Here is a 56037-nt window from a genome sequence, read left to right as displayed (position 1 = left end):
CCGGGGCGGCGGTCCGGCCGTTGCCTCAGCGGGTGGCCGGGCGCGGCCGCCGGCCCACCGACGTGATCTTCGTATCCGGGCGGCGTGGCAGGTGGCCTGTTCCGGTTTCGGCGAAGTACGGTGGGTTCATGTCGGTTCGGGGGGCGGGTTCGATGCGTGACGGCCGACCGGGTTTCTGGCGCTCTGCCGCGTCCGACCTCCGTATCGGCGGTCTCCGCCGCCAGGTGTTGTTCCTCTTCCCCGTCCCCTTGGCGCTGCTGGCCTGGCTGGTGCTGCTGGTCGACCGGCAGCCCGCCGTCGCCGACTGGATCGTGCTGATCGCGTGCACCCCCGCCGTCGCCGCGCTGCTGCTCGGCCAGCTGGTGCCGGTCCGGGCGCTGCCCGCCGGCCTGGCCCCCGAGCAGGCCGCGCGCCGGGCGCTGCGCGAACTCGGCCGCACCACCGCGCTGCGGCTGTGGATGCCGATGGGCGCCCTCGCCGTGGGCTTCCTCGCGTCCTGGGTGGGCGGCGGCTACCTGCCGTACCTGTACGCGCTGGCGCTGAGCCTGCCGCAGCTGTGGCTGGCGCTGCCGCTGCGCTTCCAGGTCGACCGGGTGCGCCGCCAGCTGGAGGCCGACGGCAACCGCTCCTACCTCTGGCAGGTGCTCTACACCACCGAGCCGCTGCGCCGCCCGCCCGCCCGGGTGCTGAGCCGGCTGGCCGAGCGCTCCGCGGCGGCCGAGCGGCCCGGCGAGGACGCCGGCACCGAGCCGGCGGCCGCGAGCGCCGCGGCGGCCGAGCGGGCGGAGGAGGCCGAGCGCTCGGAGGTCGGCGCGCCCGCGGCGTCCGCCGCCGAACCGGCCGCGGCGGCCGAGGCCGGGGAGGCCGGGCCCGAGGCGCCGGCCGGGCCGGACTCCGCGGCGGCCGAGCCGGACGAGGACGACCCCGCCCCGCGCCCGGCGGCGCCCGACGCCATCACCGAACCCTTCGCGCGGATCGTCGACCCCCCGGCCGAGCGGGCCGCGCCGCGCACGAAGTCGCCGGTGCGCCCCCGGGTGAAGCGGCGCCGCCCGCAGCGCTCCCGCCGCTAGGCCCCCTCCACCGCCGCCCTCGCCCTCACTCCAGGGGGCCGACGGCCCCCATGGCGCTGTCCAGGATCTCCGCGAGCGCCTGCGGCCGTGACCTCGCGGTCCACGCGGTCAGGGCCGCCTCGACGCAGCCGAGGGCGGCGGCGATCACCGCGTGGGCGCGCGGATCGGCGGGGTCGGCCGGATCGGCGCCGAGGCGGCGGGCGATCTCGGGGCGGAGCAGTTCGTGCCAGCGGGCGTTCTTCTCGCGGTGCCGGGCGGCAAGGGACGGTGTGCTCACGATCAGGCCGGTGAGGCGCCGGGTGCGCTCGTCGTGCCCCTCGTACTCCTCGATCAGCGTGTCGAGCGCGCGCCGCATGGCGACCCAGGGCGCCTCGCCGGGCGGCCGGGCGCCGAGCGCCTCGCGCAGGCGCTCGCCGGCGTCGGCCGCCATGCCGAAGAGCGCCTCCTCCTTGGAGGCGAAGTAGCGGAAGAAGGTGCTGCGCGAGATCTCGGCGGCCGCGCAGATGTCGTCGACCGTCGTCTCCTGGTAGCCGCGTTCGAGGACCAGGTCCTGGACGGCCGCGGCCACTTCGGCGCGCATGGCCTGACGTGCCCGCGCCCGTACGCCGCGCGCAGCCTGCTTCGAGCCCATAGGCCCTACGGTACTACAGGCCAAAACTGGTACTGTGTCTCACGAATGCGATCCAGTGCCAGAAATGGGGAGAGTCATGGGCGAGGGCAAGGTCATCGTCGTCACCGGCGCGAGCGACGGCATCGGGGCGGCGGCCGCGCGGCGGCTGCACGCGAACGGGCACACCGTCGTCATCGTGGGCCGCTCGCCCGACAAGACCCGGGCCGTCGCCGCGGAGCTCGGCGCGGATTTCCACGTCGCGGACTTCACCCGCCTCGACGAGGTCGAGGACCTGGCCGGCCGGCTCCGTGCCGCGTACCCGCGGATCGACGTGCTCGCCAACAACGCGGGGGGCGTGTTCGGCACCCGGACGAAGACCGTGGACGGCTTCGAGAAGACCTTCCAGGTCAACCACCTCGCGCCGTTCCTGCTCACCCGGCGGCTGCTGGACGTGCTCATCGCCTCGCGGGCCTCGGTGCTGCAGACCTCCAGCACGGTGCGCTTCGCCGGGCGGATCCACCTGGACGACCTCGACCGCGACCGCGACTACCACCCGGTGCACGCCTACGGCGCGGCGAAGCTGGAGAACATCCTGTTCACGATGGAGCTCCACCGCCGCCACCACGCCGAGGGCCTGTCGGCGGCCTCCTTCTATCCGGGCAATGTCGCGACCAACTTCGCCTCGGACACCACCAGCCCGGTGATGCGCCTCATCCGGTTCCTGGCCGGCAATCCGCTGTTGCGGCGCGCCATGCTGTCAACGCCCGAACAGGGCGCCGACCAGATCGTCTGGCTCGCCGAAGGCACCCCGGGGACGGACTGGCGCTCAGGGGCCTACTACTACCGGCGCAAGGACAGCCCGCCACGCAACCCGCAGGCCTTCGACGCCGACCTCGCCCGCGGACTGTGGCGGCGCTCCGAAGAGCTGCTCGCGGATCGGCTGCCCGATCCGGCCTGACGGACGCGACGCTCGCGCGCCCCGGGAGCCTCGCCCCGGGGCTCCGGCGTCAGCCCGCCCCGGCGGGTGCCTCCGGCGCGCCGGGCCGCCGGGCCGGGGCCGCCTTCGCGGCGTCCTTGCGGCGCATCTCGTCGACCAGCTGCCGCTCGGCGCGGTCGAGGTAGCCGGCCAGCGCCGTCCGCGCCCCCGCGACGTCGCCGCCCTCCAGCAGGGCCGCGATCTCGGCATTGCCGTCCAGGTAGGGCTCGTGGAACTCGCGCGGGCGGTCCATCACCTGGAAGGCCAGCCGCAGCTCGGCGATGAGCCGGCGCATGATCTCGTTGAGCCTGGGGCTGCCGGCCAGCGCGACCAGCGCCTCGTGGAAGCGCATATTGGCGGTGCCCAGCTCGCGCCAGTGCCGCTCGGCGGCGGCGCGCCGGCCGGCCGCGACGGCGTCGTGCACGGGGGCCAGCGCCGCCGAGGCGGGGCCCTCGACGGAGTGCAGCGCGCTGGACTCCACGATGCGGCGCACTCGGTAGAGGTCGAGCACGTCGTCGGCGTCGAGCCTGCGGACGAAGACGCCCCGGTGCAGCTCGTGCACGAGCAGCCGCTCGTGGGACAGCAGCCGGAATGCCTCGCGGACCGTGTTGCGCGACATCTTCAGCTTCTCGCTGATGTCCTTGTCGGACAGCTTGTCCTCGGAGCGCAGCGAGCCCTCGATGATCTCGTCCCTGATCTGCTCGGCCAGCCACTCGGCGGTGCTGAACCGGCCCAGCAGCGTGCGGTCGGAGGCGAGGCGGTCGATCCAGGGCTCGGTCACGGTCATGCCTCCATCATCCCCGATACCGCAGGGCCTCCCGCGCGCCGGGAGGCCCGGGCCGCGGCGCGCGGCGCGTCCGGGCGTCCCGGTTTACGAGTTCGTAGCAATAGGAGGATTGTAGAACAGTCCTACAAGACGTACGCTGCTGGGAATTCGGCTCGACACGAGCCGCGACGACCCGCACCCACGGGAGGACCGCCGCCATGAACGACACGCCCGCGGCATCCCCGCCCAGCCCCGACAAGGCGCCGGCCGCCGAACCGGTCTCCGCGCGGCTGCGCCGCAGCGGCCTGATCGGCGCGATGTTCCTGATGGCCACCAGCGCCATCGGGCCCGGATTCATCACCCAGACCACGACCTTCACCGCCGCCCTCGGCGCCGCCTTCGCCTTCGCGATCGTGGTGTCGATCCTGGTCGACATCGCCGTGCAGCTGAACGTGTGGCGGGTGATCGGCGTGTCCGGCATGCGCGCCCAGGACCTCGCGAACGCGGCGCTGCCCGGCTCCGGCTACGTCCTGGCCGCCCTGGTCTTCCTCGGCGGCATGGTCTTCAACATCGGCAACATCGGCGGCACCGCCCTCGGCCTGGACGCGCTGGCCGGGCTGGACACCCGGATCGGCGCGGCGCTGTCGGCCGCCGTCGCGATCGGGATCTTCCTCAGCAGGCGGGCCGGCGTGGCGATGGACCGCATCGTCGTCGTGCTCGGCGTGCTGATGATCGGGATGACCCTGTACGTCGCCGTCGTCTCCGGGCCGCCGCTCGGCGAGGCGCTGCGGCAGTCGGTGCTGCCCGACCAGGTGGACTTCCTGGCCATCACCACCCTGATCGGCGGCACCGTCGGCGGCTACATCACCTACGCGGGCGCGCACCGGCTGGTGGACGCGGGGGTGACCGGGCCGGAGCGGGTCCGCGACATCACCCGCGGCTCGGTGACCGGCATCCTGGTCACCGCCGTGATGCGGATCGTGCTCTTCCTGGCCGTCCTCGGCGTGGTGGCCGCCGGGGTGAACCTGGCCGGCTCGGCCAACCCGGCCGCCGACGCCTTCGGGGCGGCGGCGGGCGAGGTGGGCCTGCGGGTGTTCGGCGTCATCCTGTGGGCGGCCAGCATCACCTCGGTGATCGGCGCCAGCTACACCTCGGTCTCGTTCATCAGCACCTTCTCGCCCCGGCTGGGCGCCGCGCGCAACTGGCTGGTGATCGGCTTCATCGCCGTCTGCGCGGTGGTCTACCTGCTCATCGGCCAGGCGCCGGCCGACCTGCTGGTGCTGGCCGGCGCCCTCAACGGCCTCATCCTGCCGGTCGGCCTCGGCCTGCTGCTGTGGATCGCGGCGCGCCGCCGCGGCGACCTGCTCGGCGGTTACCGTTACCCCAGGTGGCTGATCGCGGTCGGCGTGCTGTCCTGGTTGCTCACGGTCTACCTGGGCTGGAACTCGCTGAGCGGCATGGCCGCCCTGTGGCAGTGACCCGCGGCCCCGCGCCCCGGCGCCGCCGGGGCGCGGGGCCCGCGGCACATCCGGTGCGACGAGCGGAGACGGACGCGTAGATGACGGAGCGTGACACGGTGGCGATCGACCTCAACTCCGACCTCGGCGAGGGGTTCGGCCGCTGGACCCTCGGCGACGACGACGCGCTGCTGTCCGTGGTGACCAGCGCCAATGTGGCCTGCGGCTTCCACGCCGGCGACCCCACCGTGCTGCGCCGGGTCACCGAGCGCGCGGTGGCCGAGGGCGTGGCGATCGGCGCCCAGGTGGGCTACCGCGACCTCGCGGGCTTCGGCCGCCGCTTCATCGACGTGGAGCCCGGCGAGCTGGCCAACGACGTCATCTACCAGATCGGCGCTCTGGACGGCTTCGCGCGCATCGCCGGCGACCGGGTGCGGTACGTGAAGCCGCACGGCGCCCTGTACAACACGATCGTGCACCACGAGGAGCAGGCCGCGGCGGTCGTCGCCGCGGTCCGCGCCTACGACCCCGACCTGCCCGTGCTCGGGCTGCCCGGCTCCGCCTGGCTGCGGCTGGCCGAGAAGGCCGGGCTCGGCGTGGTGCACGAGGTCTTCGCCGACCGCGCCTACACGCCCGAGGGCACCCTGGTGTCGCGGCGCGAGCCCGGCGCGGTGCTGCACGACCCGGAGGAGGTGGCGCGGCGCTGCGCCCGGCTGGCCCGCGGCGGCGGCGTGGTCGCCGTCGACGGCTCCACCGTGCCGGTGGTGGCCGACTCCATCTGCGTGCACGGCGACAGCCCCGGTGCGGTGGCGATGGCCAGGGCGGTGCGCGAGCGGCTGACCGCCGACGGCGTCACCCTGCGGCCCTTCGCCCCGCGCTAGCGGGCGGGGCCGTGCGCATCCTGGACTGCGGCGACTCCGCCGTGCTGGTCGAACTCGCCGACCTGGACGAGGTGCTGGGCTGCTACGCCGCCCTGGTCGAGCGGCCGCCGCCGCACGTGGTGGACCTCGTCCCGGCCGCCCGGACCGTCCTGGTGCGGGTGCGTCCGGGCCCCGGGGTGCTGGCCGAGGTGCGGGCGGCGCTGGCCGGGCTGCGGCCCCGGGCCGGCGCGCGCGCCGACGGGGGGCTGGTGGAGGTGCCGGTGCACTACGACGGCGCCGACCTCGCCGACGTGGCCGAGCTGACCGGGCTGAGCGAGGCCGAGGTGGTGGCCGCGCACACCGGCCGGGAGTGGCGGGTCGCCTTCTGCGGCTTCGCGCCCGGCTTCGGCTACCTGGTCGGCGGCGACCCCCGCCTCAAGGTTCCCCGCCGCGAGCAGTCGCGGGTGCGGGTGCCCGCCGGATCCGTCGCGCTGGCCGGGGAGTTCTCCGGCGTCTACCCGCGCTCCTCGCCCGGCGGCTGGCAGCTGCTCGGCCGGACCGAGCTGGCCGTATGGGACCCCGGCCGCGAGCCCGCCGCCCTGCTCGCCCCGGGCGTGCGGGTGCGCTTCGTGGACGCCGGCGGCTCCGCGGCGCGCGGCCCGGGCGGGCGGTCGGCCGGCCGCGCGGACACCGCGGCGCCCGGCGGGGCGGCGCGAGGGCGGCCGGACGGGGGCACGGGGTCCGGAGGGCCGGGGTCCTGCGTGACGGCGTCCGCAGGGCCGGCGTCCGCGGCTCCGGTGAGCGGCGCGACGGCGCCCAGGAGCGTCTTCCCATCCTCCGCCGCCGAGAAAAAACCCCCGCCCGCCCAGGGGGGCGACCCCGATACCCATTCTTCCGTGCCGGACGTGCGCGGCGCGAGCCGCTACCCGCTGGTTGTGGACGGCCGCGCTGCTGCGGGCGGGCCTGTGGACGGCGGCGTGCGCGAACGGGCGGCGCCTGGTAGAAGCGCCGCCGCGGCGGCGGTGGACCGGTGAGCGGCGCCGCGCTGGAAGTGCTCGCGCCCGGCCCGGCCGCCACCGTGCAGGACCTCGGGCGGGCCGGGCACGGCGCGCTCGGGGTGGGCCGCTCGGGCGCGGCCGACCTGGCGTCCTTCCGGCTGGCCAACCGGCTGGTGGCCAACCCCGAGGGCGCGGCCGCGATCGAGGCGACCCTCGGCGGGCTGGAGGTGCGGGCCCGCGGCGACCTGCTGGTCGCGGTGGCGGGCGCCCCCTGCCCGGTCACCGTCGACGGGCGGCCGGAGCCGGTGGCCGCGCTGCTGCGGCTGCCCGACGGCGCCCGGCTGCGCCTGGGCGTGCCGCCGGCCGGGCTGCGCAGCTACCTGGCGGTGCGCGGCGGCGTCGACGTCCCGCCGGTGCTGGGCTCGCGCTCCACCGACACCCTCTCCGGCCTCGGCCCGCCGCCGCTGGCCGCCGGGACCGAGCTGCCGGTCGGGCCGCCGCCGCGCGCCCATCCCGTGGTGGACCTCGCCCCGGTCGCGCCCCCGCCCGGCGGCGTGCCGGTGCTGCGCTGCCGCCCGGGCCCCCGCGACGACTGGTTCGCCGCCGAGGCGCTGTCCGCGCTCACCAGCGCCCCCTACCTGGTCACCGGCGACAGCGACCGCGTCGGCATGCGCCTGGACGGGCCCGCGCTGCCGCGCTCGCGCACCGGCGAACTGCCGAGCGAGGGCATGGTGCGCGGCGCGCTGCAGGTGCCGCCGTCCGGCCGGCCCACCCTCTTCCTGGCCGACCACCCGGTGACCGGCGGCTACCCGGTCATCGCCGTGCTCGCCACCGCGGACGTCGACCTGGCCGCCCAGGCCAGGCCCGGCACCCGGCTCCGCTTCCGACTGGAAAGGACCCCGCCGTGACCGCTCCCGACGCCCCCGCCGACCCCGCCGCGAGCACCCCGGCCCAGGCCCGCGCCGCCTTCCGCGCCGGGCTGCGCACCCCCACCGCCGGCTGGGCGGCCGGCTGGACCCAGGCCAATCTCATCGCGCTCCCGCGCGACTTCGCCTACGACTTCCTGCTCTTCGCGCAGCGCAACCCGGCGCCCTGCCCGGTGCTGGACGTGACCGAGCCGGGGGAGACCAGCGCGTCGATCTTCGCCGGCGACCTGCGCACCGACCTGCCCGCCTACCGGATCTACCGCGACGGTGTGCCGGTCGCCGAAGTCGCCGACGCCACCGAGCACTGGCGGCCCGACCTGGTGGCCTTCCTCATCGGGTGCAGCTTCACCTTCGAGGCCGCCCTGCTGGAGGCGGGCGTACCAGTGCGCCACCTGGAGACCGGCGGCAACGTGCCGATGTACCGCACCGACCAAGCCTGCCGCCCGGCGGGCCGGCTGTCGGGGCCGCTGGTGGTGTCGATGCGCCCGGTCCCCGCCGGGCTGGTGGCCGCCGCCGTGCGCGTCACCTCGCGCTACCCGTCCGTGCACGGCGCCCCCGTGCACGTCGGGGACCCGGCCGCCCTGGGCATCGCCGACCTGGCCGCCCCCGACTTCGGCGACCCGGTCGAGCTGCGCGAGGGCGAGGTGCCGGTCTTCTGGGCCTGTGGGGTCACCCCGCAGGCCGCCGTGATGCGCTCGCGGCCGCCCTTCGCCATCGGCCACGCGCCCGGCCACATGGCGGTCACCGACGCCCGCGACAGCGCCTACCTGGTGCCCTGAGCGCCCGACGGGCACGGCACCGCACGCCGACGGCCCGGCCGATACTGCTGAGGAAGCATCGGCCGGGCCGCGTGGGGGCGTGGCCGACGGCGCCGCGAGCGTGGACTACCGGTACCGCCGACCAGGCTCCTCACTCCACCATCCAGGTCAGAAAAGGACGCGAAAAGCCGCCGAAAATCGCCCGAAAGAGTCGTTCTGAGCGGTGTGTCGGGCGGCTACTGTCGGGTGCATGCGACTGCTCGTGGTGGAGGACGAGGAAGGACTGCTCAGCGCGCTCGCCGCCGGGCTCCGCCGCTCCGGTTACGCCGTCGACACCGCCGTCACCGGTGCCGAGGCCGTCGGCAAGCTGACCGACGTAGCCTACGACCTGATGGTGCTGGACCTCTCGCTGCCCGACACCGACGGATTCACCCTGTGCCGCGCGCTGCGCCAGGGCGACATCCAGACCCCCGGCGGCAGCGACCTGCGGGTCCTCATCCTGACCGCGCGCGGCTCCCTGCACGACCGCGTGCGCGGCCTGGACGAGGGGGCCGACGACTACCTCGTCAAGCCGTTCGCCTTCGCCGAACTGCTGGCCAGGATCCGGGCGCTGCTCCGCCGCGACGTGGCCGGCGGCAATTCCGTGCTGCGCGTGGGCGAGCTGCTTCTCGACACCGCCCGCCACCACGCCCGGCGCGGCGAGCGCGGTCTGGCGCTGACCAACAAGGAGTTCGGCGTGCTGCGCTACCTGATGTCGCGGCCCGGCTACGTGGTCTCCGCCGAGGAACTGCTCGAACACGTCTGGGACGAGAACACCGACCCCTTCACCCAGACCGTGCGCGTCACCGTCGGCACCCTGCGCCGCAAACTCACCGCCAAGGGGGAGAGCGCCCTACTGGAGACGGTGATCGGCCGCGGCTACCGGCTGCGGGACGACGGATGACCGCCCAGGGCCGGCGGCCCGGCCGCTGGTACCGCAGACTGCCCAGGTGGGCGCAGACGGTCCGCTTCCGGCTGGCCGTCACCAACTCCCTCGCGGTCTTCGGCCTCGGCGCGGTGGTGATCGTGGTGCTGTACGCCGGGGTCGCCTCCACCGTCGACCAGGCGGCCCTGCGCGAACTCAAGCAGCTCCGCGCCGAGCTGGGGATGCCCGCCGACGGCCCCGGCTCCGACACCCTGCACGAGGCCGTCTCCCACTACACCAAGGAGAAGCTGGCCGAGTACAGCCTGTTCGGCCTGGGCGCGCTGTTCGTGCTGAGCGCCGGGACCGGCTGGATGCTGGCCGGGCGGGCGCTGCGGCCGGTCGACCGCATCACCACCACCGCCCGCGAGATCAGCGGCTCGGACCTGTCGGGGCGCATCCGGCTCCAGGGCCCCGACGACGAGCTGCGCCGGCTGGCCGACACCGTCGACGACATGCTCGACCGGCTCGACGGCGCCTTCTCCGGGCAGCGCCGCATCCTCGACGACGTCTCCCACGAGCTGCGCACCCCGCTCGCCGTCATCCAGACCAACCTGGAGGCGGTGCTCAGCCGCGACGACGTCACCGAGGCGGAGCGCCGCCAGGCCGCCGCCGTGGTCGGGCGGGCCACCGAGCGGATGACGCACCTGGTCGAGGACCTGCTGTCCAGCGCCCGCCGCACCGCGCCCGCCTTCGGCGAGCAGGACCTGGACGCGGCGCGGGTGGCGGCCGAGGCCGCCGACGAGTTCGCGGCGGTCGCCGCCGAGCAGGGCGTGCGGGTGCGGCGGCGGCTGTGCCGCGGCCGGGTGGTGGCCGACGCCGTCGCGCTGTCGCGGGCGGTCGGCAACCTCCTCTCCAACGCGGTGCGCTTCGCGCCGCGCGGCTCCACCGTGCTGGTCGCCACCGGCCAGTGGGGGGAGTGGGCCTATATCGCCGTCCGCGACGAGGGGCCCGGCATCCCCGAGGAGCACCAGTCCAGGATCTTCGACCGCTTCTGGCGCGGCCGCGCCCGCGGCGGCGCCGACGGCGAGGGCGAGCGCACCGGGCAGACCGGACTGGGGCTGGCGATCGTCAGGCAGATCGTCGAGGCGCACGGCGGCTCCGTGGCGGTGCACTCCAGGCCGGGGGAGGGCAGCACCTTCGTGCTCTGGCTGCCCGACCTCGACACCCGCCGGGCCGGCGGCGGCGAGAGCGGCGGCCCGCCGCCCGCCGACGACCCCGTCGCGCTGGCGGCGCCGCGCTGACGCGGGGGCGCGGGGCGGCGGCGGGCGGGCGGAAGCGACCGGATAGCCTGCATTGGCCCGTCTTGGGAGCATTGCGCCAGATACATCGAGGAGTCTCGTGCCCGCATCAACCCACCACGCGCGCAACGGCATGGTCTGCACGGTCGACCACCTGGCCTCGGCGGCCGGGGTCGCCGCGCTGCGGGCGGGTGGCACCGCCGCGGACGCGGCCATCGCCGCCAACGCCGTGCTCACCGTCACGGCGCCGCACATGTGCGGGCTGGGCGGCGACCTCTTCGCGCTGGTGCACGACGCTCCGGGCCGCCCGGCGGTGCTCAACGCCAGCGGACGGGCCGGATCGGGCGCCGACGCCGCCAGGCTGCGGGCCGAGGGCCGTACCGAGATGCCCTTCCACGACGACGTCCGCTCCGTCACCGTGCCCGGCTGCGTCGCGGGCTGGCAGGCGCTGCACGAGCGCTACGGCCTGCTCCCGCTGGCCGAGCTGCTCGCCCCCGCCATCGACTACGCCGCCAGCGGCTTCCCCGCCTCCCCGCTGCTGGCCTGGGTGGCCGGCCTGATCGCCGGCGTCCCCGGCGCCGAGGACCTGGCCGAGGTCGACCGGCCGGGCCGGCTGGTGCGCAGACCCGGGGTGGCCCGGATGCTGCGGGCCGTCGCCGCCGAGGGGGCCGAGGGCTTCTACCAGGGCGAGTTCGGCGCCGCCCTGATCGAGATCGGCGCGGGCGAGTACACCGAGGCCGACCTCGCCGCCGCGCGGGGCGAGTGGGTGGAGCCCGTCGGCCTGCGCGTCTTCGGCCACGACGTGTGGACGGTGCCGCCCAACTCCCAGGGCTACCTGGTGCCGATGGCGCTGGGCATCGCCGAGCGGCTCGGCCTGCCCGACGACCCCGCCGACCCGCTGTGGGCGCACCTGATGGTCGAGGCGGCCCGGCTGGCCGGCCACGACCGCGGGTCCGCGCTGTACGACGGCGCCGATGTCTCCGCGCTGCTGGCCCCGGCCGAACTCGACGCCCGCGCCGCCGCCGTCCGGCCTGACCGCCGCGCCGCCGTCGCCGACCTCACCGCCTCGGGCGACACCACCTACCTGTGCGCGGCCGACGGCTCGGGCCGGGCCGTGTCGCTGATCCAGTCCAACGCCAGCGGCTTCGGCAGCCGCCTGTTCGCCCCCGGCACCGGGGTCAACCTGCACAACCGCGGCATCGGCTTCTCGCTGGCCGCCGGCCACCCCGCCGAGTACGCCCCGGGTCGCCGCCCCCCGCACACCCTGTCCCCGGTGCTGATCACCCACCCCGACGGCAGCCTGTACGGCGTGGCCGGCACCATGGGCGGCGACATCCAACCGCAGGTCGTACAGCAGGTGCTGGCCCGCCTGCTGCTGCACGGCCAGGACGTCGCCGCCGCCGTGGCAGCCCCCCGCTGGGCCACCTCCGCCACCAACGGCTTCGACACCTGGGCCGACCCCGACGGCGCCGGCGTCCGCGTCGAGGAGGGCGCCCCGGCCGCCTGGGTCCCCGGCCTGCGCGACCGCGGCCACCCCGCCGAAACCGTCCCGCAGGGCTTCGCCCACGCCCACGCCATCACCCGCGACCCCGACGGCACCCTCTCCGGCGCCGCCGACCACCGCGCCCTCATCGCGGCGGCGGCCGGGTACTGACAACCGGTCCGACACCCGGCCGGACGGCCGCTCCTCCGCTTGTCCGGACTGTCGCCCTCCGGCTTCCGCCGGTATCCGGTGCCGTGGTACGGCTGTGGGACCCCTTCGGCGCGCCGCTGTCGGGCCGGGATGGGGAAGTCTGCGCTCTGTGGCCACCGACTGGCGCGGCGATCCGGCCAGGCGCTCGCTCTCCTACTCGTGCGGCCTGTCGCGTCGCCCCCGGCCGGGCGACTCGTTCGATGTTGCCGAAGGGTGCGGGACGACGGCCGGCGCTTCTCGCTCTTCGGGCCGAGGGTGCGGCCGTCGATGGCCTGCACGGCCCGCCCACGTCCTTGCGTGCCGGGAGACGGGCCGGAGCAGCCCTTGGCCGTGTCCGTCCTACCCTCCGGCATCGCCGCAGGCATGTGGCACTATGGTTAGTAAGTAATCACTCACCAGAATGCAGGGCATCCGCCCCGGCGAGGAGGAGCAGCGATGGCGGCAGCCGCGACCACCATGCCGAACCGTGCGCGGCTGCGCGCGATGGCGCTGGCCGAGCGGGCCCGGGTGCGCGATACCCTGGCCGGACTGGCGCCGGGGGAGTGGAGTACGCCCACGCTGTGCGCGGGCTGGACGGTGCGGGAGCTGGCCGGGCACCTGGCCGCCAATGTCCGCGACGGGCTCGGCGGCCTGCTGGCCGGGATGGCGCGCACCGGCTTCGACCACGACGCGCACAACCGGCGGCGCGCCGCCGCCTGGGCGGCCCGGCCCGTCGGCGAGCTGCTCGCCGCCCTGGACACCGACCGGCTGATGCCGGTGTTCCGGCTCGCCCCCGGGCTGCTGCTCTACGACACGCTCGTCCACCACCAGGACCTGCGCCGCCCGCTCGGCCGCGCCGCCGAGATCCCCGAGGCGCACCTGCGCGCCGTGCTCGGCCGCCTCACGTCGGGGCGGGCGGGCGCGCGGCTGCGTGGGCTGCGGCTGGCCGCCACCGACCTCGACTGGGCCTTCGGCGAGGGGTCCTCGCAGGTCAGCGGCCCGGCCGAGGCGCTGATGATGGCCCTGGCCGGCCGCCCCGCCGCCCGCGCCGAGCTGTCGGGCGGCGACGCGCTGCCCGGTGGCTGAGCGGCGCGTGGTGGGATGGTCCCATGGACCATCCCACCACCGCCGACCGCCTGGGACCGCCCATCGACGCGCGACCGCTGTTCGCCGTCGCCCACGCCGCGCTGATGGACCTGCTGCGGGAGCTGCCGGAACCCGACTGGCGGCGCCCGACCGCCTGCCCCGGCTGGTCGGTGCGCGACCTCGCCGCGCACGTCCTCGGCGACCACCTCAACCGCCTGTCGCGCGGCCGCGACGGCCACACCGGCGTGCTCGCACCTCGTCCGGGCGAGACGCTGCCCGCCTTCCTGGACCGCATCAATGACGACTGGGTGCGCACCGCGCGGGCCTTCAGCACCCGGGTACTGCTCGACCTGCTCGACCTGGCCGGCGCGCAGATCGCCGCCTACTGGTCCGGAATGGACGACGCCGAGATGGCCGCACTGGGCGAGCCCGTGACCTGGGCGGGCGACGCGCCCGCGCCCGTCTGGCTGGACGCCGCCCGCGACCACACCGAGTACTGGACGCATGAGCAGCAGATCCGCGAGGCCGTGGGGCGCCCCGGCCGCTTCGCCCCCGAGGTCTTCGGCCCTGTGCTGGACACCTTCATGCGCGCCCTGCCGCACACCCTGTCCGGCGCGGGCGGCACCTGCGGCAGCGAGGTCACCGTCACCGTCACCGGCCCGGCCGGCGGCCGGTGGACCTGCCGGCACGACGGCGCCGCCTGGACCCTGCGCCGTGACGGCGCCGAGCACCCGGACGCGGCCGTGGAGTTCGACCCCGACACCGCCTGGCGGCTGTGCACCCGCGGCATCACCCCAGAACTGGCGGCGGAACGCGCCCGCACCACGGGCGACCCGGCGCTGACCGGGGCGGTGCTGCGGATGGTGTCGATCATTTACTAGGCAGGAAGTACGGATCGCCTTTCGTGGCGGGCGGTTCCCGTTGACGCGTGCGGACAGCGCTCAGAAGGCACACCGAGCAGGATGCTGATCACGAGCCTGGCGTCCTGGTGCGCCCGTCCCGCGCTGCCCGGCGCTGATCGGCACTGTGCTGCCTCTTCCATGCGCTCGCGGCCGTCCTCGTCGGCGGTGCCGTCGAGGAGGCCGGTGACGACGCTCCCGCACGTACCTCGGCGCCTCGCCGTGGACGGTGCCGATCATCTACGAGGCGGACGTCTCCCTGTCGGGCCCGATGCCGGTCAGCAGGTCGGCGACGACCTTCGCGCTGAACTCGTCCAGGCCCTCGGTGGGGTCGACGCCCGCGAAGGCGCGTAGGAAACCCTCCTGGAAGCAGGCGCCGAGCAGCAGCGCGGCCGCCGCCTCGGGGTCGGCGTCGGCGCGCACCCGGCCCGCGCGCTGCTCGGCGCGCAGGTACTCGGCCAGCGCCGCACGGGCCTGCCCCGGACCGGCCGCCATTGCGCCGATGCGCTCGCGGTGCCGGGCCAGCACGGTCGGCTCCGCGAAGACCGACGCCGCCATCGGCACGCCTTGGGCGTAGAACAGCACCGCCTGCCGGGCGGTGTCGCGCAGGTGCTCGGCGAGGGCGCCGGTGCCGACGAGTCCGGGCAGCCGGGCGAGGATGCCGACGAAGTCCGGCGCGCGCTCGGCCAGCACCCGCACGAACAGCTCGGTCTTGTCGGCGAAGTGCTTGTACAGGGTGGCCTCGGAGTAGCCCGCCGCCCGCGCGATCTCCTTGGTGGTGGCCCTGGCCAGGCCGAGCTCGCGCATCACCTCGGCGGCGGCGTCCAGGATGCGCTCCCGGGTGGCGGCGGATCCGGGACGGGCGGCGCCGTGAGAGGCCGTCACGGAGCCGCGCTCGGGCGGGTGGGCATGCGCTCACCCTACTGCCCGGGACCGGCGCGTCCGGCCCTGGCGACGCCGGGCACCAGTTCCGCGCGGGCGCTCTGTCGACCGCGGCGGCACGGATATCGCGTCCGGGCGGCGGACAGGGCCGCGCGGAGACCGGTATTCGGTGCGAGGCGCACGCGGTCCCGCCGAGGCGCGGACGTCTCCAGGGCAGTGCGGCTTGCGGCCGGCCCTCCGATGCCGCCGCTACGGCGGCACGCGTCCAGTGACCGGACGGGCAGGGCGCCGCGGCGATCAGCGGAGGGCGAGAGGCGCCGGTGACAGGGTCTGCGCACGAATGTCATCGATGGAGGTCCGCGTCGGCTCTGAGCTGCCCGTTATGCGCTCCCCCGGGTGCGGGCCAGTGCGCCGATGCGCGCGTGACGCCGGTGTGCGCCCGGTTCCGGCTGCGCTCGTCCGCCGGCTCCAGCGGGTGTACCCGGCCGTCTGCGGCGGCACGAGTGCCATGTCGGGGTACGCACCGCGGTGATCGCCACGGGCGCGAGGGGGCGATGGGCTTGCCGGGGCACGGATGTACCCGGCTCGCCGGTGCCGACCACGATCCGCCCTCTCGGCACGTGGGCGGGCGTGGTGCGCACGATCCCGTCGACGCGTCGACCGGGAACCTGCATGGTGCGGCACGGACGCCCGGGGGCGCACCGACTTCCGCTCCGCCCGCTCAACCCTCCAGCACGTGTCGGCCCAGCTCGCGCAGTACCGGGGCGGTGTCGTCGGCGGGCTGGTCGGCCGTCTCCCAGCGCACCCGGGCGCGGTGGCCGTCCAGCTCCAGGGTGGCCAGCGAGTTGTCGAACCACGGGCCGCGCGTGATGCGCCACTCCAGTGGCGAGCCCGGCACGCTGGAGCGGGTCATCATCCGCCCGATCAGGCCCACCAGGCCGGTTCCGGCGAACTTGGCCATGGCCTGGAACTTCGGGCTGAGCGGATTGCGCATCGGCGAGCAGACGATCTGCGCGATCCGGCTGTGTTCGGGCCCCGGAGCGGTGCGGCGCGGGCCCTCCAGCCGAGCCCGCGCGTCGGCGACGTAGGAGAAGTGCACGTCGCCGGAGAGGAACAGGACGGTGGCGGGCGGTTCGCCCCTGCTGCCCTCGGCCAGCTCGCGCACGGCCTGCCCGACCTGCCGGAACGAGGCCTGGAAGGCGGCCCAGTGCTCCAGGTCGACGTCCTGGCGCAGTTTCTCGCCGATCCGCCGCCAGCGCTCGCCCCACGCGCCGCGGCAGACCGCCTCGTTCCACGCCTCCAGGTGGTGGATGCCGGTCGGCAGCAGGTAGGGCAGGGTGGTGGCGATCAGCACGTGGTCGACGCCGCCGGTGAGCCGTTTCTCCAGCCACTCCTGGTCGGCGGGCACGTGCATGGTGCGGGCCGACTCAGGCGACAGCACCCGCCCGCAGCGGGTGTCGAGCATGACCAGTCGGCTGCCGCCCCCGCCCGAGGGCAGGTCGAGCGCGTAGCTCCAGCGGTAGCGCTCCGGGCTCTGGTCGGCCTCCCAGGCGAAATCGTCCAGCGCCGCGCCCGCGTCGCCGTCGGCCCCGGTCAGCGCCGTGTACACGGGGTCGACGGCCCGCTCCTCGGGCGACATATTGCCCAGGTGCTGGTAGAGCCAGTACGTGCCCAGGCCGTGGGTGATCCGGTCGCGCCACCACGGCTGTGCGGCCATCTTCTCGCGCCAGGCGGCGGAGGTGTTCCAGTCGTCGCGCACGTCGTGGTCGTCGAACATCATCAGCGACGGCACCGTCGACAGCAGCCAGCGCACCCACGGATCGCTCCAGGCCAGCCGGTAGAGGTGGACGTACTCGTCCCACTCCACGATCTCGTCGTCGGGCGCCCACTCGCCCTGGTGCGGCGGGCGGTGCTCGGCGATGTAGGCGAGCATCTCGGGCTGCAGCTCGTCGGCGTAGACCTGGTCGCCGATCATCAGCAGCAGGTGGGGCGCCTCGGCCTCGCCCGACGCCAGCCGCAGCGCGTAGGCGCGCAGCATGTCCACGCCGTAGCGGCGGGTGTGCTCGGCGTCATGGCCGGTGGTGGTGCGGCAGGACCCGAAGGCCAGCCGGGTGCCGCCGGGGGACAGGGTGCGCAGCAGGCTCGGCGGAGTGGCGGCCCCGGCCTCGGGCCATGCCCGCGAGCCGTCCAACTCGACCGTGTAGGGCGCGGAGGTGCCGGGCGGCAGCCCGGTCAGCTCGCACACGGCGTAGTGGCCGCCGTGCACCGTGAAGGTGCGGGCGCGGGCGGTCACCGGGCCGCCCTCGGCGTCCACGGTGACGGTCACCTCGGCCGGTGCGCTCGTCTCGACCCAGATCGCGGCCGACGTCTCCGAGACGTGCCGCAGCATGGGGCCGAGCAGCAGGGCGGGGGAGCCGTCGTCCACCTTGTCCTCCCTACGGACGGGTCATGCGCGGTGCCCGGAGCGGTGTCCATCCAAGCACGCCCGGGCGGCCCGCGCGGTCGCCGCGGACGGGCCGCCCATAAACCTACGTTCCAGACGTAACGAACGCAGGTCGGGCCGGGAATCCCCCGTGAACGGTTGACGTGCGGAGACCGGACGCGGTGCGGTGCGTCCGGAGGAGGCCGACGATGGCCGCCCGGTACCGATCGCACGGCGTCCGCGCCCGTGCGCCGACGCCGCCGGGCATGGACGGCCGCCCGCCGGGCACAGCGTCCGTATGGCGAAACTCGCGCGTGCCCTGGGTCTGGCCACCGCCGTGTTCGGCGTCGCGGTCGCGATCCGCCCCGAAACGCTGGCCAGGGAGAGCGGCCTGACCCGCCGCGGCCGAGACGTACCGCCGGGCCTGCACGCCATGGTCGCCGCCCTCGGCATCCGCGACGCCGTGTCCGGCCTCGCCATGGCCGCCGCCCCGCGAGGCCGCGCCCTGCGCCTGGCCATCGCCCTGCGCGTGGCCGCCGACCTCGGCGACGCCGTCATCCTCGGCGCCCTGCTCCCCACCCCCGAAGCCCGCCGCCGCAACGCCGCCGCCGCCCTCACCTGGGCCGCCGTGTGCGCCCTCAGCGCCACCGGCGCAGGCCGCCGCAAGCCGCCACCGCCCCCGCCGCCGACCATCTGATCCGGCGCCCTGCACGCGTTAGTCGATCAGCGCCACCGGGCAGACCCAGCGCCGGACCCGCTCCGGCGAGCCGGTCCGGTGACGCGCTAACAAGGAGACTCCGTGGGAGGAATGGATGGATTCCGCCCACGTGGCGGCGACCGCCCGGAGTCAGGAGCCGACGACCCGAGGACACCACCGCGATCGGCCATGGAACGCCTCTTCGACCGGAGGACCGAGGAAGGGCGCGCCAATCTCGCCGCCTTCGAAGCGCTGATCTACGAGGAACCGACCGACCTCGGCCCGGGAAGCACTGAGGACCATGCCGCCGCACCTGATCCCGCCGGTGCCGCTGACAGGGCGGAGACATCCGGAGAGGACGGTGCGGCTCCCGGCTCGGACGAGCGCCCGGACGCGGTCGACCCCTTCGACCTGCTGCCCGAGGCGGAGCGCGCGGAGCTGGTCGAGCGGCTGATCGCCGACTCGAATCCGCGGTTTCCGCTCGCTCCCGTGAACGCGGAGGCCGCGCTGCGCGGTGGCCCGCCGGGAACGAAACCCGTTGTCGCGGGTGAGGGAGTGAAAGGGGCCGATATCGAGTTCGTCAGCGATACCGAGGTCCGCCTCAAAAGGGAGAATAAATCGATCGGAGGCGGATTCAACTCGTTCAACCGCCACCTCGACCACGCCATCCAAGAACAACTTGACGGTTCCGGCGAGATCTGGATTCAGGTGCGACCTGGGACTGATGTCGATCGCTGGATTCGTCGCTGGCAGGGCGTTCGCACCGATGGGCGCCTAGCGGACTATGATGGGGTGGCCGTCGTGTTCCGAGACTCCGAAGGAACATCATTGGGGCGATATGCTTTAAGCGAGAGGCAGCATCGTATCGCTGACTCTGAAACCTGACCATTGTTAGCGGAATATGATGGGAAGTTGCTTGTGAGCATTTCGGCTCATCTGGTGTGTCCCAATCGCAGACTTTCGCTGCGGTTGGGCAAGCGGCTGCGTGATGAGGACGGGAAGGTGTTCGGCTTCTCTGTCGGCTCGATCGACTCCTGGGAAGACGAGCAGCGTTCAAGGGCCTTGTGGAAGTTCCTGGCCGAGACATCGGGTGAGGAACTGGTCGTCGTGTTCAGCGACGACGAGCAGTTCGATACCGTAGCCGAGTACCGCGAGATCGGAGGCCAGATCGAGGACGGAGACATCCCGATCGAGGACTATCTGCGGTTCCCGATCGATTGAGCATCGGAGTCCGGTTCGCTGATACGAAGCAGGTCTGTGCTGCACCGAGGTGCTGGGTCGGTCGGGTCTGCGCACCACCGAACACGGCGGTGCGCAGGTGGTCGACCCGCCGGACATGGTCCGGATCGTCGATCGTGATCGGCTCGCCGAGCCGGCCGTCGGCGTTGAGGGTCTTCAGGCATGGCAGGTGGACGGCGGACTGCCGCCCGTCATGCGCGATCGCCTCGGTCCAGCGGCCGAACCGTCCCAGTGCGGCCGGAAGCTCCGCTCCCGCTGCGGAGCCGAAAATGGCCCGTCCATCGCGTGATGAACGGGCCATTTCCGATGGCTGGGCGTCTGTGCGGACCTCGGCTTCAGGTCCCTGCCGCTTCGGGGTGGCTCAGGCCCCGGGGCGGCTTGCCCTGTTCGGTTGTCATACGGCGAGTCGGCTCAGGACTCGCCTCCGGCGGAGCTTTCCGCCGTCTGCACGCCGCCCGCGAAGACGTCGCTGATGGGCGAGGTCAGCTGGGAGGACTCCCTGGCCTTGACCAGGACGTCGTGCGGGAGTTCGCCGCGCCGGACCAGTTCGGTCAGCACCGCCTGCACGATGGACGCCGCGTCCACGTGGAAGTGGCGCCGGGCCGCCGCGCGGGTGTCGGAGAAGCCGAACCCGTCGGTGCCCAGCGAGGTGAAGTCGCCCGGCACCCAGCGCGCGATCTGGTCGGGGACCGTGCGCATGTAGTCGCTGACCGCGACGAACGGGCCCTCGGCACCCTGCAGCGCCTTGGTGACGTAGGGGACCTCCCGTTCCTCGTCGGGGTGCAGCAGGTTCCACTCCTCGCAGCGCACCGCGTCGCGGCGCAGCTCGTTCCACGAGGTGGCCGACCACACGTCGGCGGCGACACCCCAGTCGGCGGCGAGCTGCCGCTGCGCCTCCAGCGCCCAGCGCACCGCGACGCCCGACGCCATGATCTGCGCCTTCGGGCGGTTGGCCTCGCCCTCGGGAGCCCGGCGGTTGCGGTACAGGCCGCGCACGATGCCCTCGGCCAGGTCCGGCACGTCGGTCGGCTCGGCCGGCTGGGCGTAGGGCTCGTTGTAGACGGTGAGGTAGTACACCACGTTCTCGCCGTGGGGGTGCTCCTCGGTCGCGCCGTACATCCGGCGCAGGCCGTCCTTGACGATGGTGCTGATCTCGTAGGCGAAGGCCGGGTCGTAGTGCACGACGGCCGGGTTGGCCGACGCCAGTAGCGGGGAGTGGCCGTCGGCGTGCTGCAGGCCCTCACCGGTCAGCGTGGTGCGGCCGGCGGTGGCCCCCAGCAGGAAGCCGCGCCCCATCTGGTCGGCGACCGCCCACATCTGGTCGCCGGTGCGCTGGAAGCCGAACATCGAGTAGAAGATGTACACCGGGATCATGTGCTCGCCGTGGGTGGCGTAGCTGGTCCCGGCGGCCGTGAACGAGCCCATGGCGCCGGCCTCGCTGATGCCCTCGTGCAGCAGCTGCCCGCTGGGCGACTCCTTCCACGACAGCAGCAGCTTGCGGTCGACGGCCTCGTAGGTCTGGCCGTGCGGCGAGTAGATCTTCGCGGTCGGGAACAGCGAGTCCATGCCGAAGGTGCGGAACTCGTCGGGGGCGATCGGCACGAACCGGGCCCCGATGTTCTCGTCCTTCATCAGGTCCTTGAGCAGCCGGACGAAGGCCATGGTGGTGGCGATCTGCTGCTTGCCCGACCCCTTCTTCAGCTCCGCGTACACGGGGTCGCCGGGCAGCTTGAGCGGCTTGGCCCGCACCACCCGCTTGGGCAGCTCCCCGCCGAGCGCCGCGCGGCGCTCCTTCATGTAGGCGATCTCCTCGGAGTCCTCGCCCGGGTGGTAGTACGGCGGCAGCCCGTTCTCCAGGTCGGAGTCCGGGATCGGCAGGTAGAGCCGGTCGCGGAACTCCTTCAGCTCGCTCTTGGTGAGCTTCTTCATCTGGTGGGTGGCGTTGCGGGCCTCGAAGTCGGGGCCCAGGGTCCAGCCCTTGATCGTGTGGGTGAGGATCACGGTGGGCTGGCCGGTGTGCTCCCGCGCCGACTTGAAGGCCGCGTAGAGCTTGTGGTAGTCGTGCCCGCCGCGCGAGAGCTTCGCGATCTCGTCGTCGGACAGGTGCGCCACCAGTTTGCGCAGCCGGGGGTCGTCGCCGAAGAACTTCTCCCTGATGTAGTCGCCCGGCTCCACCCCGAAGGTCTGGAACTGGCCGTCAGGGGTGGTGTTCATCTTGTTGACCAGCACGCCGTCGACGTCCTGCGCCAGCAGCGGGTCCCAGTCGCGACCCCAGATCACCTTGATGACGTTCCAGCCGGCGCCCCGGAAGAACGACTCCAGTTCCTGGATGATCTTGCCATTGCCGCGGACGGGGCCGTCGAGCTGCTGCAGGTTGCAGTTGATGACGAAGGTGAGGTTGTCCAACTCCTCGCGGGCGGCCAGCCCGATGGCGCCCAGCGACTCCGGCTCGCCCATCTCGCCGTCGCCCAGGAAGGCCCACACGTGCGAGCGCGAGGTGTCCTTGATCTTGCGGTTCAGCAGGTAGCGGTTGAAGCGCGCCTGGTAGATGGAGTTGATCGGGCCGATCCCCATCGAGACGGTGGGGTACTCCCAGAAATCGGGCATCAGCCGTGGGTGCGGATAGCTGGGCAGCCCGCCGCCCGGATGCGACAGCTCCTGGCGGAAGCCGTCGAGCTTCTCGCGGCCGAGCCGGCCCTCCAGGAAGGCACGGGCGTAGATGCCGGGGGAGGCATGGCCCTGGATGAACACCTGGTCGCCGGACTCGCCGTGGTCCTTGCCGCGGAAGAAGTGGTTGAAGCCCACCTCGTACAGCGAGGCGCTGGAGGCGTAGGTGGCCATGTGGCCGCCCACCGACAGCTCCGGGCGGTTGGCCCGCGACACCATGATCGCGGCGTTCCAGCGGATGTAGGCGCGGATGCGGCGCTCGACGTACTCGTCGCCGGGGAACCACGGTTCGCGCTCGGGGGGGATGGTGTTGATGTAGTCGGTGCTGCGCAGGCCCGGCACGCCGACCTGCTGCTCGCGCGCACGCTCCAGCAGCCGCAGCATGACGTAGCGGGCGCGGGTTCTGCCCCGCGTGCCTACTACCGTGTCGAATGATTCCAGCCACTCGTTGGTCTCGCCGGGGTCGATGTCCGGCAGTTGGCTGGGCAGTCCATCCGTGATGATGGAGAATCGCTGACGCCCGGAAGCCACAGGTGTACCTTCGCCTTCCGAAAACTCGTTGGGAACATGTGCTGGTCAGGAGCTGGTCAGCTCGGTTCAGGACGGATTGTCGCTACCTTCCACGCTAATCGTGGTACGTCCATGCCGAAACCGCATCTCTACCCACGGGTAACGCTCGGCGCGAACCGGCCCGCACCACGTCGTACCCCGCGGCCGAGTGGTGTAGTCCAGTTGGCCGTTTCATGATGGTATCCAGCGCCGGAACGCCGGTATAGCGGCGGCCGCCCGGGCCCGCACCGCCGCTTACCAGCGGCCGCGCGGCCCCCGGCCGCCGCCGGTGCCTGCGGCGGCCGCGCCGGGTAGGAGGCGGGAATGCGCAGCGAACTGATCCGTGTCACCACCGGCGGGCACGACACCGTCCACGACATCACCGCCCAGTGCGCCGACTTCGCCGCCCGCGCCGCCGCCGGCGGCTCGGGCCTGCTGCACGTGTTCGTGCCGCACGCCACCGCGGGCGTCGCCGTCATCGAACTGGGCGCCGGCAGCGACGACGACCTGCTGAGCGCGCTCGGCGAGCTGCTGCCCGCCGACGACCGCTGGCGGCACTCCCACGGCAGCCGCGGCCACGGCCGCTCCCACGTGATGCCGGCGCTCGTCGCCCCCTACGCCACCCTGCCCGTCGTCGACGGGCACCTGGCGCTGGGCACCTGGCAGTCGGTCGCCCTGGTGGACCTCAATGTCGACAACCCCGAACGCACCGTGCGACTCTCGTTCCTGACGGGCTGAGTCCGCCCCTCTTCCGCCCCGCCGGCCCGAGCCGCCGCACGTGATCATCGCTGGTTGCGGCGCTCGCACCGTGGCCCGTTGACGGGGGAGGGCAACAGAGTGTGGACTTAGCCAGCAAAAGGGCGGCACACCCCGGCCGGAGTGCGCCGACCCCGAGCAGCGGACCCGCACCGGGTCCGCAGTAGGGCTGGAGGAGGAGTTTCGTGAGCGCGACCGCGGGCCAGGCACAGGGCGAACGCAGCCTGGCCGATCGACTCGGATTCAAACCGGGTCAGGTGGTGCAGGAGATTGGCTACGACGACGACTGCGACGAGGAGCTTCGCGCGTCGATCGTCGAGCGGACCGGTAGCGAGCTGGTCGACGAGGACTACACCGACGTCGTCGACGTGGTGCTGCTGTGGTGGCGGGAAGAGGACGAGGACCTCGGCGACGCGCTGGTGGACGCCAAGACCCCTCTCACCGACGGCGGCTACATCTGGCTGCTCACCCCCAAGCCGGGGCGCGACGGCCACGTGGAGCCGAGCGACATCGGGGAGGTGGCCCCCACGGTCGGCCTCTCGCAGACCAGCAGCGTCAGCGCCGCGGCCGACTGGTCGGGCACCAGGCTGGTGACGCCGAAGGCCCGCCGCTGACCCACCCGCGCTGACACACGACCGGGCCGGCGCCCGCCGAAGATGACGCAGGCGGCCCTTCGGCCGGCGGGAGATGGCAGACTTGCACCGTCGTGGCGCTCCCGCGCGGAGCGCGGCGGGCGCCGCGACGGTGGGCATCCGGCCGCCCGGCGCGCCGCCCCGGCGCCGCGGCGTATCGGCGTGCCCGCGCTCGTGAAGACTCCCAGATCCGCGCAGTCCCCTGCACAGGGTCGTCCCCACCCGCAGCGCGAAAGGACCTGACATGTCGGTCGAGGTCGGCCAGTCGGCGCCGGAGTTCGAACTCCAGGACCAGCACGGCCAGCCAGTCCGCCTCGCGGACTTCCAGGGCGTCAAGAACGTCCTGGTCGTCTTCTACCCGCTCGCCTTCTCCGGTGTCTGCACCAACGAGCTGTGCGACATCAAGGAGGACATCGGCGCGTTCGTCAACGACAGCACCCAGCTGCTCGCCATCTCGGTCGACTCCGTCTTCACCCACCGCGCCTGGGCCGACCAGGAGTCGCTGGAGTTCCCGCTGCTGTCGGACTTCTGGCCCCACGGCGAGGTCGCCAGGGCTTACGGTGTCTTCGACGAGGAGAAGGGCATCGCGCTGCGCGGCAGCTTCCTCGTAGACACCGACGGGATCGTGCGCTGGAAGGTCGTCAACCCCATCTCCCAGCCGCGCGACCTGGACGACTACCACAAGGCGCTGGCCGAGCTGAGCTGACCCGCGCCGCCGAGCGCCCGTCCCGCCAGGGACGGGCGTCGAACGCACGGAGGAGATATGCCCTGCTACCACTGCGGGGTACGCCAGACCGACCCGGTGCGCGGCCCCTCGGCCTGGAAGCGCGGCGTGCGCGGCGACCGCCAGGTGCTGATCTGCCCCGACTGCCAGCTCGGCCACGACTGGAAGGGCGACCTCGACCGCTGCGTCGCCTGCAACTCCACCTTCCTGGTCAGCCGCCTCGGCGAGATCGAGTGCCGCGGCTGCGGCACCGTCCGCCCCCAGCACCACCAGCCGCCCCGCCCCGACCCTGCCCCGTCCGCCCTCGCCGACGAGGTCGCCCGGGCCCTCGACCGCGCCCTGGCCGGCCTGGCCCGCTTCTGACCCGCCCGATCCCGCATTTCCGGTACGGCCCAGCCGCCCGGCACCGCTAAGCTGAGCGCGTTGACCGCGCGCCGGACGCGTGCGGGCGCATCGATCTCCCGGGCGTATAGCTCAGTGGTTAGAGCACTCGCCTTACAAGCGAGCGGCCGTAGGTTCGAGTCCTACTACGCCCACGAGACTCTGGGCGACCCTGCTCGGCGGCCTTCGGCCGCCTTCGCCGGGTCGTCTCGTCATTTTCCCCAGGGGACGATCCCCCGGACTCCCTGGCTGCGGGCTGTGCCCCGCGTTTCGGCTGCGGTGCTTCACGCGGTCCTGTTCGGCGGCCTATGGTCGCTTTCGGCGGGTCGTCTGTTATTTCTCCCGGGGCTGATTCCCGGGACCCTCCTGGCTGCGGGGCTGCGTCCCGCGCTCCGGTGGAGGTGCTGCGCTCGGTCCTGTGCGGCGGCCTTTGGCCGCCTCGCCCTCGGTCGGTGGATGGGAAACGCCCTCCGAACTGGTGACAGCAGGACGGAGGGCGTTTGGTCTGCCCGGGGGATCCGCTCTAGGAGCCGGTCTCCGGCTGCTCGGGGTCGCCGGAGGTGAAGCTCATGACGGCGGTGCCGTCCTCGATGCCGAGGACGCCGATGTTGATGGTGGTGTCGGCATTGCCGAAGCCGCCGCCCCGGGGGCCGATCCCCACCTGGACCTCGCCGCTGCCGCCGGTGGCGTAGGCGATGGCGAGCGTCACCTCGCTCTCGCCCACCTCGGTGACGGTGACACCGCCGATGTCGGGATCGAAGGGAACGGCGGTGCCCGCCGTCACCGCGACCTCGCACTCGCCGTCGGCGCAGGCGTCGACGTCCGTCCCGTCGGCGGCGTCCGCCGGCGCCAGGGTGACGAACTCGGGCTCCGGCTCGTGGGAGTGATGACCGTGCTCGTGCTCGTGGGACGCGGAGGGGGCGGGCGAGGCGGGCGGGGTCTGGGCGGCGGCGGGTGGTGCGTCCTCGCCGTCCGGGCCGCAGCCGGCCAGGGCGACCGCCGCCAGCGCGGTCACGGCGGCCAAGAGGCGCGGTCTGGCACGGATGAAGCGCGAGCGGGGCTTCATGGGGGCTCCGTTCCACGAGAGGGCTGTGGTGTGCTCCTCGGTTGTACAGCCGACGGGCGGGAGGGGTGAAGCCTTCCGGGAAGCCGCGCCCGCATCCGCGTCCGGGGCCGCCGGTCGGGCGGCCCGCTCCGGCGCCGCGCCGCGGCCGCTGGGCGCGACTCCGGCCCGAACTCGTGATCTACGTTGTAAAGGTGGCGGCTTCGGGCCATCCATGGCGGAAAGGACGCCCCTGTGCTGTATACAACTGTGACCATCCAGAGTGGACGATGTGGCGCCCGTCTCCTTAGATGGCTACATTCGCCGAACGTGACGGACGTGGCACGAGCCGTGGAGGGCGCATGACGACCGAGGAACCCGCCTCGCGAACCAGGACAGACGTCGAGTCGGCGCTGCTGGGCCAGGCGACCTACCGGAGCCTGGGGGAGCAGCGCCTCTCCCCGCAGGAGGAGAGGTTCGAGAAGGGGCGGCGCACCGTCGGCCTGTTCCTGGCGCCGGTGGTGACCCTGCTCTTCCTGGCGCTGCCGCTGGACCTGCCGTACGCGCAGCAGGGGCTGGCCGCGATCCTGCTCGGCGTGGTCGTGCTGTGGGTGTGCGAGCCGGTGCCGATCCCGATCGGCGGCCTGATCGGCATGGCCCTGATCGTCTTCCTCGGGGTGGTGCCGGCCGACGACGCCATCGCGCCCTTCGGCTCGTCGACCGTCTTCACCTTCATCGGCGCGTTCATCCTGGCGCAGGCGATGCTCAAGCACGGCCTGGCCCGCCGCTTCGCCTTCTTCATCCTCTCGCTGCCCGGCGTGGGCCGCTCGACGGTGCGGGTGATCATCGCCTTCGGCCTGGTCACCTGCCTGCTGTCGGCCTTCGTGTCCAATACGGCGACCGTCGCGATGCTGCTGCCCACCGCGCTGGGCCTGCTCACCGTCATCGCCAAGCTGATGCAGGACAAGGGCGTCGTCGCCCCCGACTTCGACCCGCGCCGGGTGCGCGTGGGCGCGGCGCTGCTGCTGATGCTGGCCTACGGCGCCAGCGTGGGCGGCCTGCTCACCCCGGTCGGCTCGCCGCCGAACCTGATCGGCCGCGGCCTGATCGAGGAGGCGACCGGGGTCACCATCACCTTCCTGGACTGGTTCCTGATCGCGCTGCCGATCTGCGCGCTGATGTTCGTCGTGCTCGCGGCCGTCCTGCTGCTGCTGAACAAGCCGGAGCTGCGCCGGATCGAGGGCGTGGAGGAGTACATCCGGCAGGCGCGCGGCGACATGGGCCGCATGTCGCGCAAGGAGATCAACACGATCATCGCCTTCTCCGTCACGGTCGCGCTGTGGCTGTTCCCCGGCTTCGTGAACCTGCTGACCGGGGGCGACGCCGAGGCCGCCGCCGCCGGCAGCCAGGTGCTGTCGGTGCTCACCGCCATCGCCGACCGGCTCGACGAGGGCATGGTGGCCGTCTTCGGCGCCGCGCTGCTCTTCCTGCTGCCGGCCGACTGGCGCAAGCGCGAGTTCACCCTGAACTGGAGCGACGCCGCCCGCATCGACTGGGGCACCGTGGTGCTGTTCGGCACCGGCATCGTGTTCGGCACCCTGCTGGACGAGACCGGCCTGGCCGTGACGATCGGCACCGCCTCCGCCGGCGCGCTCGGCCTCGGCGGGATCGTCGGCATCACCATCTTCGGGGTGGTGCTGGCCATCGTGGTCTCGGAGACGACCAGCAACACGGCGTCGGCCGCGGTGGTGGTGCCGATCATCATCCCGATCGCGACCGCCGCCAATGTCGATCCGCTCATCCCGGCGCTGGCCGCCACCTTCGCGGCGTCCTTCGGCTTCATGCTGCCGGTGTCCACGCCGCAGAACGCCGTGGTGTACGGGTCGGGAGCGGTGCCGATCACGAACATGATCCGCTCCGGCGCCTCCTTCGACGTGCTCGGCGCGATCCTGATCATCGTGCTGCTGCCGGTGATGGCCTCGCTGCTGGGGCTGGCCGCTTGACGCGGCGGCGGCCCGGCCCAGGTCGCAGACGTGATCGGGTCGTTATGGCCGGGATTACCTAGTGAAACAGTAGGTTGTCTATCCTCGTGATGCCCGCCGGGCCGCGTCCGCGGCCCGGCGTCTCACGGTCACGGGGTGGAGCGGTTCTCATGCGCAGTAGTCGGCTCCGGCGGCGGGCGACGCCGCCGGTCAGGTTCCCGTCGGCCCTGGCGGCGCTGGCCGGCCTCGCCGCCGTCGCGGCGGCCGCGGCCTGCGCCCCGGTGGACGAGGAGCCCGCGGCGGGCGGCTCGCCGAGCGCCACCGCGTGCGAGCCGGGCGCGCTGCCCACCCTGGAGGAGGGCGTCCTCACCATCGGCACCGACGCGCCCGCCTACCCGCCGTGGTTCGTGGACGACGACCCCGCCAACGGCGAGGGCTACGAGTCGGCGGTCGCCTACGCCGTGGCCGAGCGGCTGGGCTACTCCGCCGACCAGGTCGCCTGGACCACCGTCGCCTTCAACACCGCGATCGCGCCCGGGCCGAAGCCCTTCGACTTCGACATCAACCAGTTCTCGATCACCGAGGAGCGGCGCGAGGCGGTCGACTTCTCCTCGTCCTACTACGACGTGCGCCAGGCCGTCATCACGATGGAGGGCACCTCGATCGAGGACGCCGCCTCCATCGCCGACCTGGCCGACGCCCGGCTGGGCGCCCAGGTGGGCACCACCAGCTACCAGGCCGTCACCGAGCTGATCCAGCCGAACGAGGAACCGTCGGTGTTCAACAACAACGACGACGCGCGGCTGGCGCTGGAGAACGGCGAGGTCGACGGCATCGTGGTCGACGTGCCCACCGCCTTCTACATGACCGGCGCGCAGCTGGACGGCGGCGTCGTGGTGGGCCAGCTGCCGCCCATCGAGGGCGCCGCCGAGCAGTTCGGCCTGGTCCTGGACCTGGGCTCCCCGCTCACCGACTGCGTCACCGCCGCCGTCGACGGATTGCGCGAGGACGGCACCCTGGCCGAGCTGGAGCGGCAGTGGCTGGCGGAGGCCGCCGGCGCCCCCGAGCTGTCGTGACCGAGGCGGACCGGCCGGGCGGCGAGGTCTACCGGCCCAGCGAGCTGCAGCTGCGGCGCGAGCGCCACCACCGCAGGCAGACCCGCCGCTCGGTGCTGGTCGCGGCCGCGTCCACCGCCGTCGTGGGCGTGCTGCTGGTGGTCGCCGTCACCGGCTCGCCGGGCTGGGAGCGGGTCCATGAGACCTTCTTCGACCCCGAGGAGGCCTGGCGGGCGCTGCCCGAGGTGTTCACCGGCCTGCTGCTCAACATCCGGCTGCTGCTGTTCTGCGCGGCCGGCGCGCTGCTGCTCGGCCTGGTCATCGCGCTGCTGCGCACCCTGCGCGGCCCGGTGTTCTTCCCGCTGCGGGCGCTGGCCGTCTCCTACACCTACGGCTTCCGCGGCGCGCCGCTGATCATCGTGCTGTACCTGATGACCTTCGGGGTGCCCGGGCTGCGGTTGGAAGGCACCCCGAGCGTGCTGGTGCTGGGCGGTATCGCGCTGGTGCTCACCTACGGCGCCTACATCGCCGAGGTCTTCCGCGCCGGCATCGAGTCGGTGCACCCCAGCCAGCTGGCCGCAGCGCGCTCGCTGGGGCTGAGCTACCGCAAGTCGATGCGCTTCGTGGTGCTGCCGCAGGCGGTGCGGCGGGTCACCCCGCCGCTGCTGAACGACATGGTGGCGCTGCAGAAGGACGTGGGCCTCATCTCGCTGGCCGGGCCGATCGACGCGATCCGCGCCGCGCAGATCGCCACCGCGCAGAGCTACAACTTCACCCCCTACATCGTGGCGGGCGTCCTGTTCGTGCTGATGGCCATCCCGCTGGTCGCGGTCACCGACTGGGTCACCACCCGGGCGGCGCGCCGCCAGTCGGCGGAGGGGGCCCGGTGAGCGCGCCGCCGGTGCTGGAGTGCGCCGCGGTGCGCAAGGAGTTCCGCGGCAACCTGGTCCTGCGCGACCTGGACCTGACGGTGGCCGAGCACGAGGTGGTGGTGCTCATCGGCGCATCGGGCTCGGGCAAGTCGACCCTGCTGCGCTGCGTCAACCTGCTCGAACCCGTCAGCGACGGCAGCATCCGCCTCGACGGCGAGCACATCACCGACCCCGCCGTCGACCCCGACCGGGTGCGGCGGCGGATCGGGATGGTGTTCCAGGGCTACAACCTGTTCCCGCACATGACCGTGCTGGACAACATCACGCTCGCGCCGCGCCGGGTGCACGGCCGGGCCAGGGCGGAGGCCGAGGCGCAGGCGATGGGCCTGCTGGAGCGCGTCGGCCTGGCGGACAAGGCCAAGGAGTTCCCCGACCGACTGTCGGGCGGGCAGCAGCAGCGGGCCGCCGTGGTGCGCGCGCTGGTGAACGCGCCGCGGCTGCTGCTGCTCGACGAGGTCACCTCCGCGCTGGACCCGGAGCTGGTGGGGGAGGTGCTCGACCTGATCCGGACCCTGCGCGACGACGGCATGACGATGCTGATCGCCACGCACGAGATGGGCTTCGCCCGCCAGGTGGCCGACCGGGTGTGCTTCCTGCACGACGGCGCCATCCTGGAGCAGGGGCCGCCGGAGCGGGTGCTCGGCGAGCCCGCCGAGCCCAGGACCCGCCAGTTCCTGCAGCGCATCATCGACGCCGGCCGGCTGTAGCGGGCCGGCGGGCGCTCGGCGGCTCACACGTCGGGCCCCTCGGCGCGCACCCGGCCCACCTCGCCGAGCGCGGTGCGCAGTTCGCCGAGCCACTCGTCGGCATTGCTGCCGACCAGCCGCACGCACCAGGCCAGGGCATGGCTGCGGCTGCGGGCGACACCCGCCTCCACCAGGGTGTCGAGCACCTGGCGCTCGGGCTGGCGCAGCCGGGTCATCATCGGCACCGACAGGGTGGTGAACATCTCGCGGTGCTCGCCCGCGCCGGCGCCCCACGACACCTTGCGGCCGAAGGTCTCCTCCGCCTCCAGGGCGATCTCGATGCGCCGCTCGCGGGTGCGCTCGCGGAAGGCGCGCACCCGGGCGGCGGGCGCTTCGGCGCCGTCGGGCGTCTCGGGCTCGGCGAGGGTGCCGACGACGGTGATCTCCTCGCGGTCGACCACGACCTCGGGGGCGCCGGCGAACCACTCGGCCGGCAGCCGCTCGCCGAACCAGCCGCGGACGGTCTCTACTGCTTTCTCGGTAATCATGTAATCGAGATTACGTCGCGACCGCCGCCATGGCACCGCCGCGGATTGCGCTGTGGGCGGACACGCCCGGTCCGCGCGGCGGCGGGCGGACCGGGCCGCCGCCGCGGGAGGCGGCGGTGGGATGATTGGGGCGGTCCGGCCTCCCCGGGAGCTTCCGGGCCATCCGCGACCGCGGCCGCCACAGCCCGGCCGACCCACGGCACCCACAGGAGGAACGCCATGACCGCGCCCGTGCGCTGGGGCATTCTGGGCACCGGCACCATCGCCGGGGTCTTCACCGAGGACCTGCTCCGGCTGCCCGGCCACGAGGTCGCCGCCGTCGGCTCGCGCACCGCCGAGAGCGCGGAGCGCTTCGCCGCCCGCCACGGCATCCCCCGGGCGCACGCCGGCTATGCGGCGCTGGCCGCCGACGACGGCGTGGACGTGGTCTACGTCGCCACCCCGCACACCGCCCACCACGCCGCGGCGCTGGAGTGCCTGCGCGGCGGCCGGCACGTCCTGGTGGAGAAGCCGTTCACCGTCTCGGCCGCGCAGGCCCGCGAGCTGGCGGCCGAGGCGCGCGAGCGGCGGCTGTTCGCCATGGAGGCGATGTGGACCCGCTTCAACCCGGCGGTGGCGCGGCTGCGCGAGTGGGTGGCCGAGGGCGCGATCGGCGAGGTGCGCTCGGTGCACGCCGACTTCGGCATCACGGTGCCCTACGATCCCGCCGGCCGGCTGTGGGCGCCGGAACTGGGCGGGGGCGCCCTGCTCGACCTCGGCGTCTACCCGCTGTCCTTCGCCTGGATGCTGCTGGGCGCCCCCTCACAGGTGCACGCCGTGGCCAGCCCCGCCCCCACCGGGGTGGACGCCAATACCGGCGTGCTGCTGGGCTACCCCGGCGGGGCCGTGGCACTGCTGCACTGCGGCCTGCAGGCGGTGTCGGCGCACACCGCGAGCGTGGTGGGCACGGCCGGGCGGGTGGAGGTGGCCACGCCCTTCTACCGGCCCACCACGGTGGTGCTGCACCGCGCGGGCGCCGAGCCGGAGGAGTTCGGCTGCGAGATCCCCGGCCACGGCTACACCTTCCAGGCCGAGGAGGTGGCCGCGCGGCTGCGCGCCGGCGAGACGGAGTCGCCGGCCATGCCGCTCGCGGAGACGGTCGGGATCATGGAGTGCCTCGACACGATCCGCGAGCGGCTGGCCGACGCTCAGGCGGCCTCGGTGACCACCACGTAGCCCAGCGCGTCGAAGAGGTCCATGATCCCGTCGACCCCCTCAGGCGTCACCTTCAGCACCCGGACGAACCGGCCGTTGGGCAGCTCCTCCCTGACCTGCTCGAACCAGGTCTCGTAGCCCTTGCGCGGCAGCCACTCGCGCTTCCACACCACCGCCTTGCGGCGCAGCACGCCGTCGAACTCGCGCTGGGTCATGCCGAACTGCTTGGCCAGCTCCCGGCGGTAGACGGAGCTGCCGGAGTCGATGAACCGCAGGTACTTGCGGGCCCGCGGCCGGGTCAGCTCCAGTTCGGCGCGGGCCCGGCGCGCCTGCGCCACCGCCAGGCGGGTGCCCTGCGCGAAGCGGTCGATCAGGTCGAGGATCTCGGGGTCGTCGGTGTCGAGGTCGAGCGGCGGGTCAAGGACGAGCCCGGCGGGGTGCGCCGGACCGGTCGCGAGGGCCGGGTCCACGGTTTCGGGGGCGCCTGCGTTCACCGGTACCTCCAGGTGCGTTTTCGCCATCACGTCTGATTCAAGCAGGAGGGTCTGACACTCCAAGAGGCGTCCGCACCCGTTCCGACCTGCGATAAGACGGTGCTGGACGGACTGGCGGGCCGGGTGGAGCGCACGGTGTGCGTGGTGCATGGCGCGGTGGGTAGCGCCACCCCCAGATCGCACGGGTGCGCCCGGCAGCGGGCGCGTGAGGACGTGAAGGGCGGCGGTTCGACGATGTCCAAGACTGCGCCGGCGGCTCCGACCAGGGCGCACACGGTCAAGGTGATCGGGATCTCCACCGCGGCCGCCGTCGGCGGGTTCCTGTTCGGCTTCGACAGCTCCGTCATCAACGGCGCCGTCGACGCGATCGGCGAGCGGTTCGCGCTCTCCCCGGCCCTGTCGGGCTTCACCGTCTCCATCGCGCTGCTGGGCTGCGTGGTCGGCGCCTGGTACGCGGGGCGGCTGGCCGACGCGTGGGGCCGCAAGCGGGTGATGGTGCTGGGCTCGATCCTGTTCACGGTCAGCTCCGTCGGCTCCGGCCTCGCCTTCGCGGTGTGGGACCTGATGCTGTGGCGCTTCGTCGGCGGCCTGGGCATCGGCATCGCCTCGGTGATCGCGCCCGCCTACATCGCCGAGATCGCCCCGCCCCGGCTGCGCGGCGCGCTCGCCTCGCTGCAGCAGCTGGCGATCACGCTCGGCATCTTCGTGGCGCTGTTCTCCGACGCGCTGGTGGCCGGCGCGGCCGGCGGCGCGAGCGCGCCGCTGTGGTGGGGGCTGGACGCCTGGCGGTGGATGTTCCTGGTCGGGGTGGTGCCCTCGGTGGTCTACGGCGTGCTGGCGCTCGGCATCCCCGAGTCGCCGCGCTTCCTGGTGGGCAGGCACCGCGACGAGGAGGCCGAGCGGGTCCTGACCGACGTCTCCGGCGAGACCGACGCGTCCGCCAAGGTCATCGAGATCCGCGGCACCCTCCGAAAGGAGGCCCGCTCGTCCTTCGCCGACCTGCGCGGCCCGCGGCTGGGGCTGCACCCCCTGGTGTGGGTCGGCATCATCATGGCGGCGCTGCAGCAGCTCACCGGGATCAACGCGATCTTCTACTACTCCACCACCCTGTGGCAGTCGGTCGGCTTCACCGAGGCGGACTCCTTCAGCGCCTCGGTGATCACCGCCGCCACCAACGTGGTGCTCACCTTCGTCGCGATCGCCTTCGTGGACCGGGTGGGGCGGCGCAGCCTGCTGCTGGCCGGATCGGCCGGCATGTTCGTCGGCCTGGCCGCGATGGCCTTCGCCTTCTCCCAGCAGGTCGGCTCCGGCCAGGAGGTGTCGCTGCCCGAGCCCTACGGCCTGATCGCGCTGATCGGCGCGAACTGGTTCGTGGTCTTCTTCGCCGCGACCTGGGGGCCGGTCATGTGGGTGATGCTGGGCGAGATGTTCCCCAACCGGATGCGCGCGATGGCGCTGGCCATCGGCACCGCCTCCAACTGGATCTTCAACTTCCTGGTCACGACGCTCTTCCCGGTCGGGACGGAGTTCGTCGGACTGACCTTCGTGTACGGCGCCTTCGCGCTGTTCGCGGTGGTCTCGTTCTTCTTCGTCCAGCGCGCCGTGCCCGAGACCGCGCGCCGCAGCCTGGAGGAGATGCCGGGCTGAGCGAGCCGCCCGGGCGGCCGTCGCGAGCGGGGGCGGCCGTCCGGGCGACCACCCGGCCGCCGCGGCGGGCCGGAAGGCGCCGAGGGCGCACCGGGAACTCCCGGTGCGCCCTCGGCCCGTTCGCCGGGCGGCGGTCAGCCGGTCGGCTTGTCGGGGTCGGGACGGGCGGTGCCGTCGTCGCCGGTGCCCTCGGCGGGGGAGGCGCCACTGGACGGGGCGTCGGTGCCGGCGGCCGGGGCGGTGCCGCCCGAGGCGCCGCGCGCCGCGACATTGGCGAGGTGGGTGAGCACTTCGGCGTTCTCCTCGGAGTAGCGCTGCTTGAGCTGCACCGGCTCGCGCTTCCTGCGCATCCACAGGTTGAGCAGCTCGACCACCACCGAGAAGCCCATCGCGAAGTAGATGTAGCCCTTGGGCACGTGCACGTCGAAGCTCTCCGCGACCAGCATCAGGCCGATCAGCAGCAGGAACGACAGCGCCAGCATCTTCACGGTGGGGTGCTCGTGCACGAACCTGCTCAGCGGGCCGGCCGAGATGAGCATGACGATCACCGCGATGATGACGGCCGCGATCATGACCCAGATCTCGTCGACCATGCCGACCGCGGTGATCACCGAGTCGAGGGAGAAGACGATGTCCAGCAGCAGGATCTGCACGATGACGGCGCCGAAGGAGGCCGCGACCTTCTTGCCGGCGTGGCCCTCCTCGCCCTCCAGGCTCTCGTGGATCTCGAACGTGGCCTTGCCGAGGAGGAACAGGCCGCCGCCGAGCAGGATCAGGTCGCGTCCTGATATCTCGTGGGCGTCGTGCGGCAGCTCGAACGGCAGCGAGAAGATCGTGGCGGTCAGGCCCACCACCCACGAGATGCCGAGCAGCAGGAGGACACGGGTGCCCAGAGCGAGGCCGAGGCCGATGTTGCGCGCTCTGGCGCGCTGGTGCTCGGGCAGCTTGTTGGCGAGGATCGAGATGAAGACCACGTTGTCGATGCCGAGGACGATCTCCAGGGCGAGCAACGTGAGAAAGCCGATGATGAGGTCGGTGGGCATCCGGTCGCTGTCCGTTCGTCACTGGGGGTCGGGGGGCGGGTGCGAGGTGGCTCGGGCACGCGGCACAACGCCCGCGCGCCGATCCTAGAGGCAGCCCGGCCAGGTCGCGAGGTGATGCGCACGATTTGACCGGTGTGGGACGTCGCGGAACTCCTATGATCGGCGCACCGCCGCGCACAGGATGGGGGACCCGTGTCCGAGCACAACCGGCTGACCGCGGCTCCGCAGGGGCCCCTCTACGGGCCCGTCGCGCACGCCATGGCGTGCGGCGCGCACCTGGCCGTGTACACCGGCGCGCCGTGGAACAGCTTCACCGACCCGGCCGACACCGAGGCCGGCCGGCGCGAGCAGCTGGCGGAGAGCTGGGGCATCACCTCGCCCGAGGAATGGCGCGAGCAGGCCGAGGCGCTGGTGGCCGACGACGGCGGCGACCCCGACGCCACCCTGGTGCTGCGGCTGCGCGTCCAGGCCGCGCACCGCTACGGCGGGCGCGCCGACGCGCAGTTGTGGCAGTGGGCGATCGCGCAGTGGTGCGCCGCGCAGCGGACCGGCCCCGGGCGCGAAGCGGAGCTGCGGGCGGTCGCCGAGCGCGTCGAGCGCTACGAGCACCGCTTCCGCGCCGACGGGCTGCTGCCGCCGCACGGCTACGTCACCGAGGTGATCGGCTACGACTTCGGACGCGCGGTGAACATGGCGCGCTGGGGGGTGGCCGCCCGGTACTGCGATCACCGCGCCGCGGAGGCGTACGCGCTGCGCGCGGGGGAGCAGTGCCGCCGCTTCTACGCCTCCTGGCCGGACTTCTCGTCCGGGTACGCGCTTGGGCGGCTGCTCCGCTTCGACGAGGACTCCTTCGGGCTGTGGTACGAGTCGGTGCTGGTACCGCACCAGGTGCTGATGTCGCATCCGCACAGCCCGTGGCGGCACCTGCCGTTCCGCTAGCGGTCCGGCGCCCGGGCGGCCAGGCGGGCCCGCGCCTCCATCAGCGCGAAGCCGAGCAGGTTGGCGCCGCGCCACCGGGCCGGGTCGGTGGCGCGCTCGTCGTCGGCGGCGAGCCCGATGCCCCATACGCGGTCCAGCGGGCTCGCCTCGACCAGCACCCGGGCGCCGGTGCCGAGCAGGTAGGCGCGCAGCGCGGGGTCCTGGCCGAACTTGGCGGTGTTGCCCGCGACGACCAGCTCGAAGCGGGCGGCGGCCCACCGAGCCTCGTCGAAGCCGCGGACGAGCCGCCCGAGCTTCTTGGCCTCGGCCGGCGTGCGGGCGGCGAGTACGGCCGCGAGCGAGGGCTCGTCGCCGAACAGGCGGGCCTTGCCCGCCATCATCCAGTGCTCGGCGCTGCCGTAGCGCACGCCGTCCACGGTGAACGACGCGGGCCACCACTGGCTGAGCGCGCCCGGGCCGATCGAGCCGTCGCGCCGCGGCCGGTGGCCCCAGAACATCAGCCACTTCACCCGCGTTCCGGCGGCGACGAGCCGGGCGAGTTCGTCGCGGGTGCGGGCACGGGCCGGGTCCTCGGTGCCGGGGGTCTGCATGGCGGCAGCCTGGCAGCCGCCGCCGGCGGAAGGCGAGCGGATTTCGGTGCCGGGGCCGTCCGGGAGGGGCGGCACGCGGGCCGCGGGCGCGGAGAGTTCAATGCAAAGCATTGATTGCAAAGAAACCTTTGGATAGTGTGGCGGTCATGAGCCAGGACCCCGCGGCCCCGTCCGCGCCCGAGCGCCGCGAGATCGACGCCACGGCGCTGCACGGCCTCGCCCACCCGCTGCGCGTCCAGCTGTGGGACGCGCTGTACGCCCACGGCCCGGCCACCGCCAGTCGGCTGGCGCGCCGCCTGGGCGAGAGCAGCGGCGCCACCAGCTACCACCTGCGGCAGCTGGCCCGCTACGGCTTCATCGAGGAGGACCCCGACCACCCCGGCGGCCGGGAGCGCTGGTGGCGGACGCCTCCGGGCGGCACCTCGATGAGCGGCCACGCGTTCATGCGCTCCGAGGCCACCCGCGACGCCGCCCGGCTGGTGCTCGGAGAGTGGCACCGCAACCGGCTGCGGCGGCTGGAGCGGTGGAAGGCCGAGGCGCAGCACCACCCCGAATGGGACGGCGGGGTGGAGGCGTCCAGCTTCCTGCACCTGCGCCCCGACGAGCTGGCGGAGCTGCGCGACGACCTGTTCGCGGTGCTCGACCGCTGGCGCGAGCGCACCCACGGCCGCGACGAGCCCGCGGCGCGCCGGGTGGAGGTGCAGCTCAGCGGCTTCCCCGTGCTGGACGCGTCCGGCGGACCGGAGCGGGACGACCGGGGCGAGCACAGATGAGCGGCGAGGGAGGTCCCGCGGCCGCGGCCGGGGCGCCCGCGCGCCCGGCGGCGCCCTCGCGCGGGCTGGGCGCCGGCTTCGGCCGGCTGTGGTTCTCCTTCTCGATCAGCAACCTTGCCGACGGCGTGCTGTTCGTCGCGCTGCCGCTGATCGCCGCCGGGCTCACCGCCGACCCGCTGCTGGTCGCCGGAGTACTGGCCGCGCGCTACCTGCCGTGGCTGCTGCTGGGCATCCCCGCCGGGGTGGTCGCCGACCGGCTGCCGCGCCGCACCGCGATGGTGCTGTCCGGCGCGGTGCGCGCGGCCGTGGCACTGGCCTTCGGCCTGCTGCTGGTGAGCGGCCACGCCACCATCGCCGCCCTGTACGCCGCCACCGTGCTGCTGGTGGCCGCGGAGACCTTCCACGACAGCGCCGCCCGCGCCATCGTGCCCGAGATCGTGCCGCGCACCCGCCTCGACCGCGCCAACGGGCGGCTGGAGGGCACCCGGGTGGTCGTCGAGGACTTCGGCGGCGCGCCGCTGGCCGGCGTGCTGTTCGCACTGCTGGCCGCGGCGCCGATGCTGGCCAACGCGGGCGCCTACGCCCTGGCCGCCCTCGCCGTGCTCGCGCTGCCGCGGCCCGCCGCGCGCCCGGCGGCGGGAGCCGCGCCCCGCAGCTTCGGCGGCGACCTGGCCGAGGGGCTGCGCTACGCGCTGCGGCACCGCGTGCTGTGCGGCCTGATGGCGGCGGGCTCACTGCTGGGCGTGGTGTTCACCATGGGCATGGCGGTGCTGGTGCTGTTCGCGCAGCAGGTGCTCGGCGTGCCGCCGGCCGGCTACGGCCTCTTCCTCGCCTGCACGGCGCTGGGGGCGCTGGCCGGCTCGCTGGTGGCGTCGCGACTGACCGGGCGCTGGGGGCGCGGACCGGTGACCGCCGCCGCGGTGCTGCTGACCGGGGCGTCGGTGGCGGCCGCCGGGCTGAGCACCCACATGGCGGTGGCCGCCGTGCTGCTGGCCGCCTCGGCCTTCGGGGTGACCCTGTTCAACGTGGCGCAGCAGTCGGTGCTGCAGCTGCTGGTGCCCAACGCCCTGCTGGGCCGGGTCATCGGCCTGCGCCGGACGCTGGGCTGGGGGCTGATGCCGCTCGGCGCGCTGGCCGGCGGCTGGCTGGGCCGGATCGAGCTGTGGCTGCCGCTGGTCGCCGGCGGCCTTGCCGCCGTCGCCCTGGCCCTGGCCTTCATCCCGGTGTGGCTGCGCGCCGACCGGCTGGTGGCCGCCCGCGCCGTCGACTGACCTCCGGCCCGTCCACAGGCCGACCGCCCGGCCCCGAAGATATCCACAACCGGCCGGTAGCACTCGCCCCGGCGCACCCCGACGCGAAAGACTGGTGTCGGGGTGCTCCCCCCGGGCGGGAGGGGGCTGCGCGGGGGCGGGGACGGAGTTGATCGGAACCGGTGTCGGGGCCGGGCGGGTTCAGGAGGGCGGTGCGGGGGCGCCTCGCGGTCGGGCGGGCGGCGTCGCGCCGGTGCGGGCCCGCGGCGGCGGTCGCCTGTCGTGACGGGACCGTCGTGGAGGGTGTCTCCGGCGGGTGGAGGGTCTGCGACAGGGACCTTTCTGGTGGCGACCGGCCGGGTGCGACGGGACGCGTGGCGGAGGCCCCGGAGGTGCGGCCGGCTCCGAGGGCGGGGGATCCCGAGGATGTGGCCGGCCCAGGGGATGGAGGACCCCGAGGTGCGATCGGCCCGAGGGCGCCTCGCCGCCGACGGGACCGGTCTCAGCCGGGCGGTGCCGGCCAGCCGGCCGGGATGCGTTCCAGTACGCCGCCGCGGAAGACGTCGTAGAGGTCCAGCGGTTCGAGGTGGACGTAGCCGATGTGGCAGTCGCACCGCTCCAGCGGGCAGGGGCGCGGGGCGAGCCGGGCGGCGAAGGAGCCGTCGTAGAGGCTGCCCAGCGGCTCGGGTACGAAATGGCAGCGGCGCACCGCCCCCTCGCCGTCGACGGAGACGACGGTGTGGCCGGTGCGGCAGGGCAGGCCCCGGCTGGGGTGCGGGTGCCGGCTGAGGTGGAACAGCGGGTCGAGGGCCTGCCAGTGCGCCGCCTCGGCGTCGGTGTAGCGGTGCCCCTCGGCGGCGTTCACCCACAGGTAGACCTCGGGGGGCAGCGCGGCCCGCACCGCGCGGGCCTCGGCGAGGTGTCCGGGCAGGCCGACCACGCCCACGCTGAACCGCACGCCGCGCTCCAGCAGTTCGGCGCAGCGGGCGAGGAAGCGCTCGCGGGCGACCTGGCCGGGGTGGTAGGTGGTCCACAGCGCCACCGTGTCCAGCTCGCACTCGTCCAGCCAGGCGGTGCGGCCGCTGAGGTTGGTCTGGATCGCCACCCGCTCCACGTGCGGCAGCCGGCTCAGCTCGGCGATGGCGCGCCGGTACCAGGAGCGCACCAGCCCCTCGCCCCACGGGGTGAACAGCACGGACACCGCGGTGTCCGGCAGCGTCCGCGGCGCGTCGGCGACCCAGGCGGTGAAGCGCGCCAGGGCGGCGCGGTCGGCGCGCAGCTGGGCGGGGGAGTCGCGCCGCTTGGCGAAGGGGCAGTAGGGGCAGTCGTAGTCGCAGCTGGCCAGCGGCCCCCGGTACAGGATGGTCAGCGCGTTCACCGGACGGTGTGCCCTTCCATCCGCTGCCGGACGAGGGGCGAGAAGAACATCGGGCCGACCGTGTCGGAGTAGGCCAGCCCGGTCTCGGTGAGGGCGAGCCGGCCGGCCCGCTCGGCGGCCAGCCAGCCGCGCGCCCGGAGCTCCGCGAACTCGGTGGCGAAGTGCTCGCGCGGATCGCCGCCGAAGCGGCCGCGGTAGGCCGCGAGCGCGACGCCCTCGGCCTGCAGCAGCGACTGCAGCAGGTGGCGGCGGCGCCGCTCGCCGGTGTCGAGCCGGAAGCCGCGCTCGACCCGCTCGAAGGACGGCCGCGCCAGGTAGTCGTCGAGGATGGTGCGGACCTCGCGGACGCTGACGGCGTAGTCGTGGGAGTAGTGCAGCCCGGCGGTGTAGGAGCGGGCGCCGCAGCCCAGCCCGACCATGCCGTCGGTCTGGCAGCAGTAGGCGGGGCCCTCGTCGGGCGGGAGCTCGGCGCGCCGGAACATGCGCATCGAGACCTGGCGGTAGCCGGCGGCCAGCAAGTGCTCGCGGCCCTCGTGGTAGCGGCGCAGCCGCTGGTCGTCCCACTCGGCGCCGCGGTGGGCCAGGCCGGTCTTCGGCCGGACGTACAGCGGGTACAGGTACAGCTCCTCGGGGTTCCACTCCAGCGCGGTGTCCAGGGAGTACCGCCAGCCGGCGGCGGTCTGGCCCGCCATGCCGTAGATCAGGTCGATGTTGAGCCCGGCGGCGGGGGCGTGCGCCCGGATCGCGGCGAGCGCGCGGTCGACCTCGGCGCGGTGCTGCGGCCGCCCGGCGGCGTGCGCCTCGGCGTCGGTGAAGCTCTGCACGCCGATGCTGATCCGGGTGGCGCCGCGTGCCGCCAGCACCTCCAGGCGGTCGGGGGTGGCGGTGGCCGGGGAGGTCTCGACCGAGACGGGAAGCGCGGACAGCTCGGTGCCCGAGACCTGCTCGGCGAGGTCGTAGACGCGGTGCAGCTCGGCGGCGGACAGGTAGGTGGGGGTGCCGCCGCCCAGGGCGGCGCGGGCGAAGGCGGCGCCGGGCAGCGCGGCCCGCACCGCCTCGGCCTCGCGGGCCAGGGCGTCCAGGTAGCGGGTGACCGTCTCGGCCGGCGGCAGGGCGCGGGTGAACAGGTTGCAGAAGCCGCAGCGCATCTCGCAGAACGGGATGTGCAGGTACAGGGCCAGGGCGCCGGTGGGCTCGGCGGCCCAGACCTCGGCCAGCGCGGGCTGCTCGGGCAGCCGTTCGTAGGCGGTCTTGTGCGGATAGGCGTAGACGTAGTGCCGGTAGGGGGAGTCGGGATCGGTCTCGGCCGCGGTGCGGCCGTCGGCGAGCGGCAGGGTCATCCGGCGGCCTCCCGGGGTCTGAGGGTGAACTCGGCGTAGGGCACCGTCCACACCGAGGGGTGGCCGAGGCGGTGGCCGGTGTAGCCGTCCTCGCCGTAGGCGGTGCCGTGGTCGGAGCAGACGATGGCGAAGCAGGGCCGCCCGCGCGAGGACGCCGCCGCGAACAGGCCGCCGATGGTTCGGTCGACGTACTCCAGCGCGGCGGCGTGGCTGGCGAGGGAGTCGCCGTCCGACGCGCGGGCGCCGGGCAGGTGGAACCAGTTCGGCTGGTGCAGCGCCGAGACGTTCACCAGCAGGAACAGCGGCCGGCCGGGCGGGGCGGCGGCGGCCGCCTCGGCGGCACGGCGCACCTGGTGGCGCAGGGAGTCGGGTTCGGTGACACCGAACTCCGGCTCCCAGTGGCTCTCGGCGAACATGCCCGGCAGCACCGAGCCCAGTGGCGAGAGCCGGTTGAAGAAGCCGGTGCCGCCGACGCACACGGTGTGGTACCCGGCCGCCGCCAGTCCGCTGACGAGGTCGGGCGCGTCGAACACCCAGGTGCGCGGCGAGGTGGTGGCGCTGCCGGGGAAGGCGGCGGCGAACAGCCGCGGGTGCGGGCCGGGCTCGGCCGGGGTGGGCAGGAAGCCGGCCAGCATCGCCAGGTGCGAGGCATAGGTGAAGCTCGCCGGGGCGTGCCTGCGCTGCCAGCGGCCGCCGGGCAGCAGCCGGGCCAGCACGGGGGTGCGGCCGTGCGCGGCCAGTTCGGCCGCGACGTCGTAGCGCAGGGTGTCCAGGGTGACCAGCAGGAGGTCGTGCGAGCCGACGACGGTGTTCATGTCGGGCGGCCCACCGCCGGGTTCAGAGCTCAGGGCGTGCATACCGGCTCCCTGGGACGGACTTGGAGCGCGCCCGGGGGCGCGGACGGGTACATGGCGTGCAGCTGCTCGGCATAGGAGTCGCGGCCCTCCGGCGACAGCACCCCGGGCAGCAGGTCGCCGAAGGCGTTCACCTCGCAGACCGCGAAGCGCCGCAGGCACGGGGAGACCAGCAGGTCGACGGCGGCGTGCAGAGTGGCGGGGAAGCAGCCGGCGGCCCGCTCGGCCACGGCCAGCGCCGACCGCCAGCGGCCGGCGCCCATCGCCGCGCGCAGCCGCGCCGGGTCGCCCCGCTCCGCGCCCAGGTGCAGGTTGGTGATCGGCCCGGTGGCCGCGCGTACCACGGTGTGGGTGGCGCGGCCGGCGACCACCAGCACCCGCAGGTCGATGGTGCGGCCGTCCAGGGACGCCTTGGGCAGCCAGCCCTCCACCCGCACGCCGTCGGCGCACAGCGCGTCGACGAGCGCGGCGGCGTCGTGCGGGCGGGTGTAGGTGCGCACCCTCAGGTTGTTGTAGAGCTCGACCCCCGCCGGGGTGCGGACCAGCTCCACCGAGGTGGTGGCGCGCACCCGTTCGCCCCAGGCGGTCAGCGCGACCACGCCCGAGGCCGAGGAGCCGTGGGCGGGCTTGACGAACACGCGGGGCCGGCCGTGTTCGGCCATCCGCCGCCGCAGCTCGGCGTAGCCGGACACCGGGCCGCCGGGCAGGGCCGGCGGCACCGGCACCCCGGCCTCGCCGAGCCGCTGCTGGCAGGCCCGCTTGTCGCACATGACCGCGAGTTCGGCGGGGTCCTGCACCAGCCGCGCCCCCGGGGCGGCCGCCGCGGCGGCGGCCAGCCGGTGCAGGGCCGCCCGGAACCCGGCGTACCAGGCGGCGGTGCCCTCGACCCGGTGCGGGTCGAGCGGGCGCTTCAGCCCGCGCAGCAGCCGCTCGGTCTCGGGCTCGCCGCCGGGGGAGTCGACGCGCACCAGCGCGCCGGGCGGTACCGCCACCGGACCGGCGGCCAGTTCGCGCCAGGGCAGCACCACCGGCTCCGGCAGCCCGGCCGCCCGCGCGGCGGCGCCGAACAGCTCCAGCCGCCGACCGCCCGGCACGCCGACGACGGCGATCGCCGGCGCGGCGGCCCGGCCGGGGTGCGGGCGGGGGTTCACGGTGCCGGCCTCACTCGGTGACGGACGGGTAGCGCCGCTCGCTGCCGTCGCGCCACTTGTAGGGCTCCCGCTGGTCGCCGAGTTCGACCGCCACGCCGGAGTCGGCGAAGCCCGCGCGCAGCCGCTCCACCGCCGCGGCGGAGAGGTACTGGCCGTGCAGGTCGAGGCGGCGCAGCGCGCGGAAGGCCGGGGCGGCCAGCAGGCGCTCGGCGCCGCCGTCGCCGAGGGTGCCCAGCGAGAGGTCCAGGGTGTGCAGCCGCGGCAGCAGCGCCGAGTCCGCCAGCGGCCCGACCAGCGCGTCGGTGTCGGGGGCGTTGCGCAGGCCGAGTTCGCGCAGGCCGGGGAAGGACGGCGCGCCGTCCAGCAGCGGCCGCAGATCGTCGATGGTGGTGTCGCCGCCGTAGTTCTCGTCGCCCAGCCACAGCTCCAGGTGCTCCAGGCCCGGCAGCCGCGACTCCAGCACGCCGTGCACCGCCTCGGCGGGCAGGCCGCCGGTCTCGAAGGCCAGATGGCGCAGCGAGGCGTGCTCGACCGGGGAGAAGCGCAGCGCGGTGCCGCCGCGCACCCGCAGCCGGGTGAGCTCCGGGAAGGCGGTGAGCAGCGGGGAGACATCGGTCTGGTTGATCCAGGAGATCTCGGCCTCCTCCTGGGTGAACTCGCCGAAGAACAGCGAGCGCAGCGCCGGGAAGCGGTCGGCGCGGTCGGTCAGCAGGCCGAGCGGGACGTCGGCGTGGACGTCGTAGGAGAAGCCCCAGCAGCCGATGATCAGTGCGGTGAGCCGGGCGGTGTCGACCTCCTCCAGGAAGCGGGCGAAGACCTCGGCGAAGGGCTCGCCCTCGTAGGAGAGGGTGGACACCCGCCAGGCGACGGGCGGGCCGTCGGGCGGGACGGGGTCGTCCTCGCCGGTGAAGGTCAGCACCGGCAGCCCGGCGAACTCGGCGAGGTGGGTGTAGTTGGGCACGGGCGGTCTCCCCGGTGGGTGCGGTGGTCGACTGGGTTCCAAAGGAATACCAGGGCGCGGCGACAACGCGGTGCGCCTCGCGGAACGGGTTCGCGACGGCCCGGCGGCGCGCCGGACTGAGTATTGCGCCCCCGCTTCGTGGGCACCGGTACTCATGGCGCAGCACCCCCGGCCGAGCGAGAGTGGACGACATGAACGGCATCGAAGGCACCAACGGGACGACAAGGGCCGACACCTCGGGCGCGCCCCCCGGCGGCTCCGCGCCCAGATCCGGGCGCTTTTGGCCCGACTGGGGCCGGATCGGCCGCGCCGCCGCCGTCGGCGCGCTCTCCACCCTGGGCGTGGCCGCGGTCGGGCTCGGGGCCGCGACCCTCATCGACAGCAGCCCGCTGGCCGCCGACGTGGTGGGCGCCAACATCGGCCTGGGCATCGGGCTGCTGGCCTTCCGGCTGGTGGCCACCCCGGTGGTGGGCTGGCTGGCGCTGCGCTGGACCGGGGTGCGCGAGCGCGCCGGCTGGACGGCGCTGATCGCGCTGGCCGTCTACCTGGGGCTGTCGGCGCTGCTGCCCGACATCCAGCCGCCGCTGGACTGGCCGGCGATGGCGCTGTTCGGCGCCATCGCGGGCGCCGTGGCCGGCTACGCCACCCAGGGCGGGCCGCGGCGGGCGCCGCGCGGCTGAGCGCCCGCCCGCCCGCGGCCCCTCCCGGCGCGCGCCGGGCGGGCGCCCGCGCTCAGTCGTCGTCCTCGTCGTCGGTGAGGGAGTCGACGGCCACGGCGACCGCCAGCACCAGGGCGGGGTCCACGGTCGCGTCGCGGACGTCGACCCCGTAGGTGTCGCGGACGCGGAACCACTTGTGGGAGATCTCGGCCACCGGCCGGCCGTCGCCCTCGATCAGGTACTCCTTGTGCAGCAGGTCGCCGGAGACCTCCCACTCGCGGCCGTCGGGGAACTCCACGTCCAGCCGCTCGCGCAGCGGGCTGAACAGCTTCTTCTTGACGGTCGCGACGGTCTCGCCGCCGCGCTCGATCGTCATGGTGCCGCGCAGGCTGAGCAGCTTCGCCTTGATCGTGGCCACCACCCGGTCGTCGCGGTCCTTGAGCTCGAAGGTGTCCCTGATGCGCAGCGCCTTGCCGTCGACCAGGAAGACGCGCTCCCCGCGCTCGTCCTCGATCCAGTAGTCGTCGCCGATGTCGAAGATGCGCTCGCGCACGACGAATCTCATCGTCCCACCGTCCTTGTCTGCCATCGCCTTGCCGCACTCCTGCCTGCCCGCCGGCGCCTACCCGCCGGGTTCCGGCCTCGGCCCGCTCCCGCGCGGGCACGTCGACGCTAGAGCACCGCCCCGCCCGCCGCCAGCCGCTCCGCGGCGCGGCACGGCACGGAGCGCGGAAGGCGACCGCGCGGCCCGGTGAGGCGCTAACCTGCCCTGCATGGCCGAAACGGTGACGCTGGCGCAGGTGCTGGCCGCGTTCGAGGAGATCTACGACCCCGCCTGGGCCGAGAGCTGGGACGCCGTCGGCCTGGTCACCGGCGACCCCGGCCGGCCGGTGCGCCGGGTGCTCTTCGCCGTCGACCCCGCCGAGGAGGTCGTGGCCGAGGCCGCCGCGGGCGGCGCGGACCTCATCATCACCCACCACCCCCTCCTGCTGCGCGGTGTGCACGGCGTGCCCGCCACCACCCCCAAGGGGCGGCGGGTGCACGAGCTGATCAGGAGCGGCATCGCGCTCTACACCGCCCACACCAACGCCGACGTCGCGGTCCCCGGCGTCTCCGACGCGCTCGCCCGCACGGTCGGGCTGACCGGCGGGCTGCGCCCGATCGCCCCCGCCGCCGACGACCCCCGCCGCGGCCTCGGCCGGATCGGCGAACTGGACCGCCCCACCACGCTCGGCGCCTTCGCCCGGCAGGTCGCCGCGGCGCTGCCGGCCACCGCCGGCGGCATCCGCGTCGCGGGCGAGCCCGACCGGCCCGTGCGCGTCGTCGCCGTCTCCGGCGGGGCCGGCGACTCCCTGCTCGGCACCGTCGCCGATCTCGGCGCCGACGTGTACCTCACCGCCGACCTGCGCCACCACCCCGCCACCGAGTTCGTGGAGCGCGGCGGCCCCGCCCTCATCGACGCGGCGCACTGGGCGACGGAGTGGCCCTGGCTCGCCGAGGGCGCCGCCGCGCTCACCCGCGCCCTGGCCGAGCGGGGCGCTACGGTGGAGACCTCGGTGTCCACCGCCGTCACCGACGCGTGGACCGGCGGCCTCGCTGCGAACCCACTCAGCTAAGGAGCGAAAGAACCCTGTGAAAGCCGATCCCGCCGCCCAGCTCCGCCTGCTCGACCTCCAGTCGATCGACGCCGGCCTCGACCGGCTCGCGCACCGCCGCCGGACCCTGCCGGAGAACGCCGAGGCCGCCGCCCTGGACGCCAGGGCCGCCGAACTGCGCGATGCCGTGGTCGCCGCCGAGACCTCGGTGTCCGACCTCTCCCGCGAGCAGGCCAAGGCCGAGGGCGACGTCGACCAGGTGCGCCAGCGCGCCGAGCGCGACCAGGCGCGGCTGGACGGCGGGCAGGTCTCCTCCCCGCGCGAGCTGCAGAACCTCCAGTCCGAGATCGCCTCGCTGCGGCGCCGCCAGAACGACCTGGAAGAGGTCGTCCTGGAGATCATGGAGCGGCTCGACGACGCGCAGCGCCGGCGCGACAAGGCGCTGGAGGAGCGCGACGCCGTCATCCGCGAGCGCGCCGCCGTCGAGGAGCGCCGCACCGCGGCGCTGGCCGACATCGAGGCGGAAGAGGGCCGGATCCGGCCAGACCGCGAGCGCATCGCGGCCGAGATCCCCGCCGACCTGGGCGCCCTCTACGCGAAGCTGCGCGAGCAGTTCGGCGGGGTCGGCGCCGCCAAACTGCACCGCGGCCGCTGCGACGGCTGCAAGCTGGCACTCAGTACAGTCGAACTGAACACCATCCGCGCGTCCGCCCCCGACGAGGTGATCCGCTGCGAGGAGTGCCGCCGCATCCTGGTGCGCACCCCCGACTCCGGCGTGTGACGGTGCCGGTACGGCCGCCCGGCCGCACCGAACCGCGGGACGCCGCCGCGTCCCGGTGACCTTGGAGGAGACGGCGTGACACGGCATGTGATCATCGAGGCCGACGGCGGATCGCGGGGCAACCCCGGGCCGGCCGGCTACGGCGCGCTGGTGCGCGAGCCCGACGGCGGGGTGCTGTCGGAGGTCGCCGAGTCCATCGGGCGCGCCACCAACAACGTCGCGGAGTACCGGGGCCTCATCGCGGGGCTGGAGGCCGCCGCCGCCATCGCCCCCGGCGCCCACGTCGAGGTCCGGATGGACTCCAAGCTCGTCGTCGAGCAGATGTCGGGGCGGTGGAAGGTCAAGCACCCCGACATGCAGCCGCTGGCGGCGCGCGCAGCCGAACTGGCCCGCGGATTCGGCTCGGTGCGCTACACCTGGGTGCCCCGGGCCCGCAACGCCCACGCCGACCGCCTCGCCAACGGCGCCATGGACGCCGCCGCCCGCACCGGGCAGGGCGCGGCCCCGGCCGGCGGAGCGGCCCAGGGAAAAGGCCGCGGCGGCCCAGCCGCCGCCCCGGCACGCCCGCCCGCGGGCGCGGACGCCGCTGACGGCGGCCGCCCCGAACCGGCCGACCCCGGCTGGGCCGACCCCGCCGCGGGGCCCGGCCCCACCGCGCTCGTGCTGGTGCGCGCCGGCCTGACCGCCGCCTCGGCCGAGCACCGCTTCGGCGGCGCCGACACCGAGCTCACCGACGCCGGGGTGGAGCAGGCCCGCGCCGCCGGCCGGCGGCTGGCCAAGCGCGGCGGGGTGGCGGCCGTCGCCGCCGCCCCGCAGCGTTCGGCCCGGCGCACCGCGCAGGAGCTGGCCTCGGCCCTGGGCGTGGAGCCCATCCCCGCCGAGGGCCTGCGCGAGGCCGACTTCGGCGAATGGGAGGGCCGGAGCTTCGCCGAAGTGCGCCGGGACCGGCCCGAGCAGCTGGCCGCCTGGCTGAGCGACCCCTCGGCCGCCCCGCCCGGCGGCGAGTCCCTGGCCTCGGTGGCGCGGCGCACCCTGTCCGCCCGCAACCGGCTGCTCGCCGCCCACCCGGGCGTCACCCTGGTGGTGGTCTGCCCGCTCACCCCGATCAGGGTGCTGCTGCAGCGGGCCCTGCTCGCCCCGCCCGAGGCGGTGCACCGCCTGCACCTCGACCCGGGGAGCCTGTCGGAGATCCACCACTTCGCCGACGGCCCCGCCGTGGTGCGCTCGGTCAACGACACCGCGCACCTCGGCTAGCCCGGCGCCGCCGCGGCCGCCGCGCCCGGCCGCTCGGCGTAGACTGGGCGCGGGCGAGTCGGCCGGGCGGCCGCGTCGGGTGCCGCCTCCGCCGTGCGCGGAGCAGCGGCCCCGCCGAGGAAAGTCCGGACTCCACAGGGCAGGGTGGTCGGTAACACCGACCCGGGGCGACCCGCGGGAAAGTGCCACAGAAAGCAGACCGCCACCGGACACCCCGGTGGTAAGGGTGAAACGGTGGTGTAAGAGACCACCAGCGGCCGGGGCGACCCGGCCGGCTCGGCAAACCCCACCTGGAGCAAGGTCAAGAGGGAGGTCTCGGCCTCCTGCGCAGGCGCTTGAGGGCGGCCCGCCCGAGCCTGCGGGTAGACCGCACGAGGCTGCCGGCAACGGCAGCCCTAGATGGATGGCCGCCGGCCCTCGCGGGCCACAGGATCCGGCTTACAGGCCGACTCGCCCACGCCGCCCGTCCAGGCGGGCCCGCATGTCCGGGAACGGGCGTGCGGACCGGAAATGCGGCAGGAATCGCCCGTCCGAGATCGTTAGTGACTATCCTGTCCATGCCGGAGCGGCCGCCACGAATGCCCAAGAACGGTGGAAATCCATGAGTGCGCTCACCTGGGTCCTGATGTTCGGCCTTCCGCTGGTAGCGATCGTCGTGATCCTGCTGCTGGCTCGGACCTGGACCCGCCCGGTCGAGCAGCCTGACCGCTCCGACCCGCTTCCTCCGGAACAGGACTCCTGACCGTCCGCTGCACCGGCAGGGTCCGGTGCGGCGGCGGCGTGCCGGTGGCGGCGCCGTCGTACCAGCGCTCGTAGCCCTCGTCCACGGTCACCGTCCCGCCGCCCAGCTCGTGGCCGCGCCGCCATGAGCGCAGCCCCTCGAAGCCGGCGTGGTCCATGAAGTCCACCTGCAAATGGATGCTGACATCGGCGCCGGCGGGCACCCGGCGCAGCTCGTGAATCAGCTTGGGCACCGCCAGGAAGGTCAGCGAGCCCTCCACCAGCACCAGCCACTGCTCGCCGCCGTGCGGCGCCGCCCGTACCCGCAGCCGCGCCAGCCGGCGCAGCGCGATCAGCGCGGCCAGCACCAGCCCCATCGCCACCCCCTCGATCACCCCGATCAGGGTGACGCCCAGCAGGGTCAGCACGTAGACGCTGCTCTCGCGGTGCGCCCGCAGCTCCCGCAGCTGGTCGAGGTCGACCATGCTGATCCCCAGGTACACCAGCAGCGCGGCCAGCGCCGGCAGCGGGATCGCCTCGATGACCGGCACCAGCGCCAGCGAGAACAGCGCCACCCACACACCGTGCGCGATGGTCGACATCCGGGAGCGCCCGCCCGCGCGCACATTGGCCACACCGCGCACCCCCACACCGGCGACCGGCAGGCCGCCCAGGCCGCCCGACACGAGGTTGGCGGCACCCTGCCCCACCAGCTCCCGGTCCAGCCGGGCGCGCGGCCCCGTGTGCATGCGGTCCACCGCGATCGCGCACAGCAGCGACTGCACGCTGCTGACCAGCGCGACGGTGAGCACGGCCAGTCCGATCCCGTACAGGTCGCCCTCGGGCAGGGCCGGGCCGTGCCAGGCGTCGGCGAAGGAGGCGGGCAGGTCGACCCGCACCACCTGCCAGCCCAGCACCTCGGTGGCGGCCGTCGCGACGGCGATCGCGACCAGCGGCCCGGGCAGCTGGGTCAGGTCGACGCGGCCGATCCGCGGCAGCCGCGTCCACACCAGCAGCACGGCCAGCGTGACCGCGCCGACGGCCAGGGCGGCCCGGTCGGCGTCGAGCAGCCGGAACGGGATCTCCTGCAGATTGGCCAGCGCGGTGCTGCTCGGCGCGCCGCCCATCATGACGTGCACCTGGGAGAGCGCCAGCACGATCCCGACGCCGCCCAGCATGCCGTGTACGACGGACGGCGAGATGGCCAGGGCGGCCCGGGCGGTGCGCAGCCCGCCGAGCGCCATCTGCACCAGGCCGGCCAGCGTGGTGATGAAGCACATGGCCGGCCAGCCGTACTGGAGGATCAGCTCGGCCACCACGACGGTCAGTCCGGCCGCGGGTCCGCTCACCTGGACGGCGGAGCCGCCCAGGGAGCCGGCGACGATGCCGCCGACGGCCGCGGCGATCAGGCCGGCGGCCAGCGGCGCGCCCGACGCCACCGCGATGCCCAGCGACAGCGGTATGGCGACCAGCAGGACGACGAACGAGGCGGGCAGGTCGTGGCGCAGCTCGCGCAGCGGAGTGCGCAGACGTTCGGTTACCGCAGACCGCATCCAGGTACTCCCGTGACTCAGCCGCCAGAGTAGGCGTCAGCAATTAGTCACAGAGAGTAGCCAAGGTTCGCTTACGAAGCGACCCTCCATTGCGCACGAACGCTTAAATGTGCCTGGTCGGACCGGGTGCGGGCGGAGTGTTCGTCCGGCTCAGCGGTAGAAGCGGTCCGGGTAGGAAGTGTGCGGTGGTTCGTAACGCTGCGTGGTGTGCTGCCCGTTGCCGTGGTCGTGGCCCGACCAGCCGCCGGGAGCGTCGTAGCGGCTGTAGGGCTCGGGGCGCTGGTGCGCGCCGGTGTCGTGGTACGGGGCGGGCGCGGGCGGCTCGGCCGGGGTGGACTCCGCGTAGCTGCCGTAGGGGTTGCCGCGGCCGCGGCCGCCGAGCATGTCGGTGGTGGTATCGGCGGCCGGCTCGCGGAAGCCCTCGGGCGCGGGGGCGCTCAGCGCGTCGTAGCCGCCCGAGGTGCGCTCCCAGCCGCCGGAGTCGGAGACCGGACGGCCGTTCGCGCCGTAGGGGGCGGGAGTCTGGCCGCCGTGCGCGGCGGCCGGGCGCCACGCGGGCGCGGGCGGCTGGGCGGCCGGAGCGGGGGACGCGGCCCGGCCGTAGCCCGGGGCGCTCAGCGGGTCGGGGCCCAGGGGGTCGCGGCGCGGCACGCCGCCGAGCGGGTCGCCGGTGCGGGGCCGGAAGGAGTCCTCTCCGTAGTCGGTGCCGCCGGCGGCGCGGGACGAGCGGCGGTAGCCGCCGGTGGAGCCGTCCAGGGCGTCACCGCCGCCGCTGAGGACGTCGCCGGAGTAGTAGGAGCCGCCGGTGTCGGTGGCGGCGGGCCGCGGAGCCGGGGACGGCGGGGCGGGCGGGACGCTCGCCGAGCGGTTCCAGCCGCCGGTGTTGGCGCGCTCGCGGACCACCGCCTCGACCACGGGCAGCGGGTCGGACAGCGGATCGGGCTTGGCGGTGGGCCGGGGCGAGGGCGCCGCAGCGGGCGCCGGCGGCACCGGGGCCTGCGGCGCGGCGGCCGCGGGCGCCGGCCGTACCGGCTCGCCGGGGGCGGCGCTGCCGCCGAGGCTGGCGAGCATGGACAGCCCGGTGTCGGCGCTGGCGGGGGCGCGGCCCGGCAGCCGGGGGTCGTCCTTGGACAGCTTGACGGTCTCCAGGGTGCCCGGGTGGCGCTTGTCGGCAGGGGCGGGGTCGTCGCGGAACAGCGCGCCGGTCACATTGGCCGCGGCGGCGGGCTCGCGCGCCGGGGCGGGGCGGGGCGGCTCGCTCGGCTCGGCCGGGGCGGGCTCGGGGGAGCGGGTGGCGGAGCGCTCGCCGAAGGAGCCGAAGGACTGGTCGTCATGGAGGGAGGACCAGTAGCTGGCGTCGTCGTCGCCGCTGCTGGGGGCCTCCCAGTCGTCGCCGCGGTCGCGGCCCCTGGACCGGCCCGCCTTGGGCCGCTTGACCTTGGCGGGGCGGCCGGACCCGCGGCCGGCCGGGCGGGCGGGGGCGGGCTCGGCGAGCTCTTCGTCGTAGTCGTCGGCGGGCTCGTCGGGCTGCTGGCGGGCGGCGCGGCCCCGGCGCGACCGCGGCGCCGGCTCCTCCTCCGCCTCGTAGCCGTCGTCGTAGTCGTCATAGGCGTCCTCGGGCTCCGCACCGCCTCGGCCCAGCGCCCGGACCCCAAGCGCAACGACGACGAGGACGAGCAGAACGACAACGACCAGACCGAGGACCACGACCATGGTCACGTCACAGCACCACCCAACACGTCATGGCCGGACTTGGAGGAAGCACCGCCGGCCGGAACCGCGTGGCCATCGACGCGGCTCCGCCCCATGTCCGGCGGCGGAGGAAATCCTGCAGCAGGCAGATCCCGGAAAGACCGGGGGAAACCTGGGGAAGTGGAGGCGTGCCCCGCTCTGCCGACAAATTGTGACTGATCAGTAGGCTTTGCGCCATGCTTTCCGCCGGAATCGGCGCAAACGGCTCCCGGGACCAAGGGGAGGCGGCGAACCGGAGCCGCTGCCGCCGGAGCGCGGAAGCGCGCTCGGCTCACAGTTGCGTAACGGTTCACGGGGGACACGTGCCTACCTTACGCACTATGCGGCGGTCCCGGAACACGCATCTCGACTATCTAACGGTTTTCCACCTGTCACTCGTGCGACAATGCGTGGCCCGCCGGCACCGTCGGTGACGAAACGGCGGTCAGCCCGGTTCGCCCGCCACGTACGCGTGCAGCCGGCCGCGCGCCAGGGTGGCCGCGCCGATCGCCTCGATCGCCTCGCCGAGCCCCACGTCGGCCGGCAGGGTGATCTCCCGGTCCAGCGCGTAGACGGTGAACCGGTACTCGTACTGGCCGTTCGCCGAAGCCCCCTCGGGCGGGCACGGGGGGTGGTAGCCCGGCTGCCCGGAGGAGTTCACCGCCTGCCCCGCCCCCTCGGGCACCTCGCCCTCGGCGAGGTCCGGCAGCTCCGCCGGGATGCCGTACAGCAGCCAGTGCACCGCGGCTCCGCCGGACGCCCCGGCGTCGACCGTGTCGACCACCAGCGCCAGCGAGCGGACGTCCTGGGGGAGCCCCGACCAGCGCAGCGGCGGCGCCACCCCCTCGCCCGCGCAGGTGTACACCAGCGGCAGCGCCTCGCCGTCGCGGAAGGCCGGACTGGTGACGGTGATGTCGTCGGCGACCTCGCCCGCGCCCTCGGCGGCGGGCCGCAGCACATTGCAGCCGCTCGACGCGGCCAGGCTGGCCGCGGCCAGCAGCGCCGCCGCCCACCGGGCCGCGGTGCGCGCGCCCGGCCCCCCCGGGGCGCGCGGCCCCGGGCGGCGCGCGGGCGTCGGGAGGTCGGGCATGGCTGTCGTCATCGGCGGACTCCGCAGGAGGATCGGTGGGCCGCGGGACCCGCGCGGCGCGCACGGCGGCCGGCGTCGCGGGCTTCCGGGAACGCCGACACTCTACCGATCCGCACCCGCCCCCGGGCCGCCCGCGGCCGCACGGCACCACCGCGCCGCCCGCGGCCGCGCGGTTCTTCGTCGACGGCACCGAGCGTGCCCGTATCCACCGCCCCGGTCGTGTCCGCGCGGTGCGCACGTCCGTGCGGCGGGGTGCGGCCATGCCGCGACCGGTCGAATGTCCCCACCGCGTCGGGCACCTGTGTGCGTCGTACCGCGTTGACAGCATGGCGGTGTCGGCGTGCCGAGCAGCTCGCGCGTGTGCGCGGCCGCGGTGCCGTGGGCCTGTCCGCGCGGGGCGAAATGGGCGGCGGTGCGCGCCGCGGGGAACCTAGAGTTGGGATGTCCGCGGCCGGCGGGGCCGCCGACCTCTGGGAAAGCGCACGAAAGACGGGGCAGGTGCGGTTCCTCCTCCTGGGTCCAGCGCAGGCGCACGACTCCACCGGGCGACCGGTGGCCGTCGGCGGTGCCCGGCTGGCCGCACTGCTGACGCTGCTGGCGCTGGAGCCGGGCCGCACGGTCTCCGCCGAGCGGCTGGTCGACGCCATCTGGGGCGACGCGCCGCCCGACCGGGCGGCGGGCGCCCTGCAGGCGCTGGCCTCGCGGCTGCGGCGGCTGCTGGCCGACCCCGACGCGGTGGAGTCGCGGCCCGGCGGCTACCGGCTGCGCGCCGGGCCCGACGACGTCGACACCCACGTCTTCGCCCGGCTGGCCGCCCGCGGGCGCGACGAACTCGCCGCGGGCGAGGCCGCGGCCGCCGACGCCACCCTCGCGCGGGCGCAGGGGCTGTGGCGCGGCCCGGCGCTGGCCGACACCGCGGCGCTGCCCTTCGCGCACACCCCCGTCGCGCGGCTGGGCGAACTGCGGCTCCAGGTCGCCGAGGACCGGGCGCGGGCGCGGGTGGCGCTGGGGCGCGCCCAGGAGGCGGCCGTCGAACTCGAACCGCTGGCCGACGCCCATCCGCTGCGCGAACGGCTCCAGGCGCGGCTCGTGCACGCGCTGCACGCCGCCGGGCGGCAGGCCGACGCGCTGGAGCGGTACCGGCGCACCCGGGCCGCGCTCGTGGACGAACTGGGCGTCGAGCCCGGCCCCGAACTCGCCGAGGCGCACCTCGCCGTGCTGCGCGGCCATCCGCAGCCGCCGCCCGCACCCGAGCCGGCCCCGCTCCGCGCACCCCGCGGCAGGCTCGGCGCGCCGCTGACCACCTTCGTCGGCCGCGAGCGCGAGCTGGTCCGGCTGGCCGAGCTGCTGCCCGAGGCGCGGCTGGTCACCCTCACCGGGCCCGGCGGCGCCGGCAAGACCCGCCTGTCGGTGGAGGCGGCGACCCGGCTGGCCGCCGAGCGCCCCGAGACCGTGCCCGACGGCGTGTGGTTCGTGGAGCTGGCGCCGCTGGGCGACGGCGACTCCCTGCCGCAGGCCGTGGCGGCGGTGTTCGGGCGGCACGGCAGCCCCCACCCCTTCGACATC

General features: G+C 74.5%; 51 protein-coding genes, 1 tRNA gene, 1 other RNA gene and 1 pseudogene (1 of these 54 cut by a window edge). 35 read left to right on the top strand and 19 right to left on the bottom strand.

Going from position 1 to position 56037, the window contains the following annotated elements; translation table 11 throughout:
* The first annotated feature begins 224 nt into the window (after positions 1-224).
* Positions 225-1070 carry a hypothetical protein gene (locus tag CLV72_RS28975; RefSeq protein ID WP_146159611.1) on the top strand — a complete coding sequence of 282 codons (846 nt, stop codon included), beginning with the start codon at positions 225-227 and terminating at the stop codon, positions 1068-1070.
* A gap of 25 nt (positions 1071-1095) precedes the next feature.
* On the opposite strand, the gene CLV72_RS28970 is transcribed toward CLV72_RS28975, so the two are convergent.
* The gene (locus CLV72_RS28970) at positions 1096-1701 is read right to left on the bottom strand and encodes an acyl-CoA-like ligand-binding transcription factor (protein ID WP_211303153.1); all 606 of its coding nucleotides are present in this window, start codon (positions 1699-1701) and stop codon (positions 1096-1098) included.
* Positions 1702-1765: 64 nt separating this feature from the next.
* Between CLV72_RS28970 and CLV72_RS28965 the strand changes: the two genes are divergently transcribed.
* Positions 1766-2638, top strand: a complete 873-nt coding sequence (locus CLV72_RS28965) for an SDR family NAD(P)-dependent oxidoreductase (protein ID WP_245930509.1) — start codon at positions 1766-1768, stop codon at positions 2636-2638.
* A 49-nt stretch (positions 2639-2687) separates the two neighbouring features.
* Here CLV72_RS28965 and CLV72_RS28960 read toward each other — a convergent pair whose 3' ends face one another.
* On the bottom strand, positions 2688-3443 hold the full coding sequence (locus CLV72_RS28960; protein ID WP_106252811.1) for a GntR family transcriptional regulator: 756 nt from the start codon (positions 3441-3443) through the stop codon (positions 2688-2690).
* A 197-nt stretch (positions 3444-3640) separates the two neighbouring features.
* On the opposite strand from CLV72_RS28960, the gene CLV72_RS28955 reads away from it, so the two are divergent.
* The 10 genes and pseudogenes from CLV72_RS28955 to CLV72_RS28910 all read left to right on the top strand — a co-directional run bounded on the left by CLV72_RS28955 (position 3641) and on the right by CLV72_RS28910 (position 14262).
* Positions 3641-4900, top strand: a complete 1260-nt coding sequence (locus CLV72_RS28955) for an NRAMP family divalent metal transporter (protein ID WP_106252808.1) — start codon at positions 3641-3643, stop codon at positions 4898-4900.
* A gap of 98 nt (positions 4901-4998) precedes the next feature.
* Positions 4999-5760, top strand: a complete 762-nt coding sequence (locus tag CLV72_RS28950; protein WP_106253054.1) for a LamB/YcsF family protein — start codon at positions 4999-5001, stop codon at positions 5758-5760.
* Positions 5761-5771: 11 nt separating this feature from the next.
* Positions 5772-6377: pseudogene (locus tag CLV72_RS33475) on the top strand (5-oxoprolinase subunit B family protein); the annotation flags it as partial.
* Positions 6378-6769: 392 nt separating this feature from the next.
* Positions 6770-7645, top strand: a complete 876-nt coding sequence (locus CLV72_RS28940) for a 5-oxoprolinase subunit C family protein (protein WP_106252803.1) — start codon at positions 6770-6772, stop codon at positions 7643-7645.
* On the top strand, positions 7642-8442 hold the full coding sequence (locus CLV72_RS28935; RefSeq protein ID WP_106252801.1) for a putative hydro-lyase: 801 nt from the start codon (positions 7642-7644) through the stop codon (positions 8440-8442). Before CLV72_RS28940 ends, CLV72_RS28935 begins: the two co-directional genes overlap by 4 nt.
* A 229-nt stretch (positions 8443-8671) precedes the next feature.
* A complete protein-coding gene (locus tag CLV72_RS28930; protein WP_106252799.1) occupies positions 8672-9364 on the top strand; it encodes a response regulator transcription factor in 693 nt (230 codons plus the stop codon).
* Positions 9361-10626, top strand: coding sequence for a sensor histidine kinase (locus tag CLV72_RS28925; RefSeq protein ID WP_106252796.1), 1266 nt, complete (start codon positions 9361-9363; stop codon positions 10624-10626). The genes CLV72_RS28930 and CLV72_RS28925 overlap by 4 nt, the downstream gene beginning before the upstream one ends.
* A 97-nt stretch (positions 10627-10723) precedes the next feature.
* A complete protein-coding gene (locus tag CLV72_RS28920; RefSeq protein WP_245930508.1) occupies positions 10724-12277 on the top strand; it encodes a gamma-glutamyltransferase family protein in 1554 nt (517 codons plus the stop codon).
* Positions 12278-12751: 474 nt separating this feature from the next.
* Positions 12752-13381, top strand: coding sequence for a maleylpyruvate isomerase family mycothiol-dependent enzyme (locus CLV72_RS28915; protein ID WP_106252794.1), 630 nt, complete (start codon positions 12752-12754; stop codon positions 13379-13381).
* A gap of 23 nt (positions 13382-13404) precedes the next feature.
* Entirely contained in the window at positions 13405-14262 is an 858-nt protein-coding gene (locus tag CLV72_RS28910; RefSeq protein WP_106252792.1) for a maleylpyruvate isomerase family mycothiol-dependent enzyme, read from the top strand.
* Between the two features lie 258 nt (positions 14263-14520).
* Here the strand turns inward: CLV72_RS28910 and CLV72_RS28905 are convergent, their stop codons facing one another.
* Together CLV72_RS28905 and CLV72_RS28900 are read right to left on the bottom strand one after the other, a co-directional pair.
* Positions 14521-15165 (bottom strand): TetR/AcrR family transcriptional regulator, encoded by a 645-nt coding sequence (locus CLV72_RS28905; protein WP_245930507.1) that lies wholly within the window; start codon positions 15163-15165, stop codon positions 14521-14523.
* A 718-nt stretch (positions 15166-15883) separates the two neighbouring features.
* Positions 15884-17587 (bottom strand): alkaline phosphatase D family protein, encoded by a 1704-nt coding sequence (locus CLV72_RS28900; protein ID WP_245930506.1) that lies wholly within the window; start codon positions 17585-17587, stop codon positions 15884-15886.
* A 295-nt stretch (positions 17588-17882) separates the two neighbouring features.
* On the opposite strand from CLV72_RS28900, the gene CLV72_RS28895 reads away from it, so the two are divergent.
* The 3 genes from CLV72_RS28895 (at position 17883) to CLV72_RS28885 (ending at position 19502) form a co-directional block, all read left to right on the top strand.
* Complete coding sequence (locus tag CLV72_RS28895) at positions 17883-18281, top strand: DUF4267 domain-containing protein (RefSeq protein WP_106252790.1); 399 nt, start codon at positions 17883-17885, stop codon at positions 18279-18281.
* A 189-nt stretch (positions 18282-18470) separates the two neighbouring features.
* Complete coding sequence (locus CLV72_RS28890) at positions 18471-19166, top strand: hypothetical protein (RefSeq protein ID WP_106252788.1); 696 nt, start codon at positions 18471-18473, stop codon at positions 19164-19166.
* A 27-nt stretch (positions 19167-19193) separates the two neighbouring features.
* The gene (locus tag CLV72_RS28885; protein ID WP_146159610.1) at positions 19194-19502 is read left to right on the top strand and encodes a hypothetical protein; all 309 of its coding nucleotides are present in this window, start codon (positions 19194-19196) and stop codon (positions 19500-19502) included.
* A gap of 429 nt (positions 19503-19931) precedes the next feature.
* Here CLV72_RS28885 and aceE read toward each other — a convergent pair whose 3' ends face one another.
* Positions 19932-22718: a pyruvate dehydrogenase (acetyl-transferring), homodimeric type gene (gene aceE, locus CLV72_RS28880; protein WP_106252784.1), complete on the bottom strand. Its 2787-nt coding sequence runs from the start codon at positions 22716-22718 to the stop codon at positions 19932-19934.
* 342 nt (positions 22719-23060) lie between these two features.
* On the opposite strand from aceE, the gene CLV72_RS28875 reads away from it, so the two are divergent.
* The 5 genes from CLV72_RS28875 to CLV72_RS28855 all read left to right on the top strand — a co-directional run bounded on the left by CLV72_RS28875 (position 23061) and on the right by CLV72_RS28855 (position 25384).
* Entirely contained in the window at positions 23061-23474 is a 414-nt protein-coding gene (locus tag CLV72_RS28875; protein WP_106252782.1) for a YjbQ family protein, read from the top strand.
* 203 nt (positions 23475-23677) lie between these two features.
* The gene (locus CLV72_RS28870; protein ID WP_106252780.1) at positions 23678-24106 is read left to right on the top strand and encodes a DUF3052 domain-containing protein; all 429 of its coding nucleotides are present in this window, start codon (positions 23678-23680) and stop codon (positions 24104-24106) included.
* Positions 24107-24368: 262 nt separating this feature from the next.
* Positions 24369-24830 carry a peroxiredoxin gene (locus CLV72_RS28865; protein ID WP_106252777.1) on the top strand — a complete coding sequence of 154 codons (462 nt, stop codon included), beginning with the start codon at positions 24369-24371 and terminating at the stop codon, positions 24828-24830.
* A 57-nt stretch (positions 24831-24887) separates the two neighbouring features.
* The gene (locus tag CLV72_RS28860) at positions 24888-25211 is read left to right on the top strand and encodes a hypothetical protein (RefSeq protein ID WP_106252775.1); all 324 of its coding nucleotides are present in this window, start codon (positions 24888-24890) and stop codon (positions 25209-25211) included.
* 100 nt (positions 25212-25311) lie between these two features.
* Positions 25312-25384, top strand: a tRNA-Val gene (locus tag CLV72_RS28855).
* A 368-nt stretch (positions 25385-25752) separates the two neighbouring features.
* Here CLV72_RS28855 and CLV72_RS28850 read toward each other — a convergent pair.
* Positions 25753-26253, bottom strand: a complete 501-nt coding sequence (locus tag CLV72_RS28850) for a hypothetical protein (protein ID WP_146159609.1) — start codon at positions 26251-26253, stop codon at positions 25753-25755.
* 380 nt (positions 26254-26633) lie between these two features.
* Between CLV72_RS28850 and CLV72_RS28845 the strand changes: the two genes are divergently transcribed.
* The 4 genes from CLV72_RS28845 (at position 26634) to CLV72_RS28830 (ending at position 30947) form a co-directional block, all read left to right on the top strand.
* Positions 26634-28274, top strand: a complete 1641-nt coding sequence (locus CLV72_RS28845) for an SLC13 family permease (RefSeq protein ID WP_106252771.1) — start codon at positions 26634-26636, stop codon at positions 28272-28274.
* Between the two features lie 149 nt (positions 28275-28423).
* On the top strand, positions 28424-29329 hold the full coding sequence (locus tag CLV72_RS28840) for an ABC transporter substrate-binding protein (RefSeq protein ID WP_106252769.1): 906 nt from the start codon (positions 28424-28426) through the stop codon (positions 29327-29329).
* Entirely contained in the window at positions 29326-30198 is an 873-nt protein-coding gene (locus tag CLV72_RS28835; RefSeq protein WP_106252767.1) for an amino acid ABC transporter permease, read from the top strand. Before CLV72_RS28840 ends, CLV72_RS28835 begins: the two co-directional genes overlap by 4 nt.
* Positions 30195-30947 carry an amino acid ABC transporter ATP-binding protein gene (locus CLV72_RS28830; RefSeq protein WP_281262447.1) on the top strand — a complete coding sequence of 251 codons (753 nt, stop codon included), beginning with the start codon at positions 30195-30197 and terminating at the stop codon, positions 30945-30947. Before CLV72_RS28835 ends, CLV72_RS28830 begins: the two co-directional genes overlap by 4 nt.
* A gap of 23 nt (positions 30948-30970) precedes the next feature.
* Here CLV72_RS28830 and CLV72_RS28825 read toward each other — a convergent pair whose 3' ends face one another.
* A complete protein-coding gene (locus tag CLV72_RS28825; RefSeq protein WP_106252764.1) occupies positions 30971-31474 on the bottom strand; it encodes a hypothetical protein in 504 nt (167 codons plus the stop codon).
* Positions 31475-31693: 219 nt separating this feature from the next.
* Here CLV72_RS28825 and CLV72_RS28820 point away from each other — a divergent pair, with 219 nt between their 5' ends.
* On the top strand, positions 31694-32689 hold the full coding sequence (locus CLV72_RS28820; protein ID WP_106252762.1) for a Gfo/Idh/MocA family protein: 996 nt from the start codon (positions 31694-31696) through the stop codon (positions 32687-32689).
* Here the strand turns inward: CLV72_RS28820 and CLV72_RS28815 are convergent.
* Positions 32662-33189 (bottom strand): phage antirepressor KilAC domain-containing protein, encoded by a 528-nt coding sequence (locus CLV72_RS28815; RefSeq protein WP_170141160.1) that lies wholly within the window; start codon positions 33187-33189, stop codon positions 32662-32664. The genes CLV72_RS28820 and CLV72_RS28815 overlap by 28 nt on opposite strands.
* 207 nt (positions 33190-33396) lie before the next feature.
* Between CLV72_RS28815 and CLV72_RS28810 the strand changes: the two genes are divergently transcribed.
* Positions 33397-34809, top strand: coding sequence for a sugar porter family MFS transporter (locus CLV72_RS28810; RefSeq protein WP_106252756.1), 1413 nt, complete (start codon positions 33397-33399; stop codon positions 34807-34809).
* A gap of 134 nt (positions 34810-34943) precedes the next feature.
* On the opposite strand, the gene CLV72_RS28805 is transcribed toward CLV72_RS28810, so the two are convergent.
* Positions 34944-35852: a TerC family protein gene (locus tag CLV72_RS28805; RefSeq protein ID WP_106252754.1), complete on the bottom strand. Its 909-nt coding sequence runs from the start codon at positions 35850-35852 to the stop codon at positions 34944-34946.
* 192 nt (positions 35853-36044) lie between these two features.
* Between CLV72_RS28805 and CLV72_RS28800 the strand changes: the two genes are divergently transcribed.
* Positions 36045-36791, top strand: coding sequence for a DUF1266 domain-containing protein (locus CLV72_RS28800; protein ID WP_106252752.1), 747 nt, complete (start codon positions 36045-36047; stop codon positions 36789-36791).
* On the opposite strand, the gene CLV72_RS28795 is transcribed toward CLV72_RS28800, so the two are convergent.
* Entirely contained in the window at positions 36788-37381 is a 594-nt protein-coding gene (locus tag CLV72_RS28795; protein ID WP_106253041.1) for a riboflavin biosynthesis intermediates N-glycosidase, read from the bottom strand. The genes CLV72_RS28800 and CLV72_RS28795 overlap by 4 nt on opposite strands.
* Before the next feature lie 146 nt (positions 37382-37527).
* On the opposite strand from CLV72_RS28795, the gene CLV72_RS28790 reads away from it, so the two are divergent.
* Both CLV72_RS28790 and CLV72_RS28785 read left to right on the top strand, forming a co-directional pair.
* Entirely contained in the window at positions 37528-38154 is a 627-nt protein-coding gene (locus tag CLV72_RS28790; protein WP_146159608.1) for a helix-turn-helix domain-containing protein, read from the top strand.
* Positions 38151-39425: an MFS transporter gene (locus CLV72_RS28785; RefSeq protein ID WP_106252748.1), complete on the top strand. Its 1275-nt coding sequence runs from the start codon at positions 38151-38153 to the stop codon at positions 39423-39425. Before CLV72_RS28790 ends, CLV72_RS28785 begins: the two co-directional genes overlap by 4 nt.
* A gap of 481 nt (positions 39426-39906) precedes the next feature.
* On the opposite strand, the gene CLV72_RS28780 is transcribed toward CLV72_RS28785, so the two are convergent.
* Genes CLV72_RS28780 through CLV72_RS28760 form a run of 5 tightly spaced genes read right to left on the bottom strand, consistent with a single transcriptional unit; the run spans position 39907 to position 45088 of the window.
* Complete coding sequence (locus CLV72_RS28780; RefSeq protein ID WP_106252746.1) at positions 39907-40782, bottom strand: STM4011 family radical SAM protein; 876 nt, start codon at positions 40780-40782, stop codon at positions 39907-39909.
* Positions 40779-42122 (bottom strand): STM4012 family radical SAM protein, encoded by a 1344-nt coding sequence (locus CLV72_RS28775; RefSeq protein ID WP_106252744.1) that lies wholly within the window; start codon positions 42120-42122, stop codon positions 40779-40781. The genes CLV72_RS28780 and CLV72_RS28775 overlap by 4 nt, the downstream gene beginning before the upstream one ends.
* Positions 42119-42979, bottom strand: coding sequence for an STM4013/SEN3800 family hydrolase (locus CLV72_RS28770; protein ID WP_106252742.1), 861 nt, complete (start codon positions 42977-42979; stop codon positions 42119-42121). Before CLV72_RS28770 ends, CLV72_RS28775 begins: the two co-directional genes overlap by 4 nt.
* Positions 42967-44127 (bottom strand): STM4014 family protein, encoded by a 1161-nt coding sequence (locus CLV72_RS28765; protein ID WP_245930505.1) that lies wholly within the window; start codon positions 44125-44127, stop codon positions 42967-42969. The genes CLV72_RS28770 and CLV72_RS28765 overlap by 13 nt, the downstream gene beginning before the upstream one ends.
* Positions 44128-44137: 10 nt before the next feature.
* Complete coding sequence (locus tag CLV72_RS28760) at positions 44138-45088, bottom strand: STM4015 family protein (RefSeq protein ID WP_106252740.1); 951 nt, start codon at positions 45086-45088, stop codon at positions 44138-44140.
* A 191-nt stretch (positions 45089-45279) separates the two neighbouring features.
* On the opposite strand from CLV72_RS28760, the gene CLV72_RS28755 reads away from it, so the two are divergent.
* Entirely contained in the window at positions 45280-45768 is a 489-nt protein-coding gene (locus CLV72_RS28755; RefSeq protein ID WP_146159607.1) for a hypothetical protein, read from the top strand.
* A 52-nt stretch (positions 45769-45820) separates the two neighbouring features.
* Here CLV72_RS28755 and CLV72_RS28750 read toward each other — a convergent pair whose 3' ends face one another.
* Positions 45821-46312, bottom strand: a complete 492-nt coding sequence (locus tag CLV72_RS28750; RefSeq protein ID WP_106252736.1) for an LURP-one-related/scramblase family protein — start codon at positions 46310-46312, stop codon at positions 45821-45823.
* 208 nt (positions 46313-46520) lie between these two features.
* On the opposite strand from CLV72_RS28750, the gene CLV72_RS28745 reads away from it, so the two are divergent.
* The 4 genes from CLV72_RS28745 (at position 46521) to rnpB (ending at position 49834) form a co-directional block, all read left to right on the top strand.
* On the top strand, positions 46521-47363 hold the full coding sequence (locus CLV72_RS28745) for a Nif3-like dinuclear metal center hexameric protein (RefSeq protein ID WP_106252733.1): 843 nt from the start codon (positions 46521-46523) through the stop codon (positions 47361-47363).
* A gap of 16 nt (positions 47364-47379) precedes the next feature.
* On the top strand, positions 47380-48123 hold the full coding sequence (locus CLV72_RS28740) for a zinc ribbon domain-containing protein (RefSeq protein ID WP_106252730.1): 744 nt from the start codon (positions 47380-47382) through the stop codon (positions 48121-48123).
* 75 nt (positions 48124-48198) lie between these two features.
* Positions 48199-49377: a bifunctional RNase H/acid phosphatase gene (locus CLV72_RS28735; protein ID WP_106252728.1), complete on the top strand. Its 1179-nt coding sequence runs from the start codon at positions 48199-48201 to the stop codon at positions 49375-49377.
* Positions 49378-49431: 54 nt separating this feature from the next.
* Positions 49432-49834: RNase P RNA component class A (rnpB, locus tag CLV72_RS28730), an RNA gene on the top strand.
* Between the two features lie 154 nt (positions 49835-49988).
* Here rnpB and CLV72_RS28725 read toward each other — a convergent pair.
* From CLV72_RS28725 to CLV72_RS28715, 3 genes are all read right to left on the bottom strand, one after another.
* A complete protein-coding gene (locus CLV72_RS28725) occupies positions 49989-51650 on the bottom strand; it encodes a SulP family inorganic anion transporter (RefSeq protein WP_106252725.1) in 1662 nt (553 codons plus the stop codon).
* 150 nt (positions 51651-51800) lie between these two features.
* Positions 51801-53369 (bottom strand): hypothetical protein, encoded by a 1569-nt coding sequence (locus CLV72_RS28720; protein WP_106252723.1) that lies wholly within the window; start codon positions 53367-53369, stop codon positions 51801-51803.
* A gap of 457 nt (positions 53370-53826) precedes the next feature.
* The gene (locus tag CLV72_RS28715; RefSeq protein ID WP_245930504.1) at positions 53827-54483 is read right to left on the bottom strand and encodes a YbhB/YbcL family Raf kinase inhibitor-like protein; all 657 of its coding nucleotides are present in this window, start codon (positions 54481-54483) and stop codon (positions 53827-53829) included.
* 486 nt (positions 54484-54969) lie between these two features.
* Here CLV72_RS28715 and CLV72_RS28710 point away from each other — a divergent pair, with 486 nt between their 5' ends.
* Positions 54970-56037: the 5' portion of an AfsR/SARP family transcriptional regulator gene (locus tag CLV72_RS28710; protein WP_170141159.1), read on the top strand. It continues 2169 nt past the right edge of the window; 1068 of the gene's 3237 nt are visible here — the first part of the coding sequence; its start codon is at positions 54970-54972; its stop codon lies off the right edge, out of view.

The organism is Allonocardiopsis opalescens (assembly GCF_003002095.1).
Taxonomy (GTDB): domain Bacteria; phylum Actinomycetota; class Actinomycetes; order Streptosporangiales; family Streptosporangiaceae; genus Allonocardiopsis; species Allonocardiopsis opalescens.
This window is presented reverse-complemented; position numbering and strand designations above follow the sequence as displayed.

Bases quoted from the DNA above. Each gene is read 5' to 3' on its own strand.
- CLV72_RS28725 (WP_106252725.1), bottom strand. From the start codon at position 51,650: ATGCGGTCTGCGGTAACCGAACGTCTGCGCACTCCGCTGCGCGAGCTG.
- CLV72_RS28805 (WP_106252754.1), bottom strand. From the start codon at position 35,852: ATGCCCACCGACCTCATCATCGGCTTTCTCACGTTGCTCGCCCTGGAG.
- CLV72_RS28865 (WP_106252777.1), top strand. From the start codon at position 24,369: ATGTCGGTCGAGGTCGGCCAGTCGGCGCCGGAGTTCGAACTCCAGGAC.
- CLV72_RS28875 (WP_106252782.1), top strand. From the start codon at position 23,061: ATGCGCAGCGAACTGATCCGTGTCACCACCGGCGGGCACGACACCGTC.
- CLV72_RS28965 (WP_245930509.1), top strand. From the start codon at position 1,766: ATGGGGAGAGTCATGGGCGAGGGCAAGGTCATCGTCGTCACCGGCGCG.
- CLV72_RS28970 (WP_211303153.1), bottom strand. From the start codon at position 1,701: ATGGGCTCGAAGCAGGCTGCGCGCGGCGTACGGGCGCGGGCACGTCAG.
- CLV72_RS28915 (WP_106252794.1), top strand. From the start codon at position 12,752: ATGGCGGCAGCCGCGACCACCATGCCGAACCGTGCGCGGCTGCGCGCG.
- CLV72_RS28745 (WP_106252733.1), top strand. From the start codon at position 46,521: ATGGCCGAAACGGTGACGCTGGCGCAGGTGCTGGCCGCGTTCGAGGAG.
- CLV72_RS28955 (WP_106252808.1), top strand. From the start codon at position 3,641: ATGAACGACACGCCCGCGGCATCCCCGCCCAGCCCCGACAAGGCGCCG.
- CLV72_RS28890 (WP_106252788.1), top strand. From the start codon at position 18,471: ATGGAACGCCTCTTCGACCGGAGGACCGAGGAAGGGCGCGCCAATCTC.
- CLV72_RS28825 (WP_106252764.1), bottom strand. From the start codon at position 31,474: ATGATTACCGAGAAAGCAGTAGAGACCGTCCGCGGCTGGTTCGGCGAG.
- CLV72_RS28910 (WP_106252792.1), top strand. From the start codon at position 13,405: ATGGACCATCCCACCACCGCCGACCGCCTGGGACCGCCCATCGACGCG.
- CLV72_RS28785 (WP_106252748.1), top strand. From the start codon at position 38,151: ATGAGCGGCGAGGGAGGTCCCGCGGCCGCGGCCGGGGCGCCCGCGCGC.
- CLV72_RS28845 (WP_106252771.1), top strand. From the start codon at position 26,634: ATGACGACCGAGGAACCCGCCTCGCGAACCAGGACAGACGTCGAGTCG.
- CLV72_RS28930 (WP_106252799.1), top strand. From the start codon at position 8,672: ATGCGACTGCTCGTGGTGGAGGACGAGGAAGGACTGCTCAGCGCGCTC.
- CLV72_RS28815 (WP_170141160.1), bottom strand. From the start codon at position 33,189: ATGGCGAAAACGCACCTGGAGGTACCGGTGAACGCAGGCGCCCCCGAA.
- CLV72_RS28795 (WP_106253041.1), bottom strand. From the start codon at position 37,381: ATGCAGACCCCCGGCACCGAGGACCCGGCCCGTGCCCGCACCCGCGAC.
- CLV72_RS28775 (WP_106252744.1), bottom strand. From the start codon at position 42,122: ATGACCCTGCCGCTCGCCGACGGCCGCACCGCGGCCGAGACCGATCCC.
- CLV72_RS28750 (WP_106252736.1), bottom strand. From the start codon at position 46,312: ATGAGATTCGTCGTGCGCGAGCGCATCTTCGACATCGGCGACGACTAC.
- CLV72_RS28770 (WP_106252742.1), bottom strand. From the start codon at position 42,979: ATGCACGCCCTGAGCTCTGAACCCGGCGGTGGGCCGCCCGACATGAAC.
- CLV72_RS28960 (WP_106252811.1), bottom strand. From the start codon at position 3,443: ATGACCGTGACCGAGCCCTGGATCGACCGCCTCGCCTCCGACCGCACG.
- CLV72_RS28925 (WP_106252796.1), top strand. From the start codon at position 9,361: ATGACCGCCCAGGGCCGGCGGCCCGGCCGCTGGTACCGCAGACTGCCC.
- CLV72_RS28790 (WP_146159608.1), top strand. From the start codon at position 37,528: ATGAGCCAGGACCCCGCGGCCCCGTCCGCGCCCGAGCGCCGCGAGATC.
- CLV72_RS28840 (WP_106252769.1), top strand. From the start codon at position 28,424: ATGCGCAGTAGTCGGCTCCGGCGGCGGGCGACGCCGCCGGTCAGGTTC.
- CLV72_RS28895 (WP_106252790.1), top strand. From the start codon at position 17,883: ATGGCGAAACTCGCGCGTGCCCTGGGTCTGGCCACCGCCGTGTTCGGC.
- CLV72_RS28810 (WP_106252756.1), top strand. From the start codon at position 33,397: ATGTCCAAGACTGCGCCGGCGGCTCCGACCAGGGCGCACACGGTCAAG.
- CLV72_RS28755 (WP_146159607.1), top strand. From the start codon at position 45,280: ATGAACGGCATCGAAGGCACCAACGGGACGACAAGGGCCGACACCTCG.
- CLV72_RS28820 (WP_106252762.1), top strand. From the start codon at position 31,694: ATGACCGCGCCCGTGCGCTGGGGCATTCTGGGCACCGGCACCATCGCC.
- CLV72_RS28715 (WP_245930504.1), bottom strand. From the start codon at position 54,483: ATGACGACAGCCATGCCCGACCTCCCGACGCCCGCGCGCCGCCCGGGG.
- CLV72_RS28860 (WP_106252775.1), top strand. From the start codon at position 24,888: ATGCCCTGCTACCACTGCGGGGTACGCCAGACCGACCCGGTGCGCGGC.